This is a genomic window from Nostoc sp. DedSLP04, assembly GCF_034530775.1.
In the GTDB taxonomy this organism is placed as follows: domain Bacteria; phylum Cyanobacteriota; class Cyanobacteriia; order Cyanobacteriales; family Nostocaceae; genus Nostoc.
The window spans coordinates 1-57,671 of record NZ_JAVRCL010000015.1 but is presented as its reverse complement, the minus strand read 5'-3'; the positions used below and the strand labels follow the sequence as shown (position 1 = coordinate 57,671).

At 41.9% G+C, this 57,671-nt stretch carries 55 protein-coding genes and 1 pseudogene (1 of these 56 running past the window's edge); 24 read left to right on the top strand and 32 right to left on the bottom strand.

Going from position 1 to position 57,671, the window contains the following annotated elements; translation table 11 throughout:
• A protein-coding gene (gene tmk, locus RMX89_RS11415) for a dTMP kinase (protein ID WP_322689011.1) crosses the window boundary here: on the top strand, nucleotides 1-560 show its 3' portion. It extends 94 nt beyond the left edge of the window; only the last 560 of its 654 coding nucleotides appear in the window; its start codon lies beyond the left edge, outside the window; it ends in the stop codon at nucleotides 558-560.
• A 164-nt stretch (nucleotides 561-724) separates the two neighbouring features.
• On the opposite strand, the gene RMX89_RS11410 is transcribed toward tmk, so the two are convergent.
• On the bottom strand, nucleotides 725-2,260 hold the full coding sequence (locus tag RMX89_RS11410; protein WP_322689010.1) for a phospholipase D-like domain-containing protein: 1,536 nt from the start codon (nucleotides 2,258-2,260) through the stop codon (nucleotides 725-727).
• 218 nt (nucleotides 2,261-2,478) lie between these two features.
• Here RMX89_RS11410 and RMX89_RS11405 point away from each other — a divergent pair, with 218 nt between their 5' ends.
• Nucleotides 2,479-3,666: a cysteine desulfurase family protein gene (locus RMX89_RS11405; protein WP_322689009.1), complete on the top strand. Its 1,188-nt coding sequence runs from the start codon at nucleotides 2,479-2,481 to the stop codon at nucleotides 3,664-3,666.
• Nucleotides 3,667-3,824: 158 nt separating this feature from the next.
• On the opposite strand, the gene RMX89_RS11400 is transcribed toward RMX89_RS11405, so the two are convergent.
• Nucleotides 3,825-5,093: a patatin-like phospholipase family protein gene (locus RMX89_RS11400; RefSeq protein WP_322689008.1), complete on the bottom strand. Its 1,269-nt coding sequence runs from the start codon at nucleotides 5,091-5,093 to the stop codon at nucleotides 3,825-3,827.
• Between the two features lie 464 nt (nucleotides 5,094-5,557).
• On the opposite strand from RMX89_RS11400, the gene rbsK reads away from it, so the two are divergent.
• On the top strand, nucleotides 5,558-6,493 hold the full coding sequence (gene rbsK / locus RMX89_RS11395) for a ribokinase (protein ID WP_322689007.1): 936 nt from the start codon (nucleotides 5,558-5,560) through the stop codon (nucleotides 6,491-6,493).
• A 141-nt stretch (nucleotides 6,494-6,634) separates the two neighbouring features.
• Nucleotides 6,635-7,276, top strand: a complete 642-nt coding sequence (locus RMX89_RS11390; RefSeq protein WP_322671896.1) for a transaldolase family protein — start codon at nucleotides 6,635-6,637, stop codon at nucleotides 7,274-7,276.
• Between the two features lie 32 nt (nucleotides 7,277-7,308).
• Here RMX89_RS11390 and RMX89_RS11385 read toward each other — a convergent pair whose 3' ends face one another.
• Nucleotides 7,309-8,202: a LysR family transcriptional regulator gene (locus RMX89_RS11385; RefSeq protein ID WP_322689006.1), complete on the bottom strand. Its 894-nt coding sequence runs from the start codon at nucleotides 8,200-8,202 to the stop codon at nucleotides 7,309-7,311.
• A gap of 302 nt (nucleotides 8,203-8,504) precedes the next feature.
• Between RMX89_RS11385 and RMX89_RS11380 the strand changes: the two genes are divergently transcribed.
• The 5 genes from RMX89_RS11380 to cls all read left to right on the top strand — a co-directional run bounded on the left by RMX89_RS11380 (nucleotide 8,505) and on the right by cls (nucleotide 12,573).
• Nucleotides 8,505-8,789, top strand: a complete 285-nt coding sequence (locus tag RMX89_RS11380) for a hypothetical protein (protein WP_322685511.1) — start codon at nucleotides 8,505-8,507, stop codon at nucleotides 8,787-8,789.
• A 4-nt stretch (nucleotides 8,790-8,793) separates the two neighbouring features.
• Nucleotides 8,794-9,450 carry a glutathione S-transferase family protein gene (locus RMX89_RS11375; RefSeq protein ID WP_322689005.1) on the top strand — a complete coding sequence of 219 codons (657 nt, stop codon included), beginning with the start codon at nucleotides 8,794-8,796 and terminating at the stop codon, nucleotides 9,448-9,450.
• Nucleotides 9,440-9,943 carry a GNAT family N-acetyltransferase gene (locus tag RMX89_RS11370; RefSeq protein WP_322689004.1) on the top strand — a complete coding sequence of 168 codons (504 nt, stop codon included), beginning with the start codon at nucleotides 9,440-9,442 and terminating at the stop codon, nucleotides 9,941-9,943. The genes RMX89_RS11375 and RMX89_RS11370 overlap by 11 nt, the downstream gene beginning before the upstream one ends.
• Nucleotides 9,944-10,286: 343 nt before the next feature.
• Nucleotides 10,287-11,123: an endonuclease/exonuclease/phosphatase family protein gene (locus tag RMX89_RS11365; protein ID WP_322689003.1), complete on the top strand. Its 837-nt coding sequence runs from the start codon at nucleotides 10,287-10,289 to the stop codon at nucleotides 11,121-11,123.
• Between the two features lie 10 nt (nucleotides 11,124-11,133).
• Nucleotides 11,134-12,573 (top strand): cardiolipin synthase, encoded by a 1,440-nt coding sequence (cls, locus tag RMX89_RS11360; protein WP_322689002.1) that lies wholly within the window; start codon nucleotides 11,134-11,136, stop codon nucleotides 12,571-12,573.
• A gap of 41 nt (nucleotides 12,574-12,614) precedes the next feature.
• Here the strand turns inward: cls and RMX89_RS11355 are convergent, their stop codons facing one another.
• From RMX89_RS11355 to purS, 4 genes are all read right to left on the bottom strand, one after another.
• The gene (locus tag RMX89_RS11355) at nucleotides 12,615-13,169 is read right to left on the bottom strand and encodes a pyridoxamine 5'-phosphate oxidase family protein (protein ID WP_322689001.1); all 555 of its coding nucleotides are present in this window, start codon (nucleotides 13,167-13,169) and stop codon (nucleotides 12,615-12,617) included.
• A gap of 125 nt (nucleotides 13,170-13,294) precedes the next feature.
• The gene (locus tag RMX89_RS11350; RefSeq protein ID WP_322689000.1) at nucleotides 13,295-13,819 is read right to left on the bottom strand and encodes a DUF937 domain-containing protein; all 525 of its coding nucleotides are present in this window, start codon (nucleotides 13,817-13,819) and stop codon (nucleotides 13,295-13,297) included.
• A 229-nt stretch (nucleotides 13,820-14,048) separates the two neighbouring features.
• A complete protein-coding gene (gene purQ / locus RMX89_RS11345; RefSeq protein WP_322688999.1) occupies nucleotides 14,049-14,723 on the bottom strand; it encodes a phosphoribosylformylglycinamidine synthase subunit PurQ in 675 nt (224 codons plus the stop codon).
• 98 nt (nucleotides 14,724-14,821) lie between these two features.
• A complete protein-coding gene (gene purS / locus RMX89_RS11340; RefSeq protein ID WP_292747447.1) occupies nucleotides 14,822-15,100 on the bottom strand; it encodes a phosphoribosylformylglycinamidine synthase subunit PurS in 279 nt (92 codons plus the stop codon).
• Between the two features lie 145 nt (nucleotides 15,101-15,245).
• On the opposite strand from purS, the gene RMX89_RS11335 reads away from it, so the two are divergent.
• A complete protein-coding gene (locus tag RMX89_RS11335; RefSeq protein ID WP_322671886.1) occupies nucleotides 15,246-15,650 on the top strand; it encodes a Fur family transcriptional regulator in 405 nt (134 codons plus the stop codon).
• 67 nt (nucleotides 15,651-15,717) lie between these two features.
• Here RMX89_RS11335 and RMX89_RS11330 read toward each other — a convergent pair whose 3' ends face one another.
• Nucleotides 15,718-16,287, bottom strand: coding sequence for a Uma2 family endonuclease (locus RMX89_RS11330; RefSeq protein ID WP_322688998.1), 570 nt, complete (start codon nucleotides 16,285-16,287; stop codon nucleotides 15,718-15,720).
• A gap of 283 nt (nucleotides 16,288-16,570) precedes the next feature.
• Between RMX89_RS11330 and RMX89_RS11325 the strand changes: the two genes are divergently transcribed.
• A complete protein-coding gene (locus RMX89_RS11325; protein WP_322685507.1) occupies nucleotides 16,571-16,807 on the top strand; it encodes a type II toxin-antitoxin system Phd/YefM family antitoxin in 237 nt (78 codons plus the stop codon).
• On the top strand, nucleotides 16,798-17,226 hold the full coding sequence (locus RMX89_RS11320; RefSeq protein WP_322685506.1) for a type II toxin-antitoxin system VapC family toxin: 429 nt from the start codon (nucleotides 16,798-16,800) through the stop codon (nucleotides 17,224-17,226). The genes RMX89_RS11325 and RMX89_RS11320 overlap by 10 nt, the downstream gene beginning before the upstream one ends.
• 189 nt (nucleotides 17,227-17,415) lie before the next feature.
• On the opposite strand, the pseudogene RMX89_RS11315 reads toward RMX89_RS11320, so the two are convergent.
• From RMX89_RS11315 to RMX89_RS11305, 3 genes and pseudogenes are all read right to left on the bottom strand, one after another.
• Nucleotides 17,416-20,739 (bottom strand): annotated as a pseudogene (locus tag RMX89_RS11315) (NACHT domain-containing protein); the annotation flags it as partial.
• A gap of 120 nt (nucleotides 20,740-20,859) precedes the next feature.
• Complete coding sequence (locus RMX89_RS11310; RefSeq protein ID WP_322685505.1) at nucleotides 20,860-21,867, bottom strand: SPFH domain-containing protein; 1,008 nt, start codon at nucleotides 21,865-21,867, stop codon at nucleotides 20,860-20,862.
• A gap of 150 nt (nucleotides 21,868-22,017) precedes the next feature.
• Nucleotides 22,018-22,452, bottom strand: a complete 435-nt coding sequence (locus RMX89_RS11305; RefSeq protein WP_322671881.1) for an NfeD family protein — start codon at nucleotides 22,450-22,452, stop codon at nucleotides 22,018-22,020.
• Between the two features lie 246 nt (nucleotides 22,453-22,698).
• Between RMX89_RS11305 and RMX89_RS11300 the strand changes: the two genes are divergently transcribed.
• The 5 genes from RMX89_RS11300 (at nucleotide 22,699) to RMX89_RS11280 (ending at nucleotide 30,036) form a co-directional block, all read left to right on the top strand.
• Nucleotides 22,699-24,720, top strand: coding sequence for a protein phosphatase 2C domain-containing protein (locus tag RMX89_RS11300; protein ID WP_322688997.1), 2,022 nt, complete (start codon nucleotides 22,699-22,701; stop codon nucleotides 24,718-24,720).
• A gap of 295 nt (nucleotides 24,721-25,015) precedes the next feature.
• The gene (locus tag RMX89_RS11295) at nucleotides 25,016-25,825 is read left to right on the top strand and encodes an ABC transporter permease (RefSeq protein WP_322688996.1); all 810 of its coding nucleotides are present in this window, start codon (nucleotides 25,016-25,018) and stop codon (nucleotides 25,823-25,825) included.
• A 595-nt stretch (nucleotides 25,826-26,420) separates the two neighbouring features.
• On the top strand, nucleotides 26,421-28,259 hold the full coding sequence (locus RMX89_RS11290) for a bifunctional serine/threonine-protein kinase/formylglycine-generating enzyme family protein (RefSeq protein WP_322688995.1): 1,839 nt from the start codon (nucleotides 26,421-26,423) through the stop codon (nucleotides 28,257-28,259).
• A gap of 26 nt (nucleotides 28,260-28,285) precedes the next feature.
• Nucleotides 28,286-28,747 (top strand): hypothetical protein, encoded by a 462-nt coding sequence (locus RMX89_RS11285; RefSeq protein ID WP_322688994.1) that lies wholly within the window; start codon nucleotides 28,286-28,288, stop codon nucleotides 28,745-28,747.
• Between the two features lie 614 nt (nucleotides 28,748-29,361).
• Nucleotides 29,362-30,036: a hypothetical protein gene (locus tag RMX89_RS11280; protein WP_322688993.1), complete on the top strand. Its 675-nt coding sequence runs from the start codon at nucleotides 29,362-29,364 to the stop codon at nucleotides 30,034-30,036.
• A 378-nt stretch (nucleotides 30,037-30,414) separates the two neighbouring features.
• Here RMX89_RS11280 and RMX89_RS11275 read toward each other — a convergent pair whose 3' ends face one another.
• The 19 genes from RMX89_RS11275 to RMX89_RS11185 all read right to left on the bottom strand — a co-directional run bounded on the left by RMX89_RS11275 (nucleotide 30,415) and on the right by RMX89_RS11185 (nucleotide 48,588).
• Nucleotides 30,415-30,996 (bottom strand): GNAT family N-acetyltransferase, encoded by a 582-nt coding sequence (locus tag RMX89_RS11275; RefSeq protein WP_322688992.1) that lies wholly within the window; start codon nucleotides 30,994-30,996, stop codon nucleotides 30,415-30,417.
• Nucleotides 30,974-31,537 (bottom strand): NUDIX hydrolase, encoded by a 564-nt coding sequence (locus tag RMX89_RS11270; protein WP_322688991.1) that lies wholly within the window; start codon nucleotides 31,535-31,537, stop codon nucleotides 30,974-30,976. Before RMX89_RS11270 ends, RMX89_RS11275 begins: the two co-directional genes overlap by 23 nt.
• Nucleotides 31,538-31,627: 90 nt before the next feature.
• On the bottom strand, nucleotides 31,628-31,885 hold the full coding sequence (locus RMX89_RS11265; RefSeq protein ID WP_322688990.1) for a hypothetical protein: 258 nt from the start codon (nucleotides 31,883-31,885) through the stop codon (nucleotides 31,628-31,630).
• A complete protein-coding gene (locus RMX89_RS11260; RefSeq protein ID WP_322688989.1) occupies nucleotides 31,872-32,390 on the bottom strand; it encodes a hypothetical protein in 519 nt (172 codons plus the stop codon). Before RMX89_RS11260 ends, RMX89_RS11265 begins: the two co-directional genes overlap by 14 nt.
• A gap of 11 nt (nucleotides 32,391-32,401) precedes the next feature.
• The gene (gene hpxZ / locus RMX89_RS11255; RefSeq protein ID WP_322688988.1) at nucleotides 32,402-32,788 is read right to left on the bottom strand and encodes an oxalurate catabolism protein HpxZ; all 387 of its coding nucleotides are present in this window, start codon (nucleotides 32,786-32,788) and stop codon (nucleotides 32,402-32,404) included.
• A 69-nt stretch (nucleotides 32,789-32,857) separates the two neighbouring features.
• Nucleotides 32,858-34,111: an MFS transporter gene (locus RMX89_RS11250; RefSeq protein WP_322688987.1), complete on the bottom strand. Its 1,254-nt coding sequence runs from the start codon at nucleotides 34,109-34,111 to the stop codon at nucleotides 32,858-32,860.
• Nucleotides 34,112-34,138: 27 nt separating this feature from the next.
• A complete protein-coding gene (locus tag RMX89_RS11245) occupies nucleotides 34,139-34,915 on the bottom strand; it encodes a sulfite exporter TauE/SafE family protein (protein ID WP_322688986.1) in 777 nt (258 codons plus the stop codon).
• Between the two features lie 23 nt (nucleotides 34,916-34,938).
• Nucleotides 34,939-35,640, bottom strand: coding sequence for an HAD hydrolase-like protein (locus tag RMX89_RS11240; RefSeq protein WP_322688985.1), 702 nt, complete (start codon nucleotides 35,638-35,640; stop codon nucleotides 34,939-34,941).
• A gap of 223 nt (nucleotides 35,641-35,863) precedes the next feature.
• A complete protein-coding gene (locus RMX89_RS11235; RefSeq protein WP_322688984.1) occupies nucleotides 35,864-36,826 on the bottom strand; it encodes a DMT family transporter in 963 nt (320 codons plus the stop codon).
• 180 nt (nucleotides 36,827-37,006) lie between these two features.
• Entirely contained in the window at nucleotides 37,007-38,386 is a 1,380-nt protein-coding gene (locus RMX89_RS11230) for an LLM class flavin-dependent oxidoreductase (protein WP_322688983.1), read from the bottom strand.
• Nucleotides 38,387-38,454: 68 nt separating this feature from the next.
• Nucleotides 38,455-39,048: a glutathione S-transferase family protein gene (locus tag RMX89_RS11225; protein ID WP_322688982.1), complete on the bottom strand. Its 594-nt coding sequence runs from the start codon at nucleotides 39,046-39,048 to the stop codon at nucleotides 38,455-38,457.
• 358 nt (nucleotides 39,049-39,406) lie between these two features.
• Nucleotides 39,407-40,321, bottom strand: a complete 915-nt coding sequence (locus RMX89_RS11220) for a TauD/TfdA family dioxygenase (protein ID WP_322688981.1) — start codon at nucleotides 40,319-40,321, stop codon at nucleotides 39,407-39,409.
• A gap of 62 nt (nucleotides 40,322-40,383) precedes the next feature.
• Nucleotides 40,384-41,184: an SDR family oxidoreductase gene (locus tag RMX89_RS11215; RefSeq protein WP_322688980.1), complete on the bottom strand. Its 801-nt coding sequence runs from the start codon at nucleotides 41,182-41,184 to the stop codon at nucleotides 40,384-40,386.
• A gap of 29 nt (nucleotides 41,185-41,213) precedes the next feature.
• Nucleotides 41,214-41,561, bottom strand: coding sequence for a hypothetical protein (locus RMX89_RS11210; RefSeq protein ID WP_322688979.1), 348 nt, complete (start codon nucleotides 41,559-41,561; stop codon nucleotides 41,214-41,216).
• A 15-nt stretch (nucleotides 41,562-41,576) separates the two neighbouring features.
• Nucleotides 41,577-42,524, bottom strand: a complete 948-nt coding sequence (locus RMX89_RS11205; protein WP_322688978.1) for a zinc-binding dehydrogenase — start codon at nucleotides 42,522-42,524, stop codon at nucleotides 41,577-41,579.
• Between the two features lie 368 nt (nucleotides 42,525-42,892).
• Nucleotides 42,893-44,275, bottom strand: a complete 1,383-nt coding sequence (locus tag RMX89_RS11200) for an eCIS core domain-containing protein (RefSeq protein WP_322688977.1) — start codon at nucleotides 44,273-44,275, stop codon at nucleotides 42,893-42,895.
• Nucleotides 44,276-44,514: 239 nt separating this feature from the next.
• On the bottom strand, nucleotides 44,515-45,570 hold the full coding sequence (acsF, locus tag RMX89_RS11195; RefSeq protein ID WP_322688976.1) for a magnesium-protoporphyrin IX monomethyl ester (oxidative) cyclase: 1,056 nt from the start codon (nucleotides 45,568-45,570) through the stop codon (nucleotides 44,515-44,517).
• 369 nt (nucleotides 45,571-45,939) lie between these two features.
• A complete protein-coding gene (locus RMX89_RS11190; RefSeq protein ID WP_322688975.1) occupies nucleotides 45,940-47,691 on the bottom strand; it encodes an ABC transporter ATP-binding protein in 1,752 nt (583 codons plus the stop codon).
• 246 nt (nucleotides 47,692-47,937) lie between these two features.
• Nucleotides 47,938-48,588 carry a hypothetical protein gene (locus tag RMX89_RS11185; RefSeq protein WP_322688974.1) on the bottom strand — a complete coding sequence of 217 codons (651 nt, stop codon included), beginning with the start codon at nucleotides 48,586-48,588 and terminating at the stop codon, nucleotides 47,938-47,940.
• 403 nt (nucleotides 48,589-48,991) lie between these two features.
• On the opposite strand from RMX89_RS11185, the gene galE reads away from it, so the two are divergent.
• From galE to RMX89_RS11175, 3 genes are all read left to right on the top strand, one after another.
• Nucleotides 48,992-49,996: a UDP-glucose 4-epimerase GalE gene (gene galE / locus RMX89_RS11180; protein WP_322688973.1), complete on the top strand. Its 1,005-nt coding sequence runs from the start codon at nucleotides 48,992-48,994 to the stop codon at nucleotides 49,994-49,996.
• Nucleotides 49,997-50,090: 94 nt separating this feature from the next.
• On the top strand, nucleotides 50,091-50,270 hold the full coding sequence (locus RMX89_RS34490; protein WP_416211730.1) for a DUF6888 family protein: 180 nt from the start codon (nucleotides 50,091-50,093) through the stop codon (nucleotides 50,268-50,270).
• The gene (locus tag RMX89_RS11175) at nucleotides 50,245-50,448 is read left to right on the top strand and encodes a DUF6887 family protein (protein ID WP_322688972.1); all 204 of its coding nucleotides are present in this window, start codon (nucleotides 50,245-50,247) and stop codon (nucleotides 50,446-50,448) included. The genes RMX89_RS34490 and RMX89_RS11175 overlap by 26 nt, the downstream gene beginning before the upstream one ends.
• 208 nt (nucleotides 50,449-50,656) lie before the next feature.
• Here RMX89_RS11175 and RMX89_RS11170 read toward each other — a convergent pair whose 3' ends face one another.
• Nucleotides 50,657-51,358, bottom strand: a complete 702-nt coding sequence (locus RMX89_RS11170; protein ID WP_322688971.1) for a hypothetical protein — start codon at nucleotides 51,356-51,358, stop codon at nucleotides 50,657-50,659.
• Nucleotides 51,333-52,604, bottom strand: coding sequence for a sulfite exporter TauE/SafE family protein (locus RMX89_RS11165; RefSeq protein WP_322688970.1), 1,272 nt, complete (start codon nucleotides 52,602-52,604; stop codon nucleotides 51,333-51,335). Before RMX89_RS11165 ends, RMX89_RS11170 begins: the two co-directional genes overlap by 26 nt.
• Nucleotides 52,605-52,922: 318 nt before the next feature.
• Here RMX89_RS11165 and RMX89_RS11160 point away from each other — a divergent pair, with 318 nt between their 5' ends.
• From RMX89_RS11160 to RMX89_RS11145, 4 genes are all read left to right on the top strand, one after another.
• Entirely contained in the window at nucleotides 52,923-54,323 is a 1,401-nt protein-coding gene (locus tag RMX89_RS11160) for an ABC transporter substrate-binding protein (RefSeq protein ID WP_322688969.1), read from the top strand.
• A 45-nt stretch (nucleotides 54,324-54,368) separates the two neighbouring features.
• Nucleotides 54,369-55,280, top strand: a complete 912-nt coding sequence (locus RMX89_RS11155) for a sugar ABC transporter permease (RefSeq protein ID WP_322688968.1) — start codon at nucleotides 54,369-54,371, stop codon at nucleotides 55,278-55,280.
• A gap of 3 nt (nucleotides 55,281-55,283) precedes the next feature.
• Complete coding sequence (locus tag RMX89_RS11150; protein WP_322688967.1) at nucleotides 55,284-56,168, top strand: carbohydrate ABC transporter permease; 885 nt, start codon at nucleotides 55,284-55,286, stop codon at nucleotides 56,166-56,168.
• A gap of 172 nt (nucleotides 56,169-56,340) precedes the next feature.
• A complete protein-coding gene (locus RMX89_RS11145; protein WP_322688966.1) occupies nucleotides 56,341-57,432 on the top strand; it encodes an ABC transporter ATP-binding protein in 1,092 nt (363 codons plus the stop codon).
• Nucleotides 57,433-57,671: the final 239 nt, after the last annotated feature.

The window sequence follows — 57,671 nt, the reverse complement described above, 5'->3', positions numbered from 1 at the left end:
TTTCTATGGTGGTAACTCGCGAACCAGGGGGAACAGAGTTAGGTTTACATCTTCGTCGCTTGCTACTAGAAAAGTCAGAAGATAAACCCTTTGGCTCCGCTCAGGGCAAGCCAGTTGCAGAAGTGACAGAACTATTGTTGTATGCTGCCGATCGATCGCAACACGTTGAACAAGAACTTAAACCAAATCTCGCAGCTGGAAAATATATTTTATGCGATCGCTACACTGACTCTACCATTGCCTACCAAGGATATGGTCGCGGTCTGAACATGAGTTTAATCAATCAGCTTAATAATATTGCTACTGGTGGTTTAGAAAGCGATCTAACTATTTGGCTAGATGTCGATGTCGAGGTTGGACTGTCCCGCAAACTCTCAGATAAATTAGGACTAGACCGCATTGAACAAGAGACAATCGCTTTTCATCGCCGCGTTCAGCAAGGATACGCACATCTAGCAGCATCCCATCCCTCACGAATTGTTCGGGTAGATGGCAGTTTGAGTAAAGAAGCTGTACGACAAGTAATTCAAGAAATTTTACGTGCACACCTGCACCTGTAGGAGACTTCCAGTGAAAAAAACATCGCTTTGCGAACGTAGGGGCGCATAGCTGTCATTAGCGTCTCCAATCCTCTGGGAAATTAGCTTTCAGCTTCTGTTAAGAAAAATGTGACTAATGGATAGCCTTCACAAGGGGAGGTTGGCGAGGGGTGATTCAAGGATTTTTACAAGAGGTCTATTCGCTGTGCTAATTTTTGACCCACACCAGGAAGAGTTGCTAATTCTGCTAAACTTGCGGTGTTGAGATTTACTTTTTGAATCGCTTGTAGCTCAGTTGATGAAAAAGTTTTTATCTGGGGACATCGTGTTTGTTCTAATTTAATTTTTTGTTGAATTGTTGGTGGTAAGCCTGGTTTTACTTTGGCATAAAGACGAGCAAATTCTCGCACATAATGGGCAGCAACTATCGGATTTTCAATCACTACAAGCGTCTCATCGTTACCATTATTGGCCGCATCTGACCAATTATGAGAACCTGTAATTACAGTTTGACTATCAATAACAGCAAATTTGTGATGCAATAAATCGCCTTTGGGTAATACAGGTACACCTACGGTAGTAATTGGATTTGACCAAGGATGATTGTCAACTTCATATTTACATTTGTTACTCAGAGCAACCCCCATCATATCTAAGGCTTCGCTGTAAGGACGGTAGGCAAATTGTGGTTCAATTAAAGCGCGAATTTGCACGCTTTGTTGATGGCGTTTTTCTAAAATATTAGCAAGAGGCTGTTCGGAAAAGACAAATAACGCCATGTCAATAGACTTGGTTGCTGAATCTAAAGTTTTACCAATTAAACCATTACTACTGTTACTCCAAAGTTGAGTTGGAGAAGTAGGCGAAAATTGCACAGTAATTTTGGTATTACCTAAAATTATTTGTTTAGGTAAACGCATCGGTTTTTTCAAACCAAATTGACTATCCGGCTGACCTCCCGGCCCGTCTCCCCACATAACATTAAACTCTTCTGTAAATAAAGATGCTAATTCTGGGCTGTCAATCTGCAACAAATTATTGGCATTGCCTAAACTGCTAGAATTTGTAAAATCACCCGAAGTATCACTTAATGTAAAATTAGCTGAAGTGATAATTACGAGGCGATTGTCCACAATCACAAATTTATGATGCATTAAGCTGCTACCCGCTGAACCATCAGCTCGATCGTCTAGCCAGGGAATTTGGGCATTCTGCAAAATTATCAAAGCATCTCTTTGATTGATTTCGGCTAGACTGAGTTGATTATCTTGGTTAAGATCGATAAATTTGCGAAATTCGTTGTAGCGTTCTTGTTCTCTTTTATCTAACTTACCTACTTCAGCAGATGTTAAGCTACTCCAAGGTCGGCTATAGGTATTTTCTAAAATTATCCTGACTTTTATCCCAGCTTTTTGTCTATCAACCAGTGCTTGGGCAACTTTGGGTAAACGTAATTCTTGCACCGCTACATCTACTGTAGATTTAGCTTGTGTAATAGCATCGACAATCTGTTTTTCTAAATCATCCCCCAGACGAGTTTGCTGACGGTAAGCTTCTTGGTATTCTGAAGACTCAGAATGATTAAAGTAAGCTTGAATTAACGGGTCTTGTGGTAAAGGTGCTGGACGCTGATTATAGGACTGGACTCGTTGACAACCAGCGAGGGAGAATATCAGTAAAAAGATATATAAAAAATATCTTTGTCTAGAGATAAGTTGCACTGTAATCTGTTAAAAGTGGATTGGGAGTGGATATATTTATCATTCCCAAAATTTTGTACTCTGAATTAAATAGAGAAATAAGTTTCCAAGTAAAGAGAAAAATCGACTGCTAGATGTAAAATTACAGATATTTTTTTCAGGATTTGTCCACTAAAACTGTATATGCTAACAAGATCGACAGTCTATCACTAACGTGTGTTCTCACTATTAGCGGTTATATGCAAATTTATCTAGATTACAGCGCCACTACTCCGACTCGAAAAGAAGCGATCGCAGTTATGCAAACAGTCCTCACTCAACAGTGGGGCAATCCTTCCAGCTTACATGAGTGGGGACAACGGGCGGCAATGGTTGTAGAACAAGCCAGAGTCCAAGTTGCTGGTTTAATTAACGCCGCCACTCCTGAATCGATCGTTTTTACTTCTGGTGGCACTGAGGCAAATAATCTTGCAATTATGGGTGTAGCTCGGTTGTATGCTGTACCTCAACATATAATTATCTCCAGTGTTGAGCATTCCGCAATTTCTGAAACAGTGCAGTTGCTAGAAATGTCGGGTTGGGAAGTTACGCGCTTGTCTGTAAATGTTAAAGGCAGAGTCAACCCCTTGGATTTAAAGGCGGCGTTGCGACACAACACAGCCTTAGTTTCCATAATTTACGGTCAAAGTGAAGTTGGGACTGTGCAACCAATTGAGGAACTGGGTAAAATTGTGCGCTTGCATGGTGCTTTGTTCCATACAGATGCAGTGCAAGTTGCGGGACGCTTACCTATAGATGTGCAACAACTACCTGTAGACTTACTTAGCCTTTCTAGTCATAAAATCTATGGGCCGCAAGGTGTAGGGGCGTTGTATGTGCGTCCTGGTGTGGAATTGATGCCTTTACTAGGTGGTGGTGGACAAGAAATGGGACTGCGTTCTGGTACGCAAGCAGTACCGATAATTGCCGGATTTGGTATAGCAGCAGAATTAGCAGCCGAAGAATTAGCTACAGAAACACCACGATTAATTGAGTTACGCGATCGCGCTTTTGCCCAATTAGCTGAAATTCCTGGTTTAATCCCTACAGGGGATGTTTGCGATCGTTTACCTCACCATGTGAGTATGTGCCTAGAATACGCCGACGGGGAAAAACTTAGCGGTAAAACCTTGGTACGACAGCTAAACCTTGCTGGCATCGGCATCAGTGCTGGTGCTGCTTGTCATAGTGGTAAACTTAGTCCTAGTCCGATATTGTTAGCGATGGGTTATTCCGAAAAAGCGGCTTTGGGGGGAATTCGCATCACATTGGGGTGTGAGACGACGCAAGCTGATATAGATTGGACGGTGATGGTGTTGAAGCAAGTTTTGCAAAGGCTAACACCAGTTTTTAGTGCGCAAACTAAGTATATTTCAAAAATAAAATAGGAGTCCGATAACAGTGAGCCAACTGTTGCTGCGATCGTCTAATAACAAATTTTGTTTGTATAACAATCCGATTTAATTTGCGAGAATTGTAAGCCACAGATATCTGACTTGTTTTAGAAGTCAGATATCTAGTTTCTTACAAATAATTCAGCATTGTATCAGACTGATAAAGCCTCTGTCTGATTCGTAGTTGCCTGGGTAATAGGATTGACTTTTATAAATTGTTCGATTGCATCTTTTACTTTCGGCCCTTTACCATACACTCTAGAATCATAAATCAAACCAATATCAATGAAAGCTTGAGCCGCAGCGATCAAAGTTTTAATATTTTTATTGCTGGAATCATCCATCTCTTCATTTACACGGATATTCTGAACTATGCAATCATCATTGTATTCTTTGAGGTTTGTATTTACAGCTTGAACTAAATACTGATTTTTCCTTAGATATTTTTTTTCTATGAGAGTACGAGTCATTTTATAATCTTCATTTGCTAAGGGTTTATATCTCTCATTTAAATCAAAATCCAATCGAAGGTAGTGCCCTGACTCGAAACCTCCAAGGATGTTTTGACAAATCGTACTATTTATTTCACCTGTTGGTTCCATGAACACATCCACAAGCCGCTCTACCCAGTTTAACGTGTGCCATTTTTTTATTTGTTCATATTCAAATGGGTTGGCGCTTTTACCCGTACCGATAGAGAGTACAGAAATATCCTCTAGTTTGAGATTTTCTAAATTATATTTTTTCTTATCCTCTGTTGATAGCTTAGGAGAACGACTCACTTTTAAAGCTTGACTAATTGCTGCCAAGGATGGATTATTAGCACAAACTCCGCCATCAATATGAGGGAATGACCATTTACCAAATTTGTCTTCGTCAGATGCTTTTAACTCGCGTGGTGGGAAGAAAGTTGGCGCTGATGCTGAACTAATACATATATCTTTGAGTGGAATTCCATCGTACCAGCGAGCGCCCAAATCAGGATGTAAATTGGTGAAAAAAGTTGTGTTGCGATAACGCATATCATAGGCGAGAATCAACAATATAGTGTTGGTAATCTCGCCAATTTTAGTTTTACCCAAAGCAGATTCATCTTCCAGGGCTTTTTCTAATCCATCATGAGAATATTTGGGTGAAAATATATTTTTGACAAATCGCCAGGGTTTTTCAAAATTCCTTGGCTGCGGGAAGATTTGCTCAGCTTTTGTTTCATATAGTTTCAGCAGTTGAGTGGTATTTAAGCCTTTCGCCAGTCCCGCAGCAATAATCGAACCAGTAGAAGTACCGGTAATCATGTCAAAATATTGGTGTAACTCTAAGCCGTAAGTTGCTTGGATTCGACTTTCAACCTCTTTGAGCATTTGTACCGAAACTACACCACGAATTCCACCACCATCTAAACTGAGAATTTTAAATGTCATAACCTACTCCTAACAAGACAACCATTAAAACGATGGTTATATGGTTCCCAGTTATTGGTGAAAAATTTCACGGCGTGTCGGAAAAGAGAAGCAAGTGTCCGTAGCAATACTTTTCGATTAAAGGGGAAAGGAGAAAGGGAAAAGGTTTAAATTTACCTTTCTCTTAAACCAAAAAAGAGATTGTTGGGATTATCCGAAAAGTATTGTGTCCGTAGAGTTTACGCTTTTACCACAATGATTTTGCCTTTCTACAAAAAAAATCATACATATAATTAGCAACATCACCAAAAGGGTTAAAGGAGTTTATCAATTAAGTACTGTACAACTAACCATGATGTAAATTATGAGAATTGGTCATTTCGAGCGTTTCACATAACCCTAATTTACTTACATATTTGCGTAGGCGTAGCCCTTCAGACATCGCATCCTGTAATATCAATCAAAATAACTTTAAGAGCAGCATCATGAGTATTATCGTTTTCGGCAGCATAAATATAGACTTGGTAGCAACAACACCCCGGTTGCCAGTCGCAGGAGAAACGTTACTAGGAGAAGAATTTTTTAAAGTTTCGGGAGGGAAAGGAGCCAATCAAGCCGTAGCATTAGCAAAATTGGGCATTCCTACCCAGATTGTGGGGCGTGTAGGTGCAGATGATTTTGGTAAGGAACTTGTTAACAATTTGCAAACATCTGGTGTGCAGACTGATAACATTTTTGTGGATGAAACTGTTAGTTCTGGAGTCGCTATTATCACCGTGAGTCAGACTGGTGAAAATCAAATTGTCGTCATTCCAGGTGCAAATGGGCGTGTCAATCAAGAAGATGTAGAGCGATTATTCCACTTATTACCAGCAGCTACAGCACTACTTTTACAACTAGAAATTCCGATTACTGCCGTGATTGCTGCTGCTAAAGCTGCAAAAGGTGCAAACATAAAAGTGATTTTTGACCCCGCACCCGCACAATCTAATTTACCAGATGAATTGTATCCATTGGTAGACATTATTACACCGAATGAAGTTGAAGCAGCGCAATTGGTAGGTTTTCCTGTGAATGGTGAGGAACAAGCCGCTAAAGCAGCTGCGGTTTTATTGCAACGGGGTGTGAAATGTGCGATCGTCAAACTGGGTGCTAAAGGTGTTTTTTGTGCCACTGCTGAAGAAAAGTTTTTTGTACCTGCGTTTTCAGTTCATGCAGTTGACACAGTAGCCGCAGGCGATGCTTTTAATGGTGGTTTAGCGGCGGCACTTTTTGAAGGACTTTCCTTACATCAAGCAGTTGTTTGGGGTGCAGCAGCAGGTGCTTTGACAGCGACAAAACCAGGCGCACAAACTTCGCTACCGGGTAGGTTGACATTTGATGCATTTCTTAAGGAAAAGGGAATGGGTAGTAGTTTTTAAGGGTAGGTATTTAAAAAAGTATAGAATAAACAGGTAAAATGCTTATCTGATAGGGATTGGCAGAAATATCAGTGCAAAGCTTCTGAACGATGTAGGGTGTATAGCAGGAGAAATGCAGGTAGGAAAAGGGAGGAATTAAGTATGGCACTATATCTAGACTCCGCGATCGCATCGGAAGCTGAAGTTGTTAAGCTTTGGGGATGGGTAAAAGGTATTACAACAAATCCCACTTTGTTATCTCAAAGCGATACTCCACCAGAAACCACACTCAAAAAACTGGTTGCCTTGACAAATGGGCCGTTATACTATCAACTTATGGCATCTGATAAAGCTGGGATGCTAGCTGAAGGTAGAAAGGCTTTCGAGATTATTGGTTCGCAAACAATTTTAAAGATTCCCGCAACACCGTTAGGGTTTGAAGTAGTGGCGAGTCTATCACCAGAAATTATCTGTTCGGTGACAGCGATTTATAGTGCAGCACAGGCAGCAGTAGCACGGGAAGCAGGAGCTAAAATTGCCATAGCTTATGTAAATCGAGCTACCCGATTGTTAGGTGATGGTATTGCCTTAGTGCGGGATATGGCTAGCGTACTCAAAGGTAGTGATACGGAAATCTTGGCAGCTAGTATCAAATCTCCTGAAGAAGCAGCCGCATCGTTGCAAGCTGGTGCGGATCATTTAACTTTACCATTGGCAATGTTGCAGGCGATCGCAACTCATGAATTCTCCCAAAAAACCGTTGAAGAATTCGCTAAAGGAGGCATCGGTTTAAGTAATTCGTAATTCGTAATTCGTAATTCGTAATTTGTATGCGTTCAATAAGTGAATTTAGCTAAACTATAAAAATCAAATTTACTCAACATTTCTAAAAAGGTGAATACCGCAGGTATTTGCAGAGCATTAGATAAAGTTGCAGTTGCAATAACTCTTTCGAGGGGTGCAGGTAAACTGTATACTTGCACCTTTGGGGGAATGGGTACAGCTGCTAAACGAGGCATAATAGCTGCTCTCAGTCCTTGATTCACCATACTAACAACTGTGGAATCTTCTTGAATGTCGGTAGCAGTATTGATTGGAATTGCGAAAGTCTTTAGGTGGTTGTGAAGAATACGTCCGCAAGGTGTACAAGGAAGCAAAACCGGCGGATAGGCTGCTATGTCTTCCCAAGTAATTTGCGGACTGCTAATTTTGCTATCTGGTGGTAGTAAAGCTACATACTCATCCCGAAAAATTTCCCAGGTTTCAAATTCTTCACCAGTTGGCAGACAGGTAATACCAATATCGGCACGTCCATCATGCAAACACTGCTCTACATCCGTAAAAGCAGCACACTCTATGATTGTGACAGCAATTTCTGGGAATTGATTGTGAAATTGAGCGATCGCTTTTGGTAATAAATGAGTAGCAACGCTCCGAAAAGCCGCAATTCGCACATGACCACCGTGTAAACCTTTATGCAGGTTTGCTTCGTGTTGCATCATCTCTAGATGCTGCATTGCTTGACGCGCATGATACAAAATGCGCTCTCCAGCAGGTGTTAGCACAGCACCGTGACGACCTCTAGCAAATAATGGCACACCTAATTCTTCTTCTAGGGTGGCGATCGCATGACTAATTGCAGGTTGGGAAAGCTGCAATTCTAAGGCTGCCTCACTAAAGTTACCACGATCTGCTACTGCAACTATGGCTCGGAGTTGAGAGAGTTTCATAGGCAATTGATCGGAACAAGGGTATACACATCCTGACTTTATTGTGGCAAAAAGGTTGTATTAGGAACTTCCAAATAAAAAAATATATAACTTTTATTGTGGGGTGGGCGTCTCGCCCGCCCAGTTCATAGGGCGGACAAGATGTCCACCCCACAAGAGCGGATAATTTATTTCTTGGTAATCCCTTAATGATTTCTCATATCTATAAATGGAATTTATAGAACCTATGCAAGCCATGATTTGATTCCTAACTGAGATGTTGTTACTGTTTTATTTACTGAGAAACTTTCAGGAATAATTTTATGAACAATAACATTAAGTGTTTACAAAAAGAAGATATAGAAATCAATTGTAGTCCGTCATTCCAGAAAAAAACCAACTCAAACTTCTGGAAATCTCTGCATCTGATTTGGGAGAATTTTGTCAAAAAACTCCTAGCCGATCGTAATGAATTACAAGTTTGGCAAAAGGTTGACCGCCACGGTAATATCTATTGGCAAGCTTACGACCCTGTAACCGGAAAATCTTTCTCTTCAGGTTCGGAAACTGATGTGTCTATGTGGATTGAACAACTTTATCGGTATTAAAAACATGACACAACTTACTTTAGTAATTGGCAACAAAAATTATTCATCTTGGTCGCTTCGTCCTTGGTTAGCGATGAAGCAATTCGGTTTGGAATTCAATGAAATTCGGATTCCTCTCTATAACGACCCAGATTGTTCATTGAAAATTCGGCAATATTCGTCATCAGGAAAAGTACCTGTGTTATTGCACGATAAACAAACAGTGTGGGATTCTCTCGCTATTTGTGAATATTTAGCTGAAACTTTTCCAACCCTGCAATGGTGGCCAGAGGATAAGGCTGCAAGAGCATTAGCTCGTTCTATCAGTGCAGAAATGCACTCAGGATTTCAAAACTTGCGTCAGAATATGCCGATGAACTGCCGTACTAAATATCCTGGTAAAGGTTTAGAACCCGGAGTACAACAAGACATTGACCGTATTATTAGTATCTGGCAAGAATCACGCCAAAAGTTTGGGGCTGGTGGCAATTTTTTATTTGGCAATTTTACGATTGCCGATGCTTTCTTTGCTCCAGTTGTTCTGCGCTTTATAGCCTATGATGTGCAGTTAGATACTGTTTCTATAAATTATGTGGAGTTAGTTTTAGAACTTGCAGCAATGCAAGAGTGGATAAATGCAGCAAAGAATGAGACAGAAGTTATTCCCCAATATGAGTTTTAGGAAAATATTAGATAGCGAGAATAAGAAGGGTAGGAATATTTTAATTCGATATGCAAATAAAAAAGATATTCCTGCCATTATGGAATTGATTCATTTGAAAGCTGAATTTGATGGTTGTCCTGAATCTATAGAAGCAACTCCTCAAAAGCTAGAAATTGATTTATTTGGAGAAGCGCCTCTTGCTTTTGTTCTTTTGGCTGAGGTTAATGGCGATACTATTGGGTTGGCAACCTATCACTTTATCTATTCAACTTTTTTAGCAAAACCTGGAATTTGGCTGGATGATTTATATGTCAAAGCTGAATATCGAAGCCACCAAGTTGGTCAAGCACTCATGCTACACTTGCGCCAGATTGCCAAAGAAAAAGGTTGTGGCAGAATCGATTGGACTGTAGCTGTGTCTAACGAGCGTGGAATCAAATTTTATGAAAAAATAGGTGCAAAGATCATTAATAAAGTAAAATTATGCCGCTTAGACGGTCAGATGTTATAGTTGCGATCGCTCTCTTAAGCCACTCTGGTAAGCTTTAAGGTCTATCCAGGGAAATCGCCCGATCCATCCTGACATTGTTCAAGCTCTAGTGCTTATGGAGCATAGATTGTAGCTTTACAAACGTGCTATTCTTCTCTAACGACTGTTTAATAGCGTTAAGCTCTGACTTTTCACGTTATGTGGAAAAGTCTACCAAAAACCTAATCCTCTAACCCCCTTCCCGCGTCGGGAAGGGGGAAAATTCAAAGTCTCTCTCCTTTTAGGAGAGAGATTTAGAGAGAGGTTTTCCAGATGCCGTGAAAAGTCAGCGTTAAGCTAGAATAAATCCATTTTAATATTAGTAATGCCTAATATTCAAGAACACGTAAACACTCTAGTTACGAAATTGGTTCCGGGTTATAGATTTTTTCGTTTACAAGAACTCACAATTGACAAAAATCATTCAATTCAAACAGAAATTAATAGTCAATCAATTAAAGTTCTCAGTTGGAATATTGCTAAACAAAACTATAATAATGCTTGGGTAGAAGATTTTTCCAAAATTATTGCAACTTATCAACCAAACCTTATATTTCTACAAGAGTTTTCTCTAAAGTTAGAGGCAAATGAATGGGGAAAATGGTTAAAAATGAATTGGAGTTTTGCTCCTAACTTCGTAGATATTCATCACCAAACTTATTCAGGAATATTTACAGCCTCTACAATCAGCCCAATTACCAAAAAAGTTATAGCTACTAAACATTATGAACCGATTGTTAAAACTCCTAAAATTTCTTTAATAACTGAGTATCTGCTACCTGAGCAAAGCATAACTCTGCTGACAATTAATACTCATCTGATCAATTTTGTAGATATAAATAAATTTAAAATCCAACTAAATGAATTAGAGCAAGCCTTATCTACACATCGGGGGCCACTAATATTTTCAGGAGATTTCAATACTTGGAGTCGAAAAAGAGCAGTTATTCTCAATCAAGTAACCACTCAATTAGGATTAACGCCTGTAATTTTCGCACCTGATGAGAAGGAGAAAATTAAACGCTTTTTGTTATCACCTCCTTTAGACCATATCTTTTATCGAGATATCAGTGTGAAGAAAGCCAGTGCTAAAGTGCTAGACCAAATTTGTTCATCCGATCATAAGCCATTGCTGGCAGAATTTACTTATACCAATACTTAAAAAAATTAAGATGCTTGTAGATGCTGGTGTTCTAGCGATTTTTAGCACAGCTACAGTTGTTGTTCATGTCGTGGGAGTTGCACATGCAGCCCATGCAGTGATGAATGTGCGTTCTTCTCAAGGGGCAATTGCCTGGAGCATTTCTTTAATTACCTTTCCCTGGCTAGCTATTCCGTTGTATTGGATTTTAGGAAGAACTAAATTTCATGGATATGCTGAAACACTGCGCTCAGTCTATGCACAACACTACCAGCTTGTTCGTTCGACTTATAGCGAACTGATTAAATTTCAGGTTGCGCCACCAGATAATCTAGCCGAGTTGCAACCATTAGCGGAGGCTTTTACAGAAATTTCTTTCACATCAGGCAATGCTGCCGAATTACTAATTGATGGTCAGCAAACCTATGAAGCAATGCTGAAAAAGATTGCATCGGCGAAAAATTATATTTTATTCCAATTCTATACTGTTAACGATGACCAATCAGGTAATGAGTTTAAAGAAGCGTTAATTGCTAAAGCCAAGCAAGGAATAAGCATCTATTTTCTCTACGATGAAATTGGTTCTAAGAAATTATCTCGCCCTTATATCCAATCTCTACAACAGCATGGAATTGCAGTGAGTGCATTTAACACTACTAAAGGTCAGGGTAATCGGTTCCAATTTAATTTTCGTAATCATCGGAAAATTCTGGTGGTGGATGGAGAAATAGCATTTGTAGGTGGACTGAATATTGGTGACGAATATTTAGGAAAAAATCCTCGCTTGAGTCCCTGGCGCGACACCCACATGATGCTCGAAGGCCCAACTGTACAATGCCTACAAAGCTCTTTTGTGCGAGATTGGTATTGGGCAACTCGAAAACTTATCGAAGTTAACTGGCAGGTAAAAATTAATCAGGATAATCAAACTGTATTCATACTTCCTACAGGCCCCGCAGATCATTTGCCAGCTTGTAAGCTTTTTTTCGTCGAACTAATTAATCAAGCTCAAACTCACCTGTGGATTGCTAGTCCATACTTTGTGCCGGATGAGGCAACATTGTCAGCTTTAAAACTGGCAGCAATGCGAGGTGTGGATGTGCGAATTCTCTTACCAAATCGACCCGATCATTTATTTGTTTATTTATGTTCCTTTTCTTACTACACCGAAATGGAAAAAATCGGTATCAAGTTGTATCGTTACAAAAATGGGTTTATGCACCAGAAAATTATAGTCATTGATGAGAATTTAGCAGGGGTAGGAACCGTTAACTTAGATAATCGCTCTTTTTCCCTCAACTTTGAAGTTATGGGTTTTGTTACCGAGCCTCGGTTTGTCCAAAGTGTGAAAAAGATGTTAGAGGATGATTTAGCTGTCTGTGTTGCTGTCGATCTTAATGAGTACGATAAAAAACCTTTTTGGTTCAAGTTAGCTGTGAGAGTCTCTCGATTGCTGACTCCTTTACTTTGATCGCTAATATATGGATTAATAGAATAATCCATCAGGCAAAGTTAGAGTAATTTACTCAGTGGTGTTGCTAAACCGTCAAGGCTGACAAGATTTTTCTTCTGTTGATATTCTCTAACTCCTTCTTCGCCTTTTTTAGTAGCCCAGTTTACTAGAGTCTGGCGCTGACCTTGATATTCATAGAGTGGTACGCCAAAACCACAGGAGGTTTGGATTTTTTCAATGTCAGCGACGATAATTTGACGAGTTCCTGGTATCGGCAAAAATAGAGAATACAACGAGTCCCACTCTGGAGAACTCGGTAAAATGGTGGTTCCTTGGCCGTAAAGACGCAAGATACACGCGGGTTCTTGAAAGGCACAAAACATGAAGGTTATCCGCCCATTTTCTTGCAAATGGGCTGATGTTTCGTTACCACTACCTGTGAGGTCTACATAACCTACTCGGTTGGGAGACAAGATACGAAAACAGTCCTGACCTTTAGGAGACAGGTTAACATGACCCGTAGGACTCAAAGGTGCAGAGCCAACAAAGAAAAGGTGTTGGGCAGCAATAAAGTCTTGTAGTTCTTCAGTAATACAGTCAAATAATTTAGACATAGACTGTCTGAGTTATATTTATAAATTGATCGTGTTTTCAGCCTATGTCTTAGCTAAAAATCTAGCAAGGTATAATTACCGATGTCTGGTTTATCCCAAAGGAATGGGGAGTTGGGAGAAAACTGTTACTGTCTCATATATCGACTAGCCATTTGGATGGCATCAGCGATATCGACATCACCATCACCATCAGCATCCAAAAAGGAATTTAGGACAGGATTGCCGCCAGCTTGGGGATTTTGAGCATTGGCACCTGATTGCAAAAATTTTAGCACCAAAGGTACTGCCAAAGGTAGCAATTGTTGAACGATACCAGCATCCAACCCAGTGCGCTGGGCAGCAACTTCAGCTACTTGCTGTTGTATTTGAGGAGAAAACAACGAATTGACGGCTTGGGGGTTAGCAGAAGTACCAGCATATTGACTGACTAAACTTTGTGTGGCTTCATTACCATCTGTAGCTTGTTTGTCTTGTAAAGCAGAACGTACTTGACCACCTACAATTGACAAAACTGATTGGATGGTAGAAGGATTTGCGCCTGTGCGATCGCTCAACTGCTGTACAGTATTAACAATGCTTCCTATTTCACCTAAGCTGCCCTGTTGATTGGGATTAGCGACGGCACCAAGAATTTGATCGAAAAGTCCCATAAGTTTGTTTCTCTCTTTGTTCTCAAAAACTTGCCACAATTGGCTGGAAGTTTTTTGTGTACGCGGACTTTTGTAAGTCTACTAAAAGATTAGAACACGTGAGCTTATAATTTGTGAAAAATACTTCAAAGTTCCTACTCAAAAAAATAAATCGCTGTCTGTAGAAGAATGTTCATTTATCTTGCAGACAGCGATCGCAAAACGCTCAACCGATCGCCCGATATTTGCTTTACGCTAATGCCGCTACTTTCTCTAGTAAGCCTTGAAACAACCTCAAGCCGTCACTACCCCCTAGCATTGCGTCTGATGCCCTTTCTGGGTGCGGCATCATTCCCAACACATTACCCCGACGATCGCAAATCCCGGCGATGTTGTTCAGTGAACCGTTGGGATTTTCGCCTTCATAGCGAAATATGACTTGCCCGTTATTTTCAATTTCTGCAAGAGTGGCTGCATCAGCGTAGAATCGCCCCTCTCCGTGGGCAATGGGCAAAGTGATAACTTCACCAGTTGTATAAGCTTGCGTCCATAGATTAGTACGCTCAACTTTCAAGGGGACGCGATCGCAAATAAAATGTAAATCCCGATTTTTGGTTAACACCCCTGGCAAAAGTCCAGCTTCAGTTAATACCTGAAAGCCGTTGCAAATACCGAGGACAAACTTACCCTTTTGGGCGTGTTCCACAACCTGTTGCATCACAGGTGAAAAACGCGCGATCGCACCACAGCGGAGATAATCCCCGTAACTAAAGCCACCAGGAATAATCACAACATCCAAATCAGCAATATCTGTTTCTTGATGCCAAACCATGCGCGTTGGTTGCCCCAGTAAATCTCTGATTACATAAGCAACATCGCGATCGCAATTAGAACCGGGAAAAACAACAACACCGAATTTAGTCATTTGTCATTTGTCATTTGTCATTTGTCATTGGGCATGGGGCATTGGGTATTGGAAAACTTTTTCCTAGTCCCCAGTTCCCAGTCCCCAGTCCCTAGTCCCTAAAATACTCCAGTTTGAGTTTCGACCTCAATTAATTCAAAGCGGTAATTTTCAATTACCGGATTTGATAGCATTTGGTCACAAATGGTATCAAGGTCTTGACGGGCTTTCTTCTCTTCAGTTGAGGTGATGGTGAGTTCAATGTACTTGCCAATCCGCACCTGGTCAACGTTATCGTATCCCAGTTGCTTAAGACCGGATTGTACTGCCACACCAGCGGGGTCTAAAACTGAAGGACGAAGGGTCACGAAAATTTTGGCTAGATACTTGGTTTGCACGGGCTTTTGCTGAATGCTGCGATCGCTATACTATAACTTTCTGTTCCAACTGAGTGAAAATAAGATTACGAAGCGGTTAAAGTTAATCGATCGATTAGCTCATCTAACAGCTTCAAACTACAGTGGCATACTTAAATAATTGTCTATGAGAGCTATACGCACCCGCAGTCAAGAGCGTATTTTCAACCTCCTGAAAAATATCAAAAAAGGCATTTCCGCCCAAGATATTTACGTAGAACTACGTAATACAAATCAGAGTATGGGTTTAGCAACAGTTTACCGTTCTCTAGAAGCCTTAAAACTAGAAGGTATAGTACAAGTGCGGAATTTGGCTAATGGTGAAGCCCTCTATAGCCTAGCACAACAAGATAAACACCACCTTACCTGCTTGCAATGTGGTGTCTCAATTGCGATTAATCAATGTCCAGTTCATGACTTAGAAAACCAGTTAGAATCAAGCCATAAATTTAAAGTTTTTTACCACACCCTAGAGTTTTTTGGGTTGTGCAGTCAATGCCAGGTGAATCAAAGTACTGGGATTAGTCAATAGTTATACCAATTTATGAGACGGATAAAGCGTGTTTTATTTCTGATTTCTGCTGTAATAAATGTTTTATTCAAATAAAACTCAACCAACTAAATACATCTGCAACTGTTAATTGCCAGTTTTCCAAAACACTCAAAACTGGTAAGATATCTTGCTGTTCTTTTAATTCTGGTAATTTATTAGGTTCAAAAATCATGATGGACTCATCAGCAGAATCGAGTAACCAACCTAGCTTCGCTCCATTTTGAATAGAAAATGTAATTTTGCGGATCGCTCGGTTAGGTGATTGTTCTGGTGAAAGAATTTCGATTATCCAATCTGGGGGAATCTCAAATTTATTTGTAACTCTACCTTTTGCATCAAGGGGAATTTTTTGCCATTCAAACACAGCAATATCTGGTACTATTGAACGACCTTCAAATGTACAGCGTAATTCAGGAAAGGCATAAGCTAATTTTTGTAGTTTTGCAACTTGATTTATGGCAGAAGCTAATTCAATTTGTAAAGTACTGTGTTCTCCTTGTGGCATAGGCTTTTGGTATATTTGCCCGTTAAAATACTCGCTTGCTGGTTTTGTCTCCGGTAGTTTTAAGAACTCTTCTACACTTATTGCTGTGGTTGGCTGAATAGATAATGTCATAATTTACAAAGCATCAAAGCTTGATTATTTCATCATGAAAAGTATGGGATAAGCGTTGCGTAGGCGTAGCCTGTAGTAGACATTAAATTTTTCTTACTAGTCATTGTAATTTTATCAAATAGTTTAGATGAAATATGAGGTGAACCTAAAATGCGTTCACTATCTTTCATTGTATCTATTTTTTAGATATTACTAAATAAGATATAAAGTGGCTAAATCCAATTACAATAATGTAAACAGGAAATTTTATTTAATATTTAAGCTTAACAACAGGAGTAATGAAGTGTTGAGAATTAGCATTGAAGAAGCAGCCATCAATTTAAAATCTCTCTTGGAACGGGTAGCTAGGGGAGAAGAAGTAATTTTGCTGGAGCAAGATAAAGCTGTAGCTCGTTTAGTTCCTCTGCTACAAAAGGAACAACGGTTAGCAAATATGAAACAATTTCGAGATTCCCTGGCGATTGAGGGTGAGTCTTTGAGTGCAACCGTCATAAATGCGCGTACAGAGGAATGTCGTTGATTTATTTAGATACAAGCATTATTGCTCCTTTATATTGGACAGAAGCTTTAAGCGATGTAGTTGAACAGTTACTTATCAATGAAACTGAAGTTGGTTTGAGTCAATTGGTTGAGGTTGAACTGGTTTCTGCGCTATCGCGTCGAGTCAGAATGCGAGAAATATCTCAGCAGGATGCAACAGCTATTGTAGCGAGGTTCCAAGCAGATTTGGAAAGTGAATTTTATACTCAAATCGCGATAGAAACAGTTCACTATAATTTAGCCCGTGAGTGGATTAGTCGATTTGATACACCGTTGCGTACACTGGATGCTCTACATTTGGCGATCGCTTTTCAAAATAATATCCAATTGGTAACGGCTGATGAAGCTTTAGGAACAAGTGCTGAAGTTTTAGGAGTTGAGGTTTTGTTACTGCGGTAAATCAACTTTCCTTTACAAGTCTTCATCTTCTACATTTACCAAAAGTGCGTAGGCATAGCCCATTGTAGACATCGCGCTAGCCTCCCATCAGGTATCGCCTAAAATTTATTCCCCATCTTCCATTGCACCTAATGATTTAAGGGTAGTAATTTCTGCTGTGGTTAAACCTTTAACACCTGTGATATTCATGCGTTCATAGGGGCGATCGCTTCTCAATGTTTTTAGACATTCGCCAGTTTCAACATCCCAAATTTTGATTGTTTCATCTTGGCTACCACTAACAACAGTTTTACCATCAGGATTGAAGGAAACTGAAAATACCTCAGCAGTATGTCCACATAGTGTTTGAAAACATTCTCCAATCGGGATATGCCACAACTTAACAGTAGTATCTTCACTAGCTGTGGCAAGGATTTGCCCATCAGCACTAAAAGCTACTTCCTGCACTACATTCGAGTGTCCTGGCAAAATTTTGAAGCATTCGCCTGTGTCCACATCCCATAACCTTACTGTGCAGTCGGAACTACCGCTAGCAAGACTTTTACCGCCAGGGTGGAAGTCAAGCGAACGAATTGTACTACTATGCCCCTGTAGAATTTTAAAGCATTCACCTGTATTCACATCCCATAATTTTACTTTTGAGTCAGAACCCCCACTAGCTAATGTTCCATCAACAGGATTAAATACAACTGAATGTAGTGTATATGGATCTCCATTAATAGCTGTTAGGCATTTACCTGTTTCAATATCCCATAATCTAACTTTTGCGTCAACGCTACTACTAGCTAACAGCTTTCCATCAGTACTAAAAACAACTGAGAATATCCAACAACTATGCCCATATAAAGTTTTTAGGAGTTTACCTGTTTCAATATCCCGTAATCTAACTGCGTTAGTGCTACTACTAGCAAGAATCTTTCCATAAGGACTAAATGCAACTGAAAGTGTAAAATCACAATCTGCTAAATTTGCTTCTGCAAAATTCACGCTCTGCAAACGAGCATTCCTAAAATCTGTCCCTTTAATCAAAGTACAACTTAAATCTCTCCCCTCCAAGGCTCCTTTATCTACCTTCACTGCTAAGGTCGCCGCATTTCCGCCAACATAACCAACCTCATCCTCACTTCTAAAGCGTGTCACCTCAATAACCTTAATTAGCGAATCACTATCACCTAACATCGGCACAAGCAAATCCATCACAGCTTTTGTAAGTGGTGCTTTACCAAAAGTTTCTCTCAATTTCTCAAAAGACTCACTTGTAAATGCTTTTAGTGGTGCAATAATATTATCCTTGCGCGAAAAATAACCAGACCATGTATAGTCAATAGGCACTGCACTGCTATTCAAACCTGACTGTGCTTGGGCTAATTCAGTAAAATCGCTAGCCAACGCTCCCAACTCTGCTGCAAATTTATACGCTACAAAAAACTCTAACAGCGATCTATGAGCCGGAGTGTAGTCACCATCAGCATTACGCACAAGCATCGTTTGCGCCATCATGTCATAATGCCAGTGGTCTAAATCCTTCTCTTCTTGAACGATAGAACCAAATAAGCGGCGAATGCGTTCTGGGAACAGCCGATAATTGAGGCTCATTTTGTCAGTAGACAGCATTTCCCAAGAAAGTTCGCACAAAAAGTATAGCTTTTCTGCCAAAGAAGTAAACGTGCGATCGCTCTTTATATCCCGTTCCATTTTCCGCCGCACCGCGTACAAGTAAACCCGCGACATATCCACAGGTTTACCCGCCTCAATATCTGGCAAAGCTTCCAAAATTAACTCACTCATCACCGGACGACGGGCTAAATCCAGTAATTGCGGATTTCCCATTACTTGTTCAATCGTTGCAGCTACCGTTTGATGCGACAACACTAGTCGAATTTGCTCGTCGTTAAATTTCTCTAGTTCCAGCATTTCAAACTGCGGTGTTTCCCCTGTGAACTGCTTGGTAGAAGCTTGCAACTCGGCATTGAGTAAAGCACGTCCTTCCTTAGCGTCGGGAAAATGTTCGGTGCGACAAGTCAGGATAACCTTGGCACTGGGAACCACCACTTTTGCCAGTTCCCAAAAGTTATTAATCATCTGCTGACGGTCAATTTTTGCTGCCATTTCGTCAAAACCATCGAAAATTAGCAGCAATTTGCCCATGCGGTTTAACTGGTCAAAGACTTCGCTAGTTAAACGAATATTATGTTGTGTAAAAAAGAACCCTGCTAAAACGTTCTCGACATTTATCGCTTTGGCAAAATCTCGCAGCGTAATCACCAAAGGCAAACGGGGACGCTCTACACCGCGTTTTTGGGCATCTCGATAACGTTGCAATGCCACCCAAGCATAATGGAAGGAAAACCAAGTTTTCCCCGTACCAAATTCTCCTAGTATAGAAATATGCTCTTTGGCGGGATCGTCCAACCACACATCAATATAACCATCAATCCAACCATCGCGATCGCTATAGTGACTGATGCCGATACGCTGTTTAGTATCGGGGTCAATTTCTTCTTTTGTACAAGCTAAAGGAACGTATTTTGTATCTATTTGCCGCCGGATGATTTCTGCTTCCAACCAATCGAGATAATCGCTAAAATCAGCATCTTGGTCAATGAGTTCGTCAAAAGTGTAACAACCTAAGTGGCGATTTTCCTCCTTTTCCACCTCATTTCGCGCCGCGCGTGCAATCCGTCTGGCTGTAACTAACCAACCTTCATCAGTTCTCTGCTGCTCCACAGAGGAACGCAAAACAGCGACATCCTTAAGTCCAACTTCCCCCTCAATTCCCCGAATCAGGATGCGGTCATATCGGTTACGCCGGGTTGGCACATTGATAATCCACTCAAAATATGAATCACCCCAAACTTCATACTTTTCAAAGCGGTAGCCCAAAGTTTCAAACCAGCCGCGCATTTGTTGAGCTAAAGCTATAGCTCGACATTTATTTTCAGTAGATGTTTCGGCCTCTAGCAGTGCAAAGGAATTTTGTGCAGCCAACCGCGCTATTTCTGTCCGAATACCTTCCAGCGTCGGCAACCTGTCAAGTACTTCTTGGATATTTGCAATGCGTTTTTGCAAAGAGCCAATTTGTTGACTCATTAATGTATCTGCTGGGTTGCGAGTGCGTTTAGCAACTTCTGCAAAAACAATATAAAATGCGGCAATTTCCCTTCTAATGTCAGTTCCCAAACTTCTAATGTCATCACCCAACGCATAAGCATTAAGCCAAGCATCAACCTCAGAAAGCAAAATTGAGGGGTTGTTATGGTCAAATGCTTTACGGAAAGCCTGTTTTATTGCTTCTTGGCGAAAAAGTTCTAAAAAAGGCTTAGGTTTTCCAACACCGTACTCTACCAGTGTGTATGCATAAACCCCACTAAAATCTGCTGGTGGATGCTCTGGATCGAGGTTAAACTGCTGAAGTAATTTAATTACAGTCTCATTGCGCTGAATTTTTTCCTTAATTAAAGGATTCGCGATCGCAATAATAGCGTTGATAACCTGTTCTGGGTTAATTATCATTTGTCATTTGTCATTTGTCATTTGTCATTGGGAATGGGGCATGGGGCATTGGGCAATAATTATTCTTTCTCTCCGTACCTCCACTGTCTCCTCTGCTCCCCTGCTTCCCATTTCCCATTCTTAACTAGAGCGGTTATTTTCTAATCCTGGGATTTGTTTAGAAAACAAATCGTTAGAGTTAACCTGACCATCTGAAACGACGGAGCGTATACCCTCTAAGGCAGCGGGAATGGAACGCGGATCTATAAAAATCACTTTACTGCTATCGCTTTTACCAATTGTCGCGCCCATATCGAGATAGCCCAAGGCAAACAGAACTTCCACTGCTTTATTGGCATTGGGATTATTGTGGAGCTTTTGGGCAATAATTTCTGATGACTCTGCGATCGCTTGGGCTTTCAAAACTTGTTGTTGACGTTCTGCTTGAGCCTTCAAAACGATCGCCTTTTGTTCAGCTTCCGCTTGCAAAATTACCGATTTTTGACGAGCTTCCGCATCCAAGATTTGCGCGTCAGCCTTACCTCTGGCGCTATTGACAGCAGCTTCGCGATCGCCCTCAGAAGTTAAAATTGCAGCCCGTTTGCGTCGTTCTGCTGACATTTGCAATTCCATCGATTCTCGTACTGCTTGAGACGGAATAATATCTCGCAGTTCTACCCGTGTCACTTTCACACCCCAAGGATCGGTCGCAACATCCAAATCTTGTAATAAAAGCTCACTGATGTGGGAACGAGCAGTAAAAGTTTGATCCAACTCCAGTTGTCCCATTTCGGCGCGAATTTGAGTCAGCACCATATTTATCATTGCCGCTTGGAGATTTTCTACCTTGTACCAGGCTTTTTCCATATCCACAATGCGCCAATAAAACACTGCATCTACCTCAATACCAACGTTGTCACGGGTAATGCACTGTTGAGGAGGAATATCTAAGACTTTTTCTTTGATAGTTTCTCGGTAGACAACTCTATCTACAAAAGGAACGACAAAGTTTAGTCCTGGTTCTAGTTTTTTGTTATAGCTACCCAATCTTTCCACCAAAGCTTCATTGCCCTGATTGACGACTTTCACCGAACCTGCTACAGCAGAACCACCAAGAGCTAAAAATACTAGTAAAAAAAACTGTTCCATTGTAAATCTCCTAATTTTTAATAAAGGGAGTGCAAAGTGGAGGAGATGAGTGAGCAGAGAAATTAGAGTAAAAAGAACTATTGAATTGTGACAAATGACAAATGACAAATACTTCGACTTCGCTCAGTACAAGTGACAAATGACAAATACTCAAGAATTCAACAGATTTTCCGGTACAACAATCAAAGTAGTACCTTCCCTCCTAACCACATAAACTCTTTGATGGGGTGGTATGGTAAATTTGTCATCGTCACATCTTGCTTGCCAAGAATTTCCCTCATACCGTACCCGCCCTGTTTTTCCAGGCAGAATTTCTGTTAAGGTTTCAGCTATGACTGCATCCCGAATTTTTGATTTGCGTTGTCTTGGTTGCAAAAACCGACGAGAAAGCACGATTAGGGCTATGGAAAGCAACAGCCAAACTACAATTTGCAACCATACACTTCCCATACCCACTCCAGACAGCAGCGCCACCACAAAAGCGCTAATTCCCATCATCAAGGCGACAAACGCCGACGGTAAGAACAGTTCCATTAAACACAGAACTGCTCCTGCCAGAAGCCAGATTAAGGTAAAACTTGGCATAGCGCCATCCTAAACTCTACATTGACGTAAATGCATTTCTACGATTAGATACAGCCAGATATAAGTTATTTACAGAAAACAAAACTGGGTATTTCTACCAATAATTTTGTAATTTTGATTAATTTCAGTAACAAGGTGTAGCTAGCAGTACACAAGTCCAGTTTATTCTAGCCTTCAATTCATTGCCAGCTAAAGTTAATCGAAGTTTATGTATAAATAAGAATTCTGACTCCTGACTCTTGTTTTATGATTTCCACTCAATTGATAATTTTTTGTATAAATCCACGCTGTAATAGCCCCATTAATCCTATGGGAGATAACGTTTGTGCCAGTTGCCAAACTCCTTTAGTTCACCGCTATCTTTGGGCGACTGGCTCATTGGCTGCTTACATCCCACCAGGCACAAAGGTAGCAGACAGGTATGAGGTAATTAAACAACAGATTTGGCTGGATACTCAACCGGGACTGCCGCCAGATGTACCTGAAGAATTGCCAACGGCAGTAATTCCTTATTTACGGTTATATCAAGAGCGGTTGCATCTGCCACAGGCTTATGGGTTTGCTAGTAATCTTGAAGAAGATACAACTGATATCCTCTTATTGGAAAATGCGCCGATAGATAAGACAGGAAATATCTATCCAACTATTGTTGAGGCTTGGGAGGAAGCCACGGCAGTACGACAAGTTTATTGGCTGTGGCAAATTCTCCAACTTTGGACACCTCTAGCAGAATTGGGACTTAGCCGCAGTTTACTAGTAATAGACAACTTGAGAGTCGAAGGTTGGTGTGTGCGACTGTTGGAACTCTACCAAACACCAGCTGATGAGAAGTTGAGTTTACAAAATCTGGGGGAATGTTGGCAGTTTTGGGTAGTTTCTGCGAAGGCATCAGTAGCTAAAGCGTTACAGGACATTGTCCAAGAGATGTGTGAAACTGAGATTGAGTTAGAGGAAATTAGTATTCAACTCAATAATTTACTACTAGCAGCTGCGGCAGAATTGCCATTAGCCTTAAAGGTGGCAGGTTCTACAGATATTGGCCCAATGATGGCGCAAAATGAAGATGCTTGCTATCCCAATAGTTTGAGTGATTTAGATGAACCTTTATTGCGCCACTTGTCGATTGTGTGCGATGGCATTGGTGGGCACGAAGGCGGTGAGGTTGCAAGTCAGTTGGCAGTGCAGTCTGTAAAGTTGCAAATTCGCGCTTTACTAACTGAGGTGACAGAACAAACTGCACTTTTTTCACCTGAGTTGTTGCAGGAACAATTAGAAGCAAGCTTACGGGTGGTAAATAATGTAATTTGTGCCCGCAATAACGAACAAAAACGCCAGGGCAAAGAACGCATGGCTACAACTATTGTGATGGCGTTGCAAGTTCCACAACGAATCCAGACAAGTACTGGGTGGCAATCAAATAATACCCATGAGCTTTACTTGGCTAATGTTGGCGATAGCCGGGCCTATTGGATTACTCGCAATTATTGCCAGCTACTAACTATAGATGATGATGTGGCAACGCGAGAAGTACGCCTTGCTAAAAGTTTGTATCGAAAGGCACTCTTCAGACCAGATGCGAGTGCTTTAACTCAAGCATTGGGGACAAGAAATTCAGAATCTTTGCGTCTCAATGTTCAGCGATTTATTCTGGAAGAAGATGGCATTTTGCTACTGTGTTCTGATGGTTTAAGCGATCGCAACTGGGTAGAACAATCTTGGCAGGATTATGCAATACCCGTGCTAACAGGGCAAATGACAGTTGAAGATGCTGTCCGCAACTGGATTAACTTAGCAAACGAAAAAAATGGGCATGATAATACATCGGTTGTGATGACCTATTGCCGTGTCTCTCCAGAATACTTAGTACCCGTGACTCCGGCGTTGCCAGAAGAGATTATAGAAACAGAAATACAAGAAGAAGAACTAGAGAAATTAGAAGAACTAGAAGAACCAGAAGAACTAGAGGAATTAGAAGAACCAACTTCTTTTACAGAAAGTTCCCAAGCTTTGCTAGATTTGGATCTAAATTCGGATCTAGATTTGGATCTTTCAGAAGAACCACCTCTCAACCCAGAAATTCCACCAACTTTAATTACAAAACCGAAGTGGCGTAAACCTTTAGTAATGCTGGGGGGAGTGTTGGCGTTGCTTGTAGGGGGTACAAGTCTGGGATTATTTGCTTGGTGGCAAATTAATCCTCAAGGATTACAGCAGATGTGTCGGCAACTTCCCCAAGAAATGCAGTCAGTGTGTCCGAGTGGGAAATAGATTATACCGAAATATTCTAATGTTGATGAGAAATATTGCAGTATTGATCAGGAATATTCTAATGTTTGCCAGGAATATTGCAATGTCTGCCAGGAATATTCTAATGTTTGCCAGGAATATTCTAATGTTGATAAGAAATATTGCAATGTTTGCCAGGAATATTGCAATCTTGACAAGAACTACTTGTATATTCACAGTGATGGAAAAGAAAGTGGCGATCGCTAGTCAGTAAGAATTGACTTTTTACATAAGATATGATATAACCGATTGCTATCAAGAAAAATCATATATAAACGTGAATATCTCTCCATTTATCAAAAAACCGCGTGTCTCATGGCAAGCGGTTTTCTCACTGCTGATATTTGTGTTCATGTACCTGCCCATACTGGTACTTGGCTTTTATAGCTTCAATAAGTCGCCTTACAGTGCAACTTGGCAAGGATTCACTCTCGATTGGTATCGCAAGTTGTTCAGTGACGATCGCATTTTATCGGCTTTGCAAAACAGTATGATAGTTGCGGGTTGTGCCGTGGCAATTTCCGCAGTGCTGGGAACCTTGATGGCGGTTGGGTTGGCGCGTTACGAATTTCCTGGTAAGAAATTGTATTTGGGTATTGCTTACCTACCATTGATTATTCCCGATATTGCGATCGCAGTGGCTACTTTAGTATGTCTAGCAGCCTTTGCAGTACCTTTGAGTTTGTGGACAATAGTTGCAGCCCATGTAGTGTTTTGTCTAGCCTACGTTGGACTTGTAGTTGCTTCCCGACTGACTAATTTAGACCCCCACTTAGAAGAAGCAGCACTAGATTTAGGTGCGACACCAACCCAAGCTTTCATCAAAGTATTGTTACCTCAATTAATGCCTGGGATTGTCGCTGGTTGTCTGTTGGCTTTTGTTCTTAGCTTAGATGACTTTCTGATTGCTAGTTTTACTGCTGGTAGCGGTTCTAACACCCTGCCAATGGAAATTTTTAGCCGCATTAGAACCGGAGTTAAACCTGATATTAATGCTCTCAGTGTAATGTTAATTTTAGTATCTGCGATCGTTGCCCTTGTAGCTGAATTAATTCGCGCTTCTGGAGACAATAAAACTTTCAAATAAGACTCGCTATTGCCAATAAAAGTTATGGGTAATTTGGTTCTTTATGAACTTTTTTAGATAGTGAACAACAGCTATATTAAAATATCGAGTGAGTTATGCTTACCATAACGCACAAATATCAGTATCATTCGTAATTTTAAATCTCCTAAGAGGTTGTTTTAAAAGTAGTTGACTGTGATTTTAATCACATTTTACTCCCCTTAATCCCCCCTTATAAAGGCAGGAAAAAATAAATCTATTTCCCTCCCCTTTCCAAATACCGTGTATACACAAGTCAAATTACCCCCCTTAATCCCCCCGATATATTGGGGGGAAAAAAGAAAAATCCGGTTCCCTCCCCTTTGCAAGGGGAGGGTTAGGGTGGGGTAAACAAATACTTTATACACCACTACAAACTTTTCAAACATCCTCTAATGTAACTCTCTTAAATTTTGAATTTTGAATTTTGAATTTTGAATTATATTCATCCTTATGCCCTCGTGTAAACATAGTTTTAAACACATGAATAAACTTCCGTGTTAGCTTCTCTACATAACTGTTTTCAATTAGATAATATTGGGGCTAACTTTGGAGAAGATGCTATTTCCCCCTCATTATGCAAATCTGCCAAAATCCCAATTGCTCAAATCCATTCAACTCTGATAGCAATAGATTTTGCGTGAGTTGCGGACAAAGCAACTTTGGCAAACTTCTCAGAAACCGTTACCGAGTATTAAGACTCTTAGGTGAAGGTGGATTTAGTAGAACATATTCTACAGAAGATGTAGATAGACTAAACGCCCCTTGCGTCATCAAGCAATTTTTCCCGCAGTTCCAGGGAACAGGACAACGCACTAAAGCCGCAGAATTTTTCAAAGAAGAGGCTTTTCGGTTGTATGAACTGGGAGAAAATCATACCCAAATTCCCAGATTACTAGCTTATTTTGAACAAGGTACTAGCTTGTATCTCGTACAAGAATTTATTCAAGGCAAAACTCTCTTACAAGAAGTTCAGCAACAAATTTATGGTGAACAACAAATTTGGGAACTTTTAGCTGATTTATTGCCAGTACTGCAATTCATTCATACTCATAATGTTATTCATCGAGATATCAAACCAGAAAATATTATCCGCCGTGCAAGTGATGAAAAACCCGTCTTAATTGACTTTGGCGGTGCTAAACAAGTAACACAAACCAGTATCGGAAGACAAGCTACGGTAATTTATACCCTTGGCTATGCCCCAACAGAACAAATGGCTGGATTTGCTTGTCACGGCAGTGATTTGTATGCTTTGGGTGTAACTTGTGTGCGTCTTTTAACTCAATGTTTGCCCTTGCAGGATGCTTCTGGACAGATTAATGACCCTATTTATGATGCCATGAATGCTAAATGGTTGTGGCGCGAACATTTACAGAAAAAAGGTATTACTATCAGCGACGAACTCGGAAAAATTTTAGATAAATTACTCAAACATCTACCGAGTGAAAGGTATCAAACAGCAGTTGAAGTCATCAACGATGTCAAGTTTGCCACATCGAACATTGAACCTGTTGCCTTAAAAATTGTTTCGATGCCTCAACCTATATTATCGCCGCTACCACAAAAAGTAATCCTCCCATTACCCCCATTAGAAACCTTTGAATTTGATGTAGTGACAGTAGACACAGGTGGTAGAGAAGTAAACCGCATGAACTGTAATGCAAACTTCTTTGCTGAAGAATTAGGTAAATCTGTCACATTAGAAATGGTATCGATTCCTGGTGGTACTTACATGATGGGTTCACCAGAATTTGAAGGAGATGCTGACGAACGTCCACGACATCAAGTTACCGTTGAACCATTTTTTATGGGGAAATTTCCTGTAACTCAAGCACAGTGGAGAGTAGTAGCAGCTTTACCCAAAGTCAAACAAGCTTTAAATCCCCATCCATCGAAATTCAAAGGTCTAGATAGACCAGTGGAAAATGTATCTTGGTATGAAGCTGTAGAATTCTGTCTCAGGCTATCAGAAAAAACTGGACGCGACTATCGTTTACCGAGTGAAGCTGAATGGGAATATGCATGTCGGGCTGGAACTACAACGTCTTTCCACTTTGGCGAAACCATTACCCCTAAGTTAGTCAGCTGCACAATGGAACCAAAAAGCAAATTCCGTAAAGAAACAACAAACGTCGGTAGTTTTGAAGTCGCCAACGCCTTTGGATTGTACGATATGCACGGGCTAGTTTGGGAATGGTGTGCTGATTCGTGGCATAACAATTATAACGACGCACCCTTAGATGGAACAGCTTGGGAAGTTGGCGGTGATATAAATCGTCGGGTGCTACGCGGTGGTTCTTGGAGTTTCAGTCCAGAACTGTGTCGCAGTGCTAGCCGTAGCTGGAATGAGTCAGACGGTGGACTGAGGGTTTGTGGCTTTAGAGTAGTATTTTCTGTAGAGGAGATTATTTAGTAATTTAAGACCAAGCTATATAAATTATGAACAATAGAATTGAGAAAGGTGACATAGTAGTTATAAATAAAAGTGGAAAACATTATCAGCAAGTGGGTGAAGTTAGTCAGGTAGATTACAATATTTTCTTTGTCAAAATAGTCTTAGTAAAATTAGGTAATCAAGAAGAAGCCTTTGAAGAAAAAGATTTGCAATTAAAAACTAAAAAGCCAAATCTACAAGAAGTTATTACATCAATAGACAAAATTTTAGAACAAGTCGATCGAATTCAGCACTTGCCGAAACAAGAGAAAGTAGAGTTACCCAACCGTTTGAAATATCTGAAATTAGATATTCCTAAACTAGATAAGCAATTGATTCAAAAAAACTTCGATAGTATAGATAAAATACTTGCAGCAACAAGAGAAGTAGACTTTTCAGCCAGCTTTTGGCAGGAAATAGATTCTAATTTGGAGAAAATAAGCTGGTGGATTAGAACAAGTCTGTGAACTAAAAAGTAAATCGGCGAGAAAAAATCAGCTTTCTCTAGTTCTCAGCTAAGTCTGGGAATACCTATTGTAAAAATACGCCTCCTAAATTTCCAACAGAACCGCTTTTAAGGCATTACCTCTGGCTGTAAACGAAAATTTTCTCTTGTGTTTTGGTTGAAATTGATATGTATGAGCATTGCTGTGCTTTTATCAACGTATTTATATCATTTTTTTATCATTATTACACTGAAATTATATAAGACAGTACTGCAACTCTTAATTTAAACTTATCAATAATTAAAGGTAAGCTTATGTTTGACCACTTCATAATTATTAGATTGAAGGGTAAATAATTGGTATTGGACATAATTAAACGTAACTATATTTTTTTCATTTTCTATCCTTAAAGCTTTATACTTCATGCTTTATACTTCATTCTGATGATTGATTTTTATTTGTACCTACTTACTTAACTTGGGTTTTGAAATGCCTGGTTTAAATATTGTTATTAACTGTATATTTACACAAACTTAACTTTTGCAAATATTTTTTTAGAGTAAATTTTGACTTTATAGATTAATAAAAAAGATTTTATTTTCTAAAATAAAATAAGAAGATCATCAGAAATATATATGCATTTTTTTCAGTTTGCAGGAATTCTTGGTTGTACTACAGCAGCTTTCATCTCAATAGCACCCATACAGGTAGAAGCTGCAACTTTTAAAGTGATATCTGGAGTCACCAGTATCGATCGCGATCACGAAGAGATTCTTAGTAGTATTGGGCTAAACTTGACAGGTACTAATCAGACAGTTGCACCAATTCCTAGCAATTATTTAGTTGGCTTCAACATCGACTCAGCTACCAACTTCACGTTCAGTGACGAGGGCGGTTTTACTCCACTCTCAGGTACAATCGAGCATACTGGTACTGTTACATTCAACAATCAAATTACTGTTGGTAACTTTTCAATCGGTTTTGCTCCAGGACGTACTGTCACAGGTGCCAGCGGACTTGTTTTAAGAGATACGTTTTCTTTAAATACAATTTTGTTTGATTTGAGCGCTCCAGGACTTGTAGCATTTGATGGCTACAATTTAACCATCCCTGATGTGAAATTGTTGATTTCTCCAGAGTTTGCTAATATATTAGGCGACTCTAAATTGACTGGTTTGTTTGCTGGAACTGCACGAATTGATGCTCAAGTTGCTGCCGTTCCTGAACCTAATAGTGTACTAGCAACTTTAGTAGCAGGTGTGGCTCTTTTAGCAACTAGATTTTATACTCAAAAAATTAAATGCACCTGAGATTTTGAAGCATAGCCAACTAAAAGTTCGCTCTACAACCTAACACTTCATCCTTTTCAAATCTCGTTCCTAGTCTTTGCTGGAACAAGACAACCCAATTATCAAAAGTGCTGAGTCGAGAATCTCACTTCTTTACTCAGCACAAGCTAAACGTCCCGCTAACGCTCAGTAAAAGTGCCCTATGACCAAATACTTTCCGCTCTCATATTATTGATGCAATGGCTAATACCAATTCAATTAATGATTGCAAGACATCCTTGGGTGAAGACGCGATGAATCGCGTCTCTACAAATGGTCTATTTGTCGCATTCTTTTTTTAAACTGGTATAACTATGTTCCTCTGAGATTACTTGTTGCAAAAAGTTTACTTTCTGAGCGCTACACAGCATATATATAGTGCGGTATGTCGCGCCAGAGTGTTTTCTGAACAACCTTGAGTCCGTTCTTCTCAGCTACGCGCCGAGAGGGGATGTTCTCTGGGCGAATCAAAGAGATGACGCGATCGCAACCCAGTACGTTAAAAGCGTAGTCTTGGCAAGCATACGCGGCTTCGGTAGCGTAACCCTGCGTTTGTTGGTCGCGGCGGACATGATAACCAATTTCAAGTTCTCGATGTCCCTCGACCTCTTGCCAAACCAGTCCGCAGTCGCCGATTACCTCACCCGTTGCTTTAAGAACCATCGCCCATAAGCCCACGCCATGCTGTACGTAGTTGTGGCGATGTCGGTCAATCCATTTTTCCACCATCTCGCGGTCAAAGGGCTTTGGGTAGTAGCGCATCGACTCTGCATCGCCGAGGACAAGCAGTAGCGCGTCGAGGTCAGAAACCGTCATTTCCCGCAGCAATAGGCGTTGAGTTTCCAATATCATTAGTGAATTCTCCTTTATGTCTGGTACGTAGTAAGGACTATTGACAAAGGCAACTCTAGCCAGATGATTAATAAAATTGCACTTTACCAAGTTTTGTGAGAGCGAAGAATAATGAACTAATATGTAATGTTTGCAGTAATATATTATTCTCAATACCTTCAATTACCTTTTCTAGGGGTAATAAAACTACATCAATTTGTTCTGTAACATCTAACTTTAAATCAGCTACACATTCCACATCTGTTGCTAAAAAACAATGGGTTAAATTGGTATGAGTAGCTGGGTTTGGTGATACTATACCAGTTTCAATAAAATGATTGCTCGTGTAACCAGTTTCTTCTAATAATTCGCGTTTTGCAGCTTCTACTGGAAAAAAATCTTCAGTCTCTATAGCACCACTGGGCAATTCTAGAATTGTTTTTTTCAGACCGTGGCGATATTGCTTTACTAAAATAACTTCTTGATTTTTGGTTAAAGCTACAACATTTACCCATGTTGGATATTCCAGAACATAATAGGGTTCAACTATTGTTCCATTAGGCATTTGGCAAGTATCAGACCGTACTGAAATCCATCTGTCTTTTACTATATGTCTAGATTTTAACAAAATCCAATCAAATGGACTTACCATATTTAAACCTCTGTTTTTCTACTTTTTACAGTAATTATTTCATTGGATGCGTGTTGCTAAAATTACTGCATTTTTTGCCGTCACGCGGATTTATGTGGCAGTAATCTGATTCACCAAAACTTCTCGCAACACAACTGCTAAATCTTGCAATGCACGTTCACCATCTCCCACAAACGTTGAACCATGCATTGTCGCCAGTGTACGCGGCTTGAGAGCTGCTAATTCTTGGAGAATGCGTTGACGCAGCCCGCCGCAGGCATCGCTATGTGTTGTATATGGTATGTAATTGGGAAAAGGACTTGCTTCATAATTGACGATTGTTTGACGGAACCGTTCAATCACATCCATCAGACTCAGTTATTGCTTCCACATCTCCAAACTGGTGGAAAAGGTCTGAGCAAAATAAGGTTTTATGACTAGTTTCCAAGAATAATCCTGCATCCCAACCATGAGGAACTTGGGGTATATGGTGAAACTGAAAATTATATTTACCAGTGTTTAAAACTTCAGCTTGTTGCATAATCTTGGATGGACGAATTGCAAAATCATCTACACTCACAAAGGCTGCTATGGGGCTGCAAACTGTCTGAGCATTTGGCGCAATAGACAGCCATTCATTTAGCGATCCACATTCATCAGCTTCAAAATGGCTAAAGCTAATCCAGCGAATTTGTGATGGGTCAATAATCTTTGCCACTGCATCATGTACTATTGAAAATATCCCCTTTAGACCCGTATGAAATAATAATGGTTCTTTATCCTTCACTAAAAACTGGATGAATTGCATATCTATTTTTGGGTCATAGGTTGAGATGCGATAGATATCTGGGGCAATTTCGGTAATGCTAGTCATAGTTTTAAAATTCACACTGGCAATAATGAAACATGGGCTGATACCACCTTCCAGCCTTCAGTAAACCTGTACCAAGTCTGGCTTTGTCGCCCGAAACGCTCTACACCATTGATAATTCGGCGAAACTCTAAAGTCACTGTTGCTGCATCTTTCCCAAAGGTGACAACCTTGAGATTCGAGATTTCTCGCTCTATTTTTGGGCTTGGTCGATTCTGGCGAAAGTTACGAATTTCATCGCTGCCATAGAGGTTTTCTGCGATGCCGAACCGCACTACTTCGGGTGCATCCCAAAATAAGCTATCCATCACTTCCAAATTGTTATTAGAAAGGGCTTCTTCATACTTGAGGTACAAATCAGTTACTTCAGCTACAACAGTAGGGTCATTTATAGTAGTCATTGTTATTACCAATTTTTGGTGTTATGGCTAGATAATGCACTTTTTCAAATAGTCAGAACTATTTTTCTTTTAAGTTGCTTCAGTACGTAGATTCAGACGAACCAGATCGCGGAAAGTGGAGATTTGCTGCATAAAGAAAATTGAGCCTGCAATACAAATACTTGCACCAAAGATGACAGTATTGCTACTACCAATTTTGCTTGCTAGTGCGCCAGCTATTAAGTTGCCGATCGCAAATGTGCCTGTAGATGCCATAACGTAAAGACCTGTAATTTGTCCGCGATTTTCATCAGTCACCAACAGTTGAAGCAAGGTGCGTCCGGCAATGAGCTGCAAAATAAAGCCGAAACCAGCTGCTAATAATGAGAGCAGCGAAAGCCAGAACACGCAAGATAGGGCAAAGACAATCAAGCTTACTCCCATAAAACCTATGCCCAATGCCAAAACTTTACCCGACTCCAGTACATTGCTATGCTTAGTTAAATAGATACCACCTGCTAAGGTTCCTAAACTGGAAGCTGTCATCAAGAAGCCAAAGGTGTTAGGGCCACCCTGCAAAATCTCCTTGGCAAAAATCGGCCCCAAAGCTAAGTAAAATCCCCACACGCAGCAGACTAAAGCCGAACCAATCATGACAGAGCGAATTGGCAAAAACCCGAAGGCGTAGTTAAAACTAGTTTTCAATTCTTCTAAAGGTTTGCGTGTGGAAATAACAGCTTTTTTGGGGGCAAGGTTCATTGCAAGAAGGGCAATAATTACGGCGATGTAACTGATACTATCGAGCAGAAAACAAAGCCCCGATCCCACTGCTGCAATTAACAAGCCTGCGATCGCAGGCCCAACCATAAGTGAAACGCTGACAAGGGAGGAGTACAAGGCGATCGCATTACCAAGATTTTCTTTACTGACCGTTTCCGGTAGAAATGCTTGTCGGGTGGGAATATCGAAGGCGTTAATTATCCCTTGCAGTACACCAAGAATTGCAATGTACTCGATATTAATCGTACCGCTTAGGGCTAGCCACGTTAGAGCCAAAGACTGAAGCATTCCCAAAATCTGGGCGACAAGCAGAATGCGATGGCGGTTGGTGCGATCGGCAATGATTCCACCCAGAGGAATCAATAGAAGTGTGGGGATTTGGCTGGCAAAGCCCACTAGACCTAGCAACCAAGCGGAATCGGTGAGGCGATATACTAACCAACTAGTAGCCACTTGAGTCATTGACGTACCAATTAGAGAAATTGCCTGACCTGTGTAGTACAGGCAAAAATTTCTAGAACTAAAAGCACGCAGCATGACCTGTGATTTGTTTGATGCTTGCATACATCACCCCTGAGTAGTTCCCAGTTCTTAACCGTGAATAAAAAAGTAGGCAGTCATCGTAAAGGCAACAATCATCACAAATTTCCGAATTAAGTGCGGTTCAAGTTTACGAGCATAATGGGCGCTTAAGTAACCACCAAGAGAGCCACCGACTGCCATCAAAATAGCTTGATGCCAAGCAATCACACCAGCAAAAAGAAATGGAACGATCGCAATACCATTGATACAACTCCCTAAAAATGTCTTAAAAGCATTCATTTTGTGGATACTTTTGATACCTAAAAACGTTAAAGCTGCCAGCATTAAAATTCCTATACCTGCGCCGAAGAAACCGCCATAGATGGCGATCGCTAGTTGAGCCAGTACCAAATTAAACAACGGTACAGATTCCGGTGATGTATTCTGGTTTTGACGCTGCAACCACTTTTTGAACGGTTCGCCAAAGGTAAATACCAGGGTTGCTAGCAGCAATAGATAGGGAATCAGCTTTTTAAAGACATCTGGCGATGTATACAACAAGGCGATGGAGCCAATCATGCCACCAACTAAACTGACGCCACATAAAAGTAAAAAATCTCGCCGCTCAATGCCTAAATCTTGACGATATGCTCCAGCGCTGGCTAGGGAAGCCACCCAAATTGCAGTATTATTGGTGGCGTTAGCTGCGATCGGAGGTACACCCGTAAAGATGAGAGTCGGAAACGTGATAAAACTTCCACCACCGGCTACAGCATTTAAGCCGCCTGCAATAAAAGCAGTACTAAACAACAGCAAGCTATGGATAAACGTTAATGATGGCGGCATTATTTTAAATTACGAATTACGAATTACGAATTATAAATTATAAATCTGGGAATATCACTTGGAGAATGGGCAATCAAGTCAGCACCATGAGCCTTCAATTCCTCCTCGGTTCCATAGCCATAGGTGACACCAATTGAGGCGATTTGATGGCGCTTGGCTCCAATGATGTCATGTGAGCGATCGCCTACCATCACCACAGTAGAGGGTAAAAGTTTTTCTGTTAATAAAATATGGTGAATTAAGTCACCTTTTATGCTCCGGGTTCCGTCAATTTCACTACCATAAATACCATCAAAAAGCAATGATAAGCCAAAATATTCAATAATTTGCGTAGTATAAATATATGGTTTAGAAGTCGCAACAAAAGTTTTATAACCAGCAAAACGAATGACTTTTAGGACTTCTGCAATCTGGGGATAAAGGGAATTTTCAAATAATCCAATTGTGGCAAAGCGACGACGATATAGGGAAAGAGCCTGTTCAATTACTGTGCCATCCAAGGTATTGAGTAATTGTGAAAAGCTATCTTTCAGTGGTGGGCCAATACACCAATTTAATTCATCAGCATTTGGTGGTTTGTAACCGAGTTCAGAGAGCGCATACTGAATGCAACTTGTGATGCCAGGTTTAGGATCTGTCAAAGTCCCGTCAAGATCGAAGAGGATAGCGGAGAAAGGCATATTTGATATTAATTCATAATTTGTAATTAAGAAAGTCAATTTCATCGGAATTTATAGGTTTGTATCTCTATCTTTATTTAGGATAATTAGTATTACATAAAGGGGTTTTCGTTTATATGCAATAGATGTTGACCTCTCTCCAAACCTCTCTCCTAAAAGGAGAGAGGCTTTGAATCTTACTCCCCTTCCCTTGTAGGGAAGGGGCTGGGGGTTAGGTCTGTATTCGACTCAACTGAGAAAAAGTATTCTAAAATTCCCCATCCCCAATTCAACTCCTAATTTTGAACGATTTCATAAAGCCTTCTGCACTAAGTAACGCGATCCCCAATGTGACAACACCAATCCCTATACTCTGAATCACATTTAAAGTTTCGTTAATGGTTATCCATGCCATTAACGCTGTCAATGCTGGACTGCTAGAGCCGATTATGGAAGCGGTAGATGCGCCAACCATCCGAATCCCGACATTGTTTAAAGTGTGTCCCAGAAAGCTAACAAGACCCGAAAAGATGCTACCAATCCATAAAGGTGTCCAGTCAAGTTGACTGCTTTTAGCTGGCCAGAACAGTAAGCTAATACCGGAGAGCAGTAGAGTGGAGGCAAAACTGATCCACGTAAAAGGAATTGGATGGAATTTTTCCAAACATTTTTGAGCAATGATGCAATAAAAGGCGTAAACGATCCCAGCGCCAAAACTAGCGAAAATACCGATCGCAATGGTATGACTGCTGTAGGTAGCAGAAGATTGGGGAATGGTGAGAGCGCTTCCCACCAGAATAATACCCATTACTAGCCAACGGAACAATGTGGGGCGATCGCCAAAAAACTTCCAAGATAGCAGCGCTGTAAATACGGGATAGGTGAAGAAAAGGGTCAAGGCAATACCTGTGGGAATCAAGCCAATAGCAATGTAGAGTGAGGCAATATACACAAACATCAGCACCCCACAGCCAAGAGCTTGGATTAGAACATCCCTGCGAACACGGGTAAACAAGTATTGGAGTTCTGTCCAAGCAGATGGATATAGCTTGAATGATAGAGATGCCATGAATGGAACCACCAGCAGCATTCGCATGAACATCAGCAAGAATGAATTCTGCAAATCCGGTTTAACGTATCCACCAAGTAAAAATAAACCTAGTACGAGATGTTCTGAAAACAAAACTCGGACAGTAACGTTGTGAAACGTCAAAACAAAGGAGGATAGAAGAACCGTCAGGATGCCCAACACAATAAAAAGTTTCCTTAGAGACGACTTGATTGTATTGTTAAAACCACTGGAATAACAAACCAGATGAAGTTTGAGGAAATCAAAGCCGTCGCTTCAAAAACACTGCCAGACGTTTAAAGAGACGCGATAAATCGCCGTCTCTACTCTTAATTTATCCATCAATTATTTATTGACAGACTACTATGCAAAGGAACCAACGCCCACAGGTTCAGGAGCAGTCTTTGTGGTGAACTGGTTCACCGGACGGGGCAAACCAAGATTCTCGCGTAAGGTACTACCTTCATACTCAGTACGAAATATTCCTCGGCGTTGCAGTTCAGGAATTACCAAATCCACGAATTCCTCCAAACCCCCAGGTAGCCAGGGTGGCATAATGTTAAATCCATCAGCCCCACCATTGACGAACCAATCTTCGAGTTGATCGGCAATGTGTTCTGGTGTTCCAAGAATCGTTCGATGTCCCCGCGCTCCTGCAATCCACAAATACAGTTGTCGGATTGTTAAATTCTCTCTGCGGGCAAGATCGGTAATCAGCTGCAAGCGGCTTTTGCCACCGTTGGTATCTGGCAGATCCGGCAACGGCCCATCTAGGGGATACTTAGACAAATCATGGCCGCCTACTAGCCCAGAAAGTAGCCCTAATCCGACCAAGGGATGAATCAACTCCTGAAGTTGCTCATATTTATCCTTAGCTTCCTGCTCAGTCTTACCAATTACCGGGAATACTCCTGGCATAATCTTAAGATGGTCAGGGGAACGTCCGTATTTAGCCAATCTCCCCTTGACGCTAGCGTAGAAGGCTTGAGCTTCTGCCAATGTCTGTTGTGCAGTAAAAATCGCCTCTGCTGTTTGAGCAGCTAAATCCTGTCCAGCCTCGGAAGATCCAGCTTGTACGATTACTGGATATCCCTGCGGTGGACGCGCCACATTGAGCGGGCCGCGCACCGAGAAATATTTACCCTTGTGGTGGGGAACATGCAGCTTTTCTGCATCGAAGTAAATACCTGACTCCTTATCGTGAAGGAAAGCATCATCTTCCCAACTGTCCCAAAGTTTGGTGACAACATCCACAAATTCCCTCGCCCGTTCATAGCGGAGTGAGTGTTCTAAGTGGTTTTCTTGGCTAAAATTCTGCGCTGCGGCTTCAGCAGCAGAGGTTACAAGATTCCATCCGGCACGACCACCACTTAGATAATCCAGTGATGCAAACTTGCGGGCGAGATGATAAGGTTCATCATAAGTCGTTGATGATGTCGCCACCAACCCGATATTTTCTGTCACCGCAGACAGAGCCGACAATAAAGTTAAAGGTTCAAAATGGACACTGAATTGTCCCGAACGGCTAAAAGCCTCAGTCCCTTGCCCTCGATCCCAGACAGCTAAACCATCTGCGAGAAAAAGCATATCAAATTTTCCCCGTTCAGCCGTTTGTGCCAGCTGCTTGTAATGCTGGAAATTCAGACCTCCGTCAGCCGGGGTGTTGGGATGTCGCCATGCTGCGACATGATGACCACTACCGGGTAAAAATGCTCCGAGTTTAAGTTGTTTTTTTGTACTCATATTTCTATTTGCGACGGCGTACTTATGCTTTTTTCGTTCTCTTGTTTGGAACAAGAAAATGTTAGTTATTAAGACTCTGGTCTTGTTGCTTGGATGGAAGGTCGTTTAGAGAATTCATCGTACCAATGGGCAAGTTTTGGATATTTCTGCCGCCATTGCAAATTGGGAAGACGGATCTCTAGTCCAAGTGCAGAGGCGAGGGTTATATGAGCAAGTTTAGGAGTTTGGTCGAGTTTATCTGATATCTTCTCGAAGTAGTCCAAAATTCTCAACGCTCGCTCACGCTCAAACTCGATCGCCCCAGGAGACTGTTCGCTGTGGGGACGCCTTAACTCCCGTACCCAGACAGCAATGCCATCTATGAACCCACCAGTCATACCTTCAAGTTGCTGTAAAAAGCCATTAGATATGTCAGCAACTAGTTTAATTTCAGGATTTAAGTGATTCAAATAGACGCAAATTATACGTGTTTCACTCAAGATAAATCCGTCGTCAGTCGCTAGAGTTGGTATTTTACCTGTAGGGTTGTAATTCAGTAGGTCGCTGTTCGGATCTCGTGCAATGACTTTTTGCGTTTCGATCTGATTGCTGAGATTCAATTCTAGTGTTGCTATCCGTGTAATGCGTGCATAGGGTGAGTTAGGTGTATAGAAGAGTTTCATAAAAAAGCGCGATCGTCATTAGTCAGCAGAAGGTTAAGCCAGTAAAGGGCAGGGGACAGGGAAATGGAGTTCAAAGACTCATTAATGGAGTTCAAAGACTCATTAATGAAGCTCAAAGGCTCATTAATGGAGTTCAAAGCCTCATTAATGGAGTTCAAAGACTCATTAATGAAGCTCAAAGACTCATTAATGAAGCTCAAAGACTCATTAATGAAGCTCAAAGCCTCATTGACGAATATTAAACACTCGTTCACAAGTATCAAAGACTGATCTCTCTCTTATTCCCCATGCCCAATACTTCGACTTCGCGGTAGTTGAGCGTAGTCGAAACTCAGTACAAGTGCCCAATGCCCAAGTACTACGCAGTCACCGCCTCACGTCGGTTGTACTGAGAAGCATCTCCCTTGATGGCTTCACTTTGTTTACCATCGATGCCAACTGGGAGATCGCCGACAATTGTCACTCGTTGAACGTGGCGGGGCTGATCGCCGTAATCTGCGATCGCATAATGTTGAGTAGCCCGATTATCCCAAAAGGCTACGTCACCAACTTGCCAACGCCACCGCACTGTGTTTTCAGGACGTGTTACATACGCTTGCAACAGCCGCAGAATATCATCTGATTCAGTTGTTGATAAGCCACGGAACTGGCGCACAAATCCGCCGATGAATAGCCCACGCTCTCCAGATTCGGGATGGACGCGTACAACTGGGTGCAGAGTCTCGTACACAGTCGAGGTGAAGACAGCCCGATAAGCCTTGGCATCTTCAGGTAAGTCAAATGCAGTAGCATAGTCGTATTTGTTGCTATGTACTGCCCAAAGTTGGTCTGCGAGATTACGCAGATGAATAGGTAAATCTTGATATGCAGTTACTGAGTTTGCCCAGACTGTATCGCCACCAGTTGGCGGAATATCAAGCGCTCGTAAGATAGAACCGAGAGGAGGACGGTCTACGAATGTAACATCTGTATGCCAGCTATTGGCGCGGGAAGTGGTACGACCATAATTCAGGTCTAAGACTTCTGGATTTTCTGGCAGCGATGGTACGGTAGGGTGGGCTGTAGTGACTTCACCAAAACGACGAGCAAAGGCGACCTGTCCATCAGCATCGAGTTGTTGCTGACCGCGGAAAAAGATCACTTTGTATTTGACTAAAGTCTTGCGAATATCGCTGATGATGTCATCGCTGAGGTGAGAACTCAGATTAACACCAATAATTTCAGCACCGATACGTCCTGCAACTGGTTTGATATCAAAGTATTGAGAACCCATGTTTTTGATCTCCAAGAAGTTTATGTTTTTACAAGATGTAGAGACGCGATGAATCGCGTCTGCTAAACACCAGGGGTAGATCCGCCATCAACGATAATCTCTGTTCCTGTAATCGATGCAGCAAGATCGGACACCAAAAATAGCGCCAGCGCGGCAATTTCTTCTGGCTGGGCGATTCTTTTTAAAGGAATACTTTGGATATTTTGTGCCTTCACTTGCTCAACAGTGATGCCTTGCGCTTGAGCGTTTTGCCGCGCTAAAGTCTCGGCACGCTCAGTAGCTGTAGCACCAGGGGAGATAGCGTTAATGCGAATCTTGTACTCGGCTAGCTCTTTAGAAATGCCCTTTGTGAAATTCAGCAAAGCAGCATTGCTTGTACCGCCAGCTAGGAAGTTAGGACGAGGTGTCCGTCCTGCACCGCCGACTATATTGACAATCCGCCCATCACCGCGACTTTTTTGATGGGGAACAACGGCTCTAACTAAGCGGATATAGCCCAATAATTTTAAGTTCCAAGCATCCAAAAATAAATCATCAGTGGATTCTAGGAAAGATCCAGCACGGGCTGAACCTGCATTGTTAATCAAAATATCAATCTGATTAAATTGGGACAATGTTGTGGAAACAACTTTTTCAACATCCTCTGCTTTAGTCAGATCGGCGCTGATGGCAATAACTTTAGCACCAGAAGTCGGTAAAGACTGGATGTCAGCTATTGCATTTTCTAGTCTTTCTTGATTGCGGGCTGCGATCGCAACATTCACACCCTCACTATAAAGTGCTTTGGCAGTAGCTAAACCAATTCCCGCACTTCCTCCTGTAACGATCGCACTTTTACCTGATAGTTTTAGTTCTAAACTCATACAAAATTAACCTCAAAAATGTAAGTAATTTATTTGCGAATCAATAATATTGCTGATTGAGAGCCTATATTGTGGATATCCAAGATCGCTTGATTTTCCTCAGATGTACAACCTAGAAGTATCTTGATTTCTGTATCTCGCTTTTCCAGATCGACACTACAAATGACGGCAGTTACTGTTTGATTAGACAAGCTACCTATCCAGACATCAATATCAGATCCGTCTCCAGAGTGAGTGTCTTGTAAATATCCATAGTCCAGGGGATAAACGAAAAATGGATAACGTGGATGTGATGTCCCTTTTGGGCGATCTATCTTGAGATTGCTAGCGGCTACAAGCCGATCTAGTTTGAACCAGAAGTCAGTCCTATCCCCCATGCCATCTACTAATACTCAATTGGAAATGTGCAATACAGCCTTGCCAGGAAAACGCCTGTCGAGTAGTTGTTGTGCTACATCAGCTATTTGTGTCCAAGAAGCTTCTAAATCAATGTGAGGATGTAACTCACCTGCTTCTACTAGACTCAAAAGTCTTTTTAGACCGACTGCTGCTGATTCAAATCTCAATTCATCAAACAGACGTAAACCATACAGGCTGACGCTACCAGTCCCAAAAAATTGAGCCGCATTGAATGTCACTTCAGCTCCCCCAGATACTCCATACAGCACAGTTTTTCCATCCTGTGCCAGTAAGCCAAGGGCTACCCCCAAAGTCTTGCCACCCACTGACTCTACAATTAGATCGTAGGGGCCGTACTCGCTGGCAGGTGAAAGGTCTTCGCCAATCACCACCGATTGCGCCCCTGCTTCTCTAACTAAAGTTTCATAGCCAGCTTGACGAATATGTGCCACAACTTGCGCTCCTGACAGTTGCGCCAACTGGATAGCGAAGTAACCTACGCCTCCTGATGCGCCTGTAACCAGAACTGACCGACCCAAAAGTGAACCACCTTTTAACACCGCATGGTATGCAGTTAAACCAGCTACAGGTAGTGTGGCGGCTTGAGCAAAAGATACCGATGACGGCACTACTGCTAAGGCGTTAGTAGGAACAGACACGAGTTCTGCCCAAGCACCGGCACGGCGCAAGCCAACTACACGCGCCCCTTGGAGAGGCCCCGAACCATCGGCGGCGGGGATTTCCACTACACCTGCTAAGTCCCAACCAGGTTGCCAGCCAGCCTCAGCAGTCGTTGAACGTTTTATCTCTCCTCGATTGAGGGAAATTGCCGCTACCCGCACTAGAGCTTCATCTGGGGCAGGCTTTGGTGCAGTCACTTCACTCAGTGCCAAACGCCCCGGCACATTGGGATCAACAATCACAGCACGTATTTTGCTCATAAGGTTGCCCTGGCTTAGAGATTAATTTCTAGTTTGTTGGTTCGCAATGTATTCCCTGCAATAAATAATCTCGATAGATTAGCTATTTATTCTTAACTCCCAATCTGTGTAAATAGGTTAACGAGATTTAAAAACAACGGTATCTTGATAAGATTACAGTATTTTATGGTTTGTACAAAAAAAACTATCACAGACAGCCAGAAGAATCAAGCACCTTGTGGAGAAATTCGCCGTTGACACTTCTTGCACTGTAGTCAAGCCAAGTAGCTTCCGTATGATTCGGAGTTCTTTTTGTAATTTCTCAATTTGACTCCAAACAGTGTAAACGCGAAAATGATTAGCAAGTTTACGTTATGGTGTTTTCGCCTCTATTGTTGAGTTTGAACCTCTACCTTTGCATCCGATTCATCTCCACTTTGAGAAACTTTTTCTGGGCCGCACTGTACCGGAGTTACTCCTGTACCTTGAGTGAGTCCGTGTTTCGTTGTGGTGTCGTAAGCATTATTATCAGTATTTGCTTGGGCGTAAGTATCGTTAAAAATCTTGTCAGATGCTGAGGTTGTTTTGCCAAGAAGCTTTTTGTGTAAATCTTTAAAAGCCTTCTCATCAATACTAATGTGCCCATTCTCGTGTGTATCAAGAGCGCTATAAAACCTTGCCCATTCTTTTTTAACAGGTTCGCACTGTTGATCGAGTTCCGTCCAGACGGGCATTGCCTTAGTTTCTGTTACTAAGACATCTGCCTCATAAACAATTTCATCAGATTTATCTTCTGCTTGGTAAGTTTTGACATCTTTTGCGGGGGCACAAGTAACACTGCCCGCTTCGCCCTTTCCTTGTGATGTTAAGTTTGTAATTGCTTCGGTAATATTTTTTCCCGAAGCAGTAATTGTGGCATTCTTTTTGTCAATTTTAGTTGTCCCTTTTTTGGGCGGCATACCACTAGTCTGTTCAACAGGGGCTGGTGCTGTAGATGCATCGCTTTGTTTCTGCACTTTGCCTGTCTGCTGTACCACATGGGTTAACTCATGGGCTGTCAACTCGTTATTACCAGGTGATTTCTCGGCGCTAAAGTAAACATCACTACCATGAGTAAAGGCCTGCGCTCCCAACGACTTACTCATCTGCGTAGCATTGGAGTCAGTATGTACTCGCACATCGTCGAATTTACTACCAAAGCGTGGTTCCATAAAGTCTCGCACTTCGGGAGATAACGGGCTTCCTCTACCCTTACTATTATTTAACTGACTCTCAATATTATCTTGAGTCTGAACGCTGCGATCGCTAACGCGTTGTAGTGACAACTCGGTTTGTACTTCTTGTTCTTCTTGCTCACAATCTGCACATTCTCGTTGTACTATATGTGAATCTATTGCACCGATATTTATATTTGACTTAAGTTTAGGTAGAAGCATAATCTGGTCAGCTGACTGCTCATACTCGTCTTTTGGCTGGCTACTTATAAGTTGCGGCTGTGGACGACGCAAAGATATCCGACTAATGTCGTGAACAAGAGGTTTTTCTTTAATAGCTTCTGGTTCTAATAATTGCTCGTTAGCAGACGTGGTTTCTTGAAGGTCGCCATTGAGCGCAGTATTATTATTTGTTGGTAAACCAAAACCGCGTGTTGGATTGGCCAATGTGGGAATATTGGATGAGACAAGCGATGGATTCGTAAAATTTGATGTTCCCGTATTGGCTCGCTTCCATGTGGTTAAAGGCAAAGCGGCTTGTCTTTTAATGTCGCTCATCTCTCAATTCCTACATTTTCTAGATTAATTAGTAACCTCTTATCTATTGCATTCCAGTATTTTCTATACAAAAATATAACTATTTTATTGACATTCTTATGTATAGACTTTAGACTTTAGTCTAGTTTTGCCATTATTCAGCTACCTAAATATTCAAGAATTGACATTTGGTGAAATTAATTATGTGTTCTGAATAACGCATAATTAATTTCACAAGCAGATGTCTGTCTAATAAATAGTTAACGAACCGTTCCCCGCAGGGCTTCAGTATCAATTGGTTTGATGAGGTAAATTAACAGCAGATTCCAAACAATTGCTGCAATCAAAGGTAGTTTGCGAATTAGCTTCACCAATTTCGGGTTATAACTGCCTTCAATCTCTGCAATTTTCAAGTTGTAACCTGCACAGCGTTGCAGACGTGGGAAAAACTTGGGATGTTCGGTATTCAACATTACAGGAAAAGCCCGTCCTGCGGTTTCATTGGTGTTGCGGACAACTTGGATATCAAATTCTGTGGCATCAAGTCCCAATGATTTGTAGAACCCAGAACGTTCATGAACTGTCAGGGTGTGGGTAGCAAATACTGATAGCAAGAAAAAGCGACTCCACAGCCTAGATTTCCAGGTGTTCCAAAGTTGCGGTTGAGAACGCAATAATGCCTTGAATATATCTCCGTGGCGGTTTTCGTCTTGACACCAGCTCTCAAAATAGCGGAATATCGGGTAAAACTGGTTTTCTGGGTGCTTTTCTAGATGCCTGAAAATAATAATGTAACGCCAGTAACCGATTTTTTCTGAGAGGTAAACAGTGTAAAGTACCCATTCAATCGGGAAAAATGTATAAGTGCGGGTTTTAGTGACAGCGCCTAAATCAAGGGAGAGTTTAAAATCGGCCATTGCTTTGTTAAGAAATCCAGCATGGCGGGCTTCATCACGCGCCATCATTTGAAAGATTTCCGCTAGCACTGGGCTACGATTTTTCAGCTTGCGGGATAATTCTTTGAATAGCAAGAAGCCAGAAAACTCAGAAATGCAAGAACGTTCCAAATACTCTATAAACGCCTGCCTTGCTTCACCGTCAATGTGTTCCCAAGACTGCTCAAACGCTTCATCTCGGGCAAAATGGTGCCGATTGTAGTCTGTCCGCATTTCTGTCAACATCGCCTGCAATTCCGTTTTCTGGGCAGACAAATCCAGCTTGGCTGCGGTTTCAAAATCTGTAGTGTAAAACCGGGGGGTAAGTACAGTTTCTTTGCTGGGGGTTTTGGTTTCTGGCTTGGGTAGGGTGTTAACCATGAGTGATGAGGCGAGCGAGTCAATAGTTCTATAACTATAAAGCTATGACAAATGCAATTATTTTGCTAGACCTAATTTACAATCCTTCAGTAAAGTCGGAATTTCTGAATTTTTCTTCAACGGGTTGCGCCCAAGAAGGATTCCCCAATTTCAGCCAAGCGTAAAAGGGACTGGGGACTGGGGACTGGGGACTGGGGACTGGGGACTGGGGACTGGGGACTGGGAAAATATTTCAAAATTTGCTATGGGTAATAGCCCCGAACATCATTTTTGAGCTGATTACCCAATCCCTAATCTCCATTCAAATCTTCCCAATCCCTAGTCCCTAACTCAATCATAATTCTTTCCTTCTGCCTTCTGCCCCCTGCTTCACCGCAGTAATTCCTCAACTTGATGTTGGCTCCACAAAGTTCTATATAAGCCCTGTTGTTGTAAAAGTTCCAAGTGATTTCCGACCTGCACAATTTTTCCCTTTTCCATGACAAAAATTCGGTCAGCTGCCGCCGCCGCTGATAATTGGTGCGTAATAAAAATTACTGTTTTGCGTTCAGTACCACTGGAGAGATTTTTGAGGATTTTCGTAGCTGTTTGATTATCTACACTAGAGAGAGCATCATCCAAAATTAACACTGGAGCATTGACCAACATTGCTCGAGCCAAAGCAGTACGTTGCCGTTGACCGCCAGAAAGATTAATACCGCGTTCGCCAACAATAGTTTCATATTGCTGGGGAAAATTCTGAATTTCTGATTCAATTTGGGCAAGTTTAGCGACAGATTCTACCTGCTGTTGTTCGCCAACTGGATCGCCGTAGCGAATGTTATTTTTGATTGTAGTGCTAAATAGAAAGCTATCTTGAGGAACGTAGGCGATCGCACCTCGTAAATCTGTCAAAGCGATCTTAGTAATATCTACCCCATCTAAAAACAATTGTCCTGATTCAATATCCAACAAGCGGGGTAAAGCATTGGCCAATGTAGATTTGCCCGAACCAATTGCCCCAACAATCGCAACAGTTTCTCCAGGAGCAATGGTAAAGTTAACATTTGCTAAAGCTGAAGTCGTGGAACCAGGGTAATTATAGGTGAGATTTTTAGCTGTCAGTTCGCCTTTGAGTTCAGCCACTGGCAGATGTATGGCATCGGCTGCATCTTTAATTTTTGGTGTGACAGAGAGAATAGCTTCAAGCCTATCGATACTAACTTCACCGCGTTGGTAGGCAGTAATTGTAAATCCTAAAAGAGCAGTGGGGAAAACTAGACGCTCTACATAAATTAACAATGCTAAAAAATCCCCAACCTGAAGTGTCCCAGCAGACATCCGTGCCGACCCTAGCCAGATGATTACCAGCGAACTGATATTAGCTAATCCACCAATTAGCGGAAACAGTGTATTGCGGAGTTTTGCCAATTCCAGGTTAGCAGTCAATAGCTGCTGATTTTTCTTGGCAAAAGCTCGACGCTCGTTAGCTTCTTGAGCATAGATTTTAATTAAGGCAATGCCACTGATATCCTCTTGGATGAGTTCGCTGATGTCAGAGAGTTGCTCTTGGACTTTTGCTTGTTGTTTGCGTAAGCGATCGCTAAACAGACTCACCAATAAGAGCATAAAAGGGTATACTGCCAGGGCGGCTAGGGTGAGATCCACACTAATTGTCAGCATTACTGGCAGTGTCAGGGCGTAGGCAAACATCGTATTTGCCAAACTCAAGACCGCAAAACCCAATAACCGCTTGATATTGTCCACATCACTAGTAGCGCGACTAATCAAATCGCCAGCAGTATTACTGGCAAAATAACCAGGTTCCAGTTTCAGTAAGTGTTCAAAAATCCGTTGTTTCAGGTCAAATTCCACCTGCCGTCCCACCCCAAATAGCCAAATGCGTGATGCCATCCGCATTAGCCACATTGCCGAACTGAGCAAGACAATAACTACTACGTAATGTAGTATTTGGTTCCAGCTGAAGGTTGTCGAGAGTTTGTCAACACCAGCACGAATCAACCAAGGGATATAAACACCCAGTGCATTGACAGACAACAAAGCGAGAATACCCAAGGAGGCTTCCCGCCAATGGGGTCGTAGGTAAGCACTGAGTTTAGCGATTCGTTGAGATTTTGCCATTAAAGCAATTGTGCAACTTTATCATCTAGATTAACTGCTAGTCCAAGAAGGCAGCTATGAAGAGGGAATATCGCTTGTGATAAATTCAGCTGTTGTTACCTCTTTTAACCGGATAGTTATTGCCATTCATTACTAGTAGTCCATCACAGCAACTTTAATGAAGAAATAAGTTCGTAGTAAGGACTTTAGTCCTTTGATTAATGGCTCAAGCGCTTACTACGAACCAAGTATTGTTCTCTTGCCTGATTACCGCTGAACACGCAAGAACCTGTAAATTTCAAGGAGATAACTTTCCCAAGTTCTTGTTGTCAATTGCAATGTTTCCGAATTTGGTACAAAGTCTTCAAGTCGTAAACCGCGTGTGCGAATATCTTGAGGACTTCCTTGTAATAAATAGGGAGGCACTCTCAAATTATAAGAAAGAATGCTATCCCCCGTTACATCTGAGATATTCGCTGTGGTGGGTTGCCCTAATGCCACCAGTGTCCCAGATGTTGGTGTAACAGTTGCGACAGACGTTTGGCCCGTCATTGCTAGAGGTGCTCTATAAAGGAAATAGGCGACTGCTGGTGTACTTGCCAACAGCAAAATAGTCAGTGCCCAACCGATCAAGTATCCTCCTGGTTTATCTATTCCACCTCCTTTGATTTTCTGAGCGGCAAGAATCATCAGTAAAACAGAGGCTCCTAGAGGCTTGAGTGGAAAAGATAGCATCCTCCACAACGACGCCACAGCAGGTTCACTGGGGTTAAGAAATGATAGGGCTACAATTACCAAGATAACGACCAAGATTAATCGTCCGACAAAAGTTCCAGAGGGATAAAATCGCTGGAACAGAGAATAAACGATAGTGCCAATCAGCAGCCACAGCAGTACCCGGCTTAACAATAGAAACATAGACTAACTCTCAAATTTTCTGGTGCAGTGAGCCAGTGTGGTGGTGTTCGCGTAGCGTCTCCGTCAGGAGAGGCAGTCCGTTTCGATTGGGGTTGCCCCCAGAAAAGACTGCCATGCAGGGAAACCATACATAAAACAACTGGCGACTTCTTACTGATAGCGACGTTATAAACGTCACCCGTAAGGTTCAACCTAGAGGTTTCGGGAAATGGATTTATTTTATTGTCAAATTGTAATCGTACTGTTTGACTTAAAATTTCTCAAACCTCACACCCAATGACTACCGTCGTAGTGATTTTAGTGCAATTTTTTGACACTGCGTCTATTATTTATAATTTTCCAGAAGAGTAATCTAGTACCGGTAAACTAAATTAATTAAGTAATCTACTCAAAAGGAAAAACTATGTCGCCTGGAAAGCCTACTATTCTGGTAACGGGGGGAGCTGGATATATTGGTTCTCATACAGTGCTTGCTTTGAAGAAAGCGGGTTATAGCGTTGTCATACTTGATAATCTGGTCTATGGACATCGCGATCTAGTAGAAGAGATTTTACAGGTAGAACTAATAATTGGGGACACAAGCGATCGCGCCTTGCTCGATCGTGTATTTAAAACCCATGATATTGCCGCAGTTATGCATTTTTCTGCTTATGCCTACGTAGGAGAATCAGTGAGCGATCCGGCCAAATATTACCGCAATAACGTCCTTGGTACTTTGACCCTGTTAGAAGCGATGCTGACAGCATCTGTAAAGAAATTTGTCTTTTCTTCTACCTGTGCCACCTACGGGGTACCAGAATTCGTGCCCATTCCAGAAACTCATCCCCAAAATCCGATTAATCCCTATGGCGCGACAAAGCTGATGGTAGAAAGGATTCTCTCTGATTTTGATGTTGCTTACGGTTTGCAATCAGTGCGTTTTCGCTATTTCAATGCTGCTGGTGCTAATCCCGATGGCTTACTAGGCGAGGATCACAACCCAGAAACCCATTTAATTCCCTTGGTGCTAATGACAGCTTTAGGGAAACGAGAATCCATTTCAATTTTCGGCACTGATTACCCCACGCCCGATGGTACGTGTATTCGTGATTATATTCACGTTAACGACTTAGCAGATGCCCATATTTTGGGATTGGAATATTTATTAAAAGGTGGCGATAGCGAAGTTTTTAATTTGAGCAATGGCAGCGGTTTCTCCGTCAGAGAAGTCATAGCCGCAGTCGAAGAAGTGACAGGAACTTCGATACCAGTAGAAGAACGCGATCGCCGTCCTGGCGATCCCCCAGTTCTCATTGGCACCAGCGATAAAGCCAGAACAGTCTTAGGCTGGCAACCTCAGTATCCATCCATCAAAGATATCGTCGCTGACGCGTGGCAGTGGCACCAGAAGCGACATCATTCGACTTGATGGCATTGAGCCGAGATGCGCGACGTGAAAGTTGTGCATCTCAGCTCAATGCCTTAGCGACTTACTTGATAGCTTTATTGAGAGTGGAGTCTAGATGGAACCAACAACAGAACAGTTGAGAGCGTTTTACAGTAGATGTGTGAGAGCAAGTAATATGTTTCAGCCTATCAACGTAGTGCGACTGGACGAAAGAACAAAGCGCATATACGTTTTAATTCGAGACACAATACAAATAGAGATATATCCAAATGGTGAGCTTGATTTCCATGACTAAACCTGATTATCAAGCCATGTCAGATAATGAATTAAGAGATTGGGTTAGATATCATCCACAGGACACCGAAGCATTCCATATTTTAATGGACAGGTTAGACCAACGACCAAAAGTCATCACTCGCACTGATGAGGAATTTGAAATCGAGTTACAACGGCGTATTAGCCAAGCTAGTTGACAGTAAATTAAAAAAGTTCGACGGCTCATGTAGTAACCGCCTAACTCTGGTAAATATTGAAACCTCTAAGAGGTTTTACTACACAAAACCATCCCTCTCCGACTCAGAGAGGGACAGACTTGAACTTTAGTTCAAGGCAGGGGGAGGTTTATCGAACTAAGGTCTTATTTAGGAAACGCTATAACGACAAGATTTTATGTGAGAACACTCACTCGCTACCCCCTCTCATGCTTCGCAGTACGACAACTAAGATGCCGATAAATCCGAGAATTGGCAGTGCGATCGCCCAAGTTGGTAATTGTTGAGATTGACCTTCTACTAAATCACCATTGACATTTCGCAGATTTTGTGTATTTTGTGTAGACCCGCCTCCTGCCACAGTCACTTCAAATTTGAATTCAAAGGGTTTGAATCTTGCCCCAGAAACAGGTTTTCCATTTAGTTGCAACTCATAAATACCTGGCTTGGGAAAGACAACTTCTGCACCTGGGATGCCTTGATAGCGTTCGGCTGCCACAGGTTTTAACTGTGGTTCTAATAACGGCGGCTCTTTGGCTGCATAAGGTTCGGCATAAACAGCCAACTGACAATTACACTGTGACAGAGGAATCACCTTTCCACCTCTGCGGGTAAGTGCAAACCAGGCTTGGCTTGGTTCTCCAGCACGGGGATTATCATTTGGTTCAATGTGGAGAGTGCCGCCAACATCTGAGGCTACTTCCACCTTATGAGCAAAAGCAGGGTAAAGATTAGTTATTGATATAACTAAGCAACTCAAGAATAATAAATACTTTATTGTTCCTTGATTTTTCCAGAAAATGCCTTTGAGGGGGTAACGCTTCTGTTTTTGACTCGTTGAAACGGAGCCAGAAAATAAAGATGATTTACCGCGATTTGGTTGGGGGAACATAAAACTTTTCTACGGCTAACTTTGACCAAAAAAAGCGCGAGCGCACTAGCAAGACACTGAGAGTAACAATTACCATCAGTACTGCCGCTAATTTATTTCCCCAAGTTGATTGCAAGGAACCCAGATAATGGGAACCAATCAACACAGCATGAATGGCACTCAAGAGCAAGGCTGGCACACCCAATAGATGAATCTGTCGCCAACGCTTGCCCAAAGATTTTTGCAACGATTCCCAACTTGTAAAAGCGGCGGGGGACATTAATACCAATGCTACAGCACCCGCAGCCATCCCCCACTGAAATTCTGGCGGCAGAAACGAAAAGGCGGCAAAATTCCATTGCAATGAGTGTTCTATCATGTGGAAGGTGTGAACCACAGAAAGCACAAAAGATCCCACACCTAAACCACGACGGTAACGCAGTGGTGAAGCCCACAAGCCACTAATCGGACGCGCAATTAAGGCCAAAATTAAGCAGATTAAGGCGGTGTGTCCGGTGTAATCTACCATTGTGTCACCAGTCCGCAGCAAGGTGATAACGCCAATGGTGAGTGTTACCCAACCGCCTAATCGAAACAATTGACTGCGCCTGTCTTTACTTACCAAAGATGTGGAAACGCCTACACCTAGCATCGTCGGCAAGGTTCCCAAGCCAAAAGCCAGCATAGTAGCTGTACTCATCCATAAATTGCCAGTTTCAGCGGCTTTAATTTGGGCAGCATACAAAAAACCACAGGGCATTAAACCCCAAGTCATCCCTAAAAGCATTGGCGTCCACCATTTGGTTTTTAAGGAAACTTTAACCATTCCGTTGCTGAGGCGATCGTGTAAACTACCTTGCAATAGGGGATGTAATACGGGAATACGCGGGAGTAAACCGGGTTTTACTTGTCCTAAGCCAAACCAAATCAACATCACACCAGTCAGAATTGCCATCCAGCGCCGGAAGTCGCTGCCAACACCCGCTAGCTGTCCACCTTGCAGCAATACCGAACCTAGCGCCCCAATGCCAGCACCGACTAGAGCATAGCTCAACATCCGCCCCAGGTTTAGCAAAATATGAAATTTTAATTGCTGTTGCCAAGTATCGGGCTTTTCTAAGGTTAATGTCCGTCCCAAGGAGACTGTTTTTGGACTTTTCGGCTGATGAGACAGAGAAAATGCCACTGTTAGCGGGCCACACATCCCAAAGCAGTGTCCAAAACTCCCCAGGAACCCCAGGATTGCGATCAGCAACAAATCTACCATAAAAAAAGTTCCGAGTTCTGAGTTATGAGTCCTGAGTGTCCGAATAAAGATTTTGAAGAAGTAATAAGAAATTTTTTCTTTTCTTCTTTACTTAGTACTCAAAACTCCTCTAGTGCGGAACTGTAAGTGAAGTTGCGATCGCTGTCAAAAGACAAAGCGTCAAACTTGATGTTTTCTCTATTGAAGAATTCTAACTTCTGTTCGATAAATTAATTTTACTTATAAAAAACCGTAAAAAAATAATACGAAATAATCTTTTTGGAAATGTTTTATGTTTTTATTTCCTAAGAATTACTACTAGCGATCGCTACATTGATAATGTTGTACCGAAAGCCAATTAACATACAAAAATTCATCCAAAAACAAAGTTATTTGCATATAGGGGTTTTCCTGGCAACTCTCTTGAGCATTATATTGTTCAGTTGGGTAGCACTTTCGCAGCAACCAGTTACCCTCAATTTGTTAATGACTGCCCCTGATGCCCAACCTTGGAGGCAGGGTTTGATTAAAGACTTCGAGTCTGAGAACCCAGGTATTCGCATTAACCTAGTTGAAGGGCCCAATGCCACAAATTTGCTCGAAGACCTGTATACCTCATCTTTTATCTTGGGTGAATCCCCTTATGACCTGATCAATATGGATGTCATTTGGACATCCAAGTTTGCTGCTGCTGGATGGTTGTTACCTTTAAGCGATCGTATTTCTAAACAAGAGTTGGCAGCATTTTCACCCCAGGATGTAGAAGGGGGACGTTATCAAAACCAGCTGTACCGCATTCCAGTGCGTTCCGACGTGGGAATGCTCTATTACCGGGAAGATTTAATCAAACAAGCAGGATTGCAACCGCCAGAAACCTTTGATGATTTGATTAGAAATTCCCAAGTTTTGCAGAAGAAAAAGCAGGTGAATTGGGGCTATGTTTGGCAGGGTCGCCAATATGAAGGACTTGTGGCGATGTTTGCGGAAGTCCTCGATGGCTTTGGTGGCTTCTGGGTTAAACCCGACACCCTTGAAGTTGGACTAGATCGACCAGAAACATTAAAAGCCATTGAGTTTCTACGTAGTACCATCAGCGAAGGCGTTTCTCCGCCTGGAGTCACAACCTATCAAGAAGAAGACACCCGCCGTTTGTTTCAAAGTGGTCAAGTAGCGTTTTTACGCAGTTGGCCTTATGCATGGCCTTTAGCCCAAGCAGAAAATTCGCCAATCCGGGGCAAAATTGCAATTAAACCGATGGTTCATGCTCCTGGGAAGACGGGAGCGGCTTGTCTTGGGGGCTGGGGTTTAGGAATTGCGAAATCTTCTCAACATCCTGAAGAAGCTTGGAAAGCAATTCAGTATTTTACCAGTCGGGAAGCACAGCGCCGATTTATTTTCAGTGCAGGTTATGTGCCCAGTCGCCGAGAACTGTTTACAGACCCAGGAATTGTTTCTAAATACCCCCACTATCCGCAGTTATTAGAAGTCGTAGACAATGCAGTTTTACGTCCACCGATCGCGCAATATGCTCAAACATCAGATATTTTACAGCGTTATCTCAGCGCCGCCTTATCCGGTCGAATGAATCCTGAACGAGCAATGCAAGCTGCTGCTGCCGAAACGCGCCGACTGCTGGCGGCAGGGGGGCAGAGGAGCAGGGGAGCAGAGGAGCAGGGGAGCAGAGGGCAGAGGGGCAGGGGGGCAGGGGAGCAGGGGAGCAGGGGGAGAAGAATTACATAGCCAGTTCCCAATGACAAATGACCAATGACAAATGACAAATGACAAATGACAAATTTACATACACTAAGAAATCGAGAACAACAGACAGCCTGGATTTTATTAACACCAGCATTGCTGCTGTTGTTGTTTGTATTTGCCTACCCGATTTTACGAGCATTTTGGTTAAGCGTATTTACTAGAAATTTGGGAACAGAGTTACAACCTGTATTCTCTGGTTTGGAAAATTATGTGCGGATGGCAGGTGATGGTCGTTTCTGGCAGAGTTTGTGGGCGACAACCGTGTTCACAACAGCATCCGTAATCTCAGAACTGTTGCTAGGACTGGGGATTGCCCTAGTTCTCAATCAGGCGTTTGTTGGTCGGGGCATAGTGCGTACAACTGCCATTATCCCTTGGGCTTTGCCTACTGCTTTGATTGGTCTAGCGTGGGCTTGGATTTTTAACGATCAGTTTGGGGTTGTGAATGATATTCTGCTGCGCTTGGGGCTGATTAAGACTGGGATTAATTGGTTAGGAGAGCCAACGCTAGCGACGATCGCAGTGGTTTTTGCTGATGTTTGGAAAACTACGCCGTTTATCAGTATCCTGTTGCTGGCTGGGTTGCAGTCGATATCAAAAGACCTCTATGAAGCTTACTCAGTCGATGGAGCAACTGCTTGGCAAAGTTTCCGCAATATTACCCTGCCATTACTGCTGCCGCAGATATTAATTGCAGTGCTATTTCGGTTTGCTCAAGCTTTCGGAATTTTTGACTTGATTGCTGTGATGACTGGGGGTGGCCCTGGTGGCGCTACAGAAGTGGTGTCATTGTACATTTACTCCACGGTGATGCGCTACTTAGATTTTGGTTATGGAGCAGCCCTAGTAGTAGTGACATTTTTAATATTAATTGCGGCGGTGGCGATCGCTAGTTTCTTGCTTAACAAATATCGTGCCAAAACATCAGGAGCCATTTAAGCCATGAGTGTAACTCCCCAAGCAGTTCCAACGACTCCAAAACGAACAGGGGTAACCAAGTTTTCTCTGAAAAAAATCTTGCTGTTCATCATAGTTGTATTAATAGTGCTATTTAGCCTAGCACCAGCTTTATGGCAATTGCTGACCTCGTTTAAAGTAAATGACGATATTGCCGCCGTTCCTACCGTCTATTTCCCCACACGATTCACTTTCAATCACTACATTGAGTTATTTACTCGTCGTCCATTTTGGCGCTACATCTTCAACAGCGCTTTTGTGTCGATTACTTCTACCGCTGTAGCTTTAGCGATCGGCGCACCTGCGGCTTATGCTCTGGCACGGTTACGCCCTTGGGGTGAAAAAGTTATCCTCGCCAGCATTTTAATTGTTACCTTATTTCCTGGAATTCTCTTGTTCTTAGGATTATTAGAAATTATCCAAGCGCTGAAATTGGGCAATAATTATCTGGCGCTAATTATACCCTATACTGCGATTAATTTGCCGCTAACAATTTTAGTGCTTAAAAGCTTTTTTGAACAATTACCAAAAGACTTGGAAGATTCTGCTAGGGTCGATGGCTACAACACCTTTCAACTACTATGGCAAATCGTATTGCCCATGACCCTTCCCGCCTTAGTAACTACTGGAATCCTTACCTTTATTTTTGCTTGGAACGAGTTTATTTTTGCTCTGACGTTTATGACGCGTGAAGAGTTGAAGACAATTCCCGTTGCTGCGGCTCAGTTGGGTGGTGCAACAATATATGAAATTCCCTATGGCCCGATCGCTGCTGCAACTGTCATCGGAACATTACCCTTAATTTTACTAGTTTTGTTTTTCCAGCGCCGGATTGTCCAAGGTCTTACCGCTGGTGCTGTCAAGGGATAAGGGGACAAGGAGGAGCAGCACTTCGACTCCTTTCGACTTCGCTCAAGGCAAGTTGCTCAGTGACCGAGGAGCAGGGGAGCAGGGGAAGCAGAGGAGAGAATAATAATTTCTGACCAATGACAAATGACAAATGACAAATGACAAATGACCAATGACAAATGACAAATGAAAAATGGCTAAACTCGAACTTAAAAACTTGAATAAAACCTACAGTCCTAAAGTCGTCCCTGTCAAAGACGTTAGTTTAACTGTAGATAACCATGAGTTTCTCACTTTACTTGGCCCTTCTGGCTGTGGTAAATCCACCGTTCTACGGATGATTGCGGGTCTTGAAGAACCGACTCGCGGTCAGATCGAAATCGGGGAAGTGGATGTCACCTATAAGCGAGCAGCCGATCGCAATATTGCAATGGTATTCCAAAGCTATGCACTCTATCCCCACATGACGGTGTACGAAAACCTCGCTTCTGGACTGAAGCTGAAAAAAGTACCACCGACAGAAATTAAACAGCGAGTGGCAGAAGTGGCAGAAGTTTTAGGATTAGCAGAGTTAATGAACCGTAAGCCTGGTCAAATGTCTGGAGGTCAACGGCAACGGGTTGCTGTCGGTCGTGCTTTGGTGCGTAATGCCGATGTCTACCTGCTGGATGAACCTTTAAGTAACCTGGATGCACTGCTGCGGGAACGAGTCCGAGCCGATATCAAGCAAATTTTTGCAGCCCAAAAAGTGCCAGTTGTTTACGTCACCCACGACCAAACCGAAGCGATGACGCTCTCTACAAAAGTTGCCTTGCTCAACGATGGCTATGTCCAGCAACTTGACCCGCCTGACCGCATCTATAACCATCCAGCTAATCTATTTGTGGCTGGATTTGTTGGTAGTCCGCAAATGAATTTGCTAACTTTGCCTTGTAAGGGACAATATGCGCTCTTGGGTAACTTCCAAGTGCTTCTTCCAGATATACCAACTGTACCACCGCAAATTGTTTTGGGAATCCGCCCCGAAAATGTCCGCATAGCTCAACCAGGTGATACCCAGACTATTCAAGGGAAAGTGTTTTTAGTGGAAAACTTGGGTATGCACTATTTGGTCAGTGTCAAGGTTGAGGGTTCACAAACTGGAGCGATTACGGTACGTGCTTTGTTGCCAACAGACCAAAATTGGAGTCATGAGGATATTACATTAGCATTGCCCCCTGAAGATATTCACTGGTTTGATGTGCAATCTGGCCATGCTCTTGTTAAAAGACAAATGTTAGGTTAACGCAAGCAAGAGACGCGATGAATCGCCGTCTCGACAATAGACCTCTTGCATAAATAAAAAACAAAGAACCCCACCCCGCATTTGCTAACGCAAACGTTCCCCTCCCCGCAAGCCTACGGTGTACACACAAGTCTCTACGTTGTTCAAGAATCTGGGTTTTACTCCACCCTAACCACTGCTTGAATTCAATAGACTTATCCGAAAATGGTAAATGTATACGGCAAAGGAATTTCAGCGAT

Excerpts from the sequence above, each read along its gene's own strand:
- RMX89_RS11405 (WP_322689009.1), top strand. The coding sequence starts at position 2,479 with ATGCAAATTTATCTAGATTACAGCGCCACTACTCCGACTCGAAAAGAA.
- RMX89_RS11400 (WP_322689008.1), bottom strand. The coding sequence starts at position 5,093 with ATGACATTTAAAATTCTCAGTTTAGATGGTGGTGGAATTCGTGGTGTA.
- rbsK (WP_322689007.1), top strand. The coding sequence starts at position 5,558 with ATGAGTATTATCGTTTTCGGCAGCATAAATATAGACTTGGTAGCAACA.
- RMX89_RS11390 (WP_322671896.1), top strand. The coding sequence starts at position 6,635 with ATGGCACTATATCTAGACTCCGCGATCGCATCGGAAGCTGAAGTTGTT.
- RMX89_RS11385 (WP_322689006.1), bottom strand. The coding sequence starts at position 8,202 with ATGAAACTCTCTCAACTCCGAGCCATAGTTGCAGTAGCAGATCGTGGT.
- RMX89_RS11380 (WP_322685511.1), top strand. The coding sequence starts at position 8,505 with ATGAACAATAACATTAAGTGTTTACAAAAAGAAGATATAGAAATCAAT.
- RMX89_RS11375 (WP_322689005.1), top strand. The coding sequence starts at position 8,794 with ATGACACAACTTACTTTAGTAATTGGCAACAAAAATTATTCATCTTGG.
- RMX89_RS11370 (WP_322689004.1), top strand. The coding sequence starts at position 9,440 with ATGAGTTTTAGGAAAATATTAGATAGCGAGAATAAGAAGGGTAGGAAT.
- RMX89_RS11365 (WP_322689003.1), top strand. The coding sequence starts at position 10,287 with ATGCCTAATATTCAAGAACACGTAAACACTCTAGTTACGAAATTGGTT.
- cls (WP_322689002.1), top strand. The coding sequence starts at position 11,134 with ATGCTTGTAGATGCTGGTGTTCTAGCGATTTTTAGCACAGCTACAGTT.
- RMX89_RS11355 (WP_322689001.1), bottom strand. The coding sequence starts at position 13,169 with ATGTCTAAATTATTTGACTGTATTACTGAAGAACTACAAGACTTTATT.
- RMX89_RS11350 (WP_322689000.1), bottom strand. The coding sequence starts at position 13,819 with ATGGGACTTTTCGATCAAATTCTTGGTGCCGTCGCTAATCCCAATCAA.
- purQ (WP_322688999.1), bottom strand. The coding sequence starts at position 14,723 with ATGACTAAATTCGGTGTTGTTGTTTTTCCCGGTTCTAATTGCGATCGC.
- RMX89_RS11335 (WP_322671886.1), top strand. The coding sequence starts at position 15,246 with ATGAGAGCTATACGCACCCGCAGTCAAGAGCGTATTTTCAACCTCCTG.
- RMX89_RS11330 (WP_322688998.1), bottom strand. The coding sequence starts at position 16,287 with ATGACATTATCTATTCAGCCAACCACAGCAATAAGTGTAGAAGAGTTC.
- RMX89_RS11320 (WP_322685506.1), top strand. The coding sequence starts at position 16,798 with ATGTCGTTGATTTATTTAGATACAAGCATTATTGCTCCTTTATATTGG.
- RMX89_RS11310 (WP_322685505.1), bottom strand. The coding sequence starts at position 21,867 with ATGGAACAGTTTTTTTTACTAGTATTTTTAGCTCTTGGTGGTTCTGCT.
- RMX89_RS11305 (WP_322671881.1), bottom strand. The coding sequence starts at position 22,452 with ATGCCAAGTTTTACCTTAATCTGGCTTCTGGCAGGAGCAGTTCTGTGT.
- RMX89_RS11300 (WP_322688997.1), top strand. The coding sequence starts at position 22,699 with ATGATTTCCACTCAATTGATAATTTTTTGTATAAATCCACGCTGTAAT.
- RMX89_RS11290 (WP_322688995.1), top strand. The coding sequence starts at position 26,421 with ATGCAAATCTGCCAAAATCCCAATTGCTCAAATCCATTCAACTCTGAT.
- RMX89_RS11285 (WP_322688994.1), top strand. The coding sequence starts at position 28,286 with ATGAACAATAGAATTGAGAAAGGTGACATAGTAGTTATAAATAAAAGT.
- RMX89_RS11280 (WP_322688993.1), top strand. The coding sequence starts at position 29,362 with ATGCATTTTTTTCAGTTTGCAGGAATTCTTGGTTGTACTACAGCAGCT.
- RMX89_RS11270 (WP_322688991.1), bottom strand. The coding sequence starts at position 31,537 with ATGGTAAGTCCATTTGATTGGATTTTGTTAAAATCTAGACATATAGTA.
- RMX89_RS11265 (WP_322688990.1), bottom strand. The coding sequence starts at position 31,885 with ATGGATGTGATTGAACGGTTCCGTCAAACAATCGTCAATTATGAAGCA.
- RMX89_RS11260 (WP_322688989.1), bottom strand. The coding sequence starts at position 32,390 with ATGACTAGCATTACCGAAATTGCCCCAGATATCTATCGCATCTCAACC.
- hpxZ (WP_322688988.1), bottom strand. The coding sequence starts at position 32,788 with ATGACTACTATAAATGACCCTACTGTTGTAGCTGAAGTAACTGATTTG.
- RMX89_RS11250 (WP_322688987.1), bottom strand. The coding sequence starts at position 34,111 with ATGCAAGCATCAAACAAATCACAGGTCATGCTGCGTGCTTTTAGTTCT.
- RMX89_RS11245 (WP_322688986.1), bottom strand. The coding sequence starts at position 34,915 with ATGCCGCCATCATTAACGTTTATCCATAGCTTGCTGTTGTTTAGTACT.
- RMX89_RS11240 (WP_322688985.1), bottom strand. The coding sequence starts at position 35,640 with ATGAAATTGACTTTCTTAATTACAAATTATGAATTAATATCAAATATG.
- RMX89_RS11230 (WP_322688983.1), bottom strand. The coding sequence starts at position 38,386 with ATGAGTACAAAAAAACAACTTAAACTCGGAGCATTTTTACCCGGTAGT.
- RMX89_RS11225 (WP_322688982.1), bottom strand. The coding sequence starts at position 39,048 with ATGAAACTCTTCTATACACCTAACTCACCCTATGCACGCATTACACGG.
- RMX89_RS11220 (WP_322688981.1), bottom strand. The coding sequence starts at position 40,321 with ATGGGTTCTCAATACTTTGATATCAAACCAGTTGCAGGACGTATCGGT.
- RMX89_RS11215 (WP_322688980.1), bottom strand. The coding sequence starts at position 41,184 with ATGAGTTTAGAACTAAAACTATCAGGTAAAAGTGCGATCGTTACAGGA.
- RMX89_RS11210 (WP_322688979.1), bottom strand. The coding sequence starts at position 41,561 with ATGGGGGATAGGACTGACTTCTGGTTCAAACTAGATCGGCTTGTAGCC.
- RMX89_RS11205 (WP_322688978.1), bottom strand. The coding sequence starts at position 42,524 with ATGAGCAAAATACGTGCTGTGATTGTTGATCCCAATGTGCCGGGGCGT.
- RMX89_RS11200 (WP_322688977.1), bottom strand. The coding sequence starts at position 44,275 with ATGAGCGACATTAAAAGACAAGCCGCTTTGCCTTTAACCACATGGAAG.
- acsF (WP_322688976.1), bottom strand. The coding sequence starts at position 45,570 with ATGGTTAACACCCTACCCAAGCCAGAAACCAAAACCCCCAGCAAAGAA.
- RMX89_RS11190 (WP_322688975.1), bottom strand. The coding sequence starts at position 47,691 with ATGGCAAAATCTCAACGAATCGCTAAACTCAGTGCTTACCTACGACCC.
- RMX89_RS11185 (WP_322688974.1), bottom strand. The coding sequence starts at position 48,588 with ATGTTTCTATTGTTAAGCCGGGTACTGCTGTGGCTGCTGATTGGCACT.
- galE (WP_322688973.1), top strand. The coding sequence starts at position 48,992 with ATGTCGCCTGGAAAGCCTACTATTCTGGTAACGGGGGGAGCTGGATAT.
- RMX89_RS34490 (WP_416211730.1), top strand. The coding sequence starts at position 50,091 with ATGGAACCAACAACAGAACAGTTGAGAGCGTTTTACAGTAGATGTGTG.
- RMX89_RS11175 (WP_322688972.1), top strand. The coding sequence starts at position 50,245 with ATGGTGAGCTTGATTTCCATGACTAAACCTGATTATCAAGCCATGTCA.
- RMX89_RS11170 (WP_322688971.1), bottom strand. The coding sequence starts at position 51,358 with ATGTTCCCCCAACCAAATCGCGGTAAATCATCTTTATTTTCTGGCTCC.
- RMX89_RS11165 (WP_322688970.1), bottom strand. The coding sequence starts at position 52,604 with ATGGTAGATTTGTTGCTGATCGCAATCCTGGGGTTCCTGGGGAGTTTT.
- RMX89_RS11160 (WP_322688969.1), top strand. The coding sequence starts at position 52,923 with ATGTTGTACCGAAAGCCAATTAACATACAAAAATTCATCCAAAAACAA.
- RMX89_RS11155 (WP_322688968.1), top strand. The coding sequence starts at position 54,369 with ATGACAAATTTACATACACTAAGAAATCGAGAACAACAGACAGCCTGG.
- RMX89_RS11150 (WP_322688967.1), top strand. The coding sequence starts at position 55,284 with ATGAGTGTAACTCCCCAAGCAGTTCCAACGACTCCAAAACGAACAGGG.
- RMX89_RS11145 (WP_322688966.1), top strand. The coding sequence starts at position 56,341 with ATGGCTAAACTCGAACTTAAAAACTTGAATAAAACCTACAGTCCTAAA.